49 protein-coding genes and 6 pseudogenes (2 of these 55 cut by a window edge) are annotated in these 57671 nt (G+C 61.1%); 25 read left to right on the forward strand and 30 right to left on the reverse strand.

What is annotated here, in order from left to right:
- From ACFQDL_RS15600 to ACFQDL_RS15610, 3 genes are all read right to left on the reverse strand, one after another.
- Positions 1-121 carry the 5' portion of an AEC family transporter gene (locus ACFQDL_RS15600; RefSeq protein ID WP_379909847.1) on the reverse strand. The gene continues 842 nt to the left of window position 1, outside the view, so only the first 121 of its 963 coding nucleotides appear in the window; it begins with the start codon at positions 119-121; its stop codon lies beyond the left edge, outside the window.
- Between the two features lie 72 nt (positions 122-193).
- Positions 194-691 (reverse strand): SixA phosphatase family protein, encoded by a 498-nt coding sequence (locus ACFQDL_RS15605; protein ID WP_379909848.1) that lies wholly within the window; start codon positions 689-691, stop codon positions 194-196.
- 451 nt (positions 692-1142) lie between these two features.
- Positions 1143-2525, reverse strand: a complete 1383-nt coding sequence (locus tag ACFQDL_RS15610; RefSeq protein ID WP_379909849.1) for a sigma-54 interaction domain-containing protein — start codon at positions 2523-2525, stop codon at positions 1143-1145.
- Positions 2526-2701: 176 nt separating this feature from the next.
- Between ACFQDL_RS15610 and ACFQDL_RS15615 the strand changes: the two genes are divergently transcribed.
- From ACFQDL_RS15615 to ACFQDL_RS15645, 7 genes are all read left to right on the forward strand, one after another.
- On the forward strand, positions 2702-4453 hold the full coding sequence (locus ACFQDL_RS15615) for an autotransporter assembly complex protein TamA (RefSeq protein WP_379909850.1): 1752 nt from the start codon (positions 2702-2704) through the stop codon (positions 4451-4453).
- Positions 4450-4899, forward strand: a complete 450-nt coding sequence (locus tag ACFQDL_RS15620; protein ID WP_379909851.1) for a hypothetical protein — start codon at positions 4450-4452, stop codon at positions 4897-4899. Before ACFQDL_RS15615 ends, ACFQDL_RS15620 begins: the two co-directional genes overlap by 4 nt.
- A complete protein-coding gene (locus tag ACFQDL_RS15625; protein WP_379909852.1) occupies positions 4824-5030 on the forward strand; it encodes a hypothetical protein in 207 nt (68 codons plus the stop codon). The genes ACFQDL_RS15620 and ACFQDL_RS15625 overlap by 76 nt, the downstream gene beginning before the upstream one ends.
- Positions 5027-6238 (forward strand): translocation/assembly module TamB domain-containing protein, encoded by a 1212-nt coding sequence (locus tag ACFQDL_RS15630; RefSeq protein ID WP_379909853.1) that lies wholly within the window; start codon positions 5027-5029, stop codon positions 6236-6238. Before ACFQDL_RS15625 ends, ACFQDL_RS15630 begins: the two co-directional genes overlap by 4 nt.
- A gap of 50 nt (positions 6239-6288) precedes the next feature.
- Positions 6289-7104 carry a translocation/assembly module TamB domain-containing protein gene (locus ACFQDL_RS15635; RefSeq protein WP_379909854.1) on the forward strand — a complete coding sequence of 272 codons (816 nt, stop codon included), beginning with the start codon at positions 6289-6291 and terminating at the stop codon, positions 7102-7104.
- Positions 7105-7115: 11 nt separating this feature from the next.
- Positions 7116-8213: a translocation/assembly module TamB domain-containing protein gene (locus ACFQDL_RS15640; RefSeq protein WP_379909855.1), complete on the forward strand. Its 1098-nt coding sequence runs from the start codon at positions 7116-7118 to the stop codon at positions 8211-8213.
- Between the two features lie 349 nt (positions 8214-8562).
- Positions 8563-8769: a cold-shock protein gene (locus tag ACFQDL_RS15645; protein ID WP_379909856.1), complete on the forward strand. Its 207-nt coding sequence runs from the start codon at positions 8563-8565 to the stop codon at positions 8767-8769.
- 406 nt (positions 8770-9175) lie between these two features.
- Here the strand turns inward: ACFQDL_RS15645 and ACFQDL_RS15650 are convergent, their stop codons facing one another.
- From ACFQDL_RS15650 to ACFQDL_RS15660, 3 genes are read right to left on the reverse strand one after another with little or no spacing between them, the layout of a single operon-like run.
- Positions 9176-9760, reverse strand: coding sequence for a GNAT family N-acetyltransferase (locus tag ACFQDL_RS15650; RefSeq protein ID WP_379909857.1), 585 nt, complete (start codon positions 9758-9760; stop codon positions 9176-9178).
- Positions 9761-9806: 46 nt separating this feature from the next.
- A complete protein-coding gene (locus ACFQDL_RS15655) occupies positions 9807-9992 on the reverse strand; it encodes a hypothetical protein (protein WP_379909858.1) in 186 nt (61 codons plus the stop codon).
- Positions 9992-10555, reverse strand: a complete 564-nt coding sequence (locus ACFQDL_RS15660) for a DUF4124 domain-containing protein (RefSeq protein WP_379909859.1) — start codon at positions 10553-10555, stop codon at positions 9992-9994. The genes ACFQDL_RS15655 and ACFQDL_RS15660 overlap by 1 nt, the downstream gene beginning before the upstream one ends.
- Before the next feature lie 318 nt (positions 10556-10873).
- On the opposite strand from ACFQDL_RS15660, the gene ACFQDL_RS15665 reads away from it, so the two are divergent.
- The gene (locus tag ACFQDL_RS15665; protein WP_379909860.1) at positions 10874-11425 is read left to right on the forward strand and encodes a DUF4124 domain-containing protein; all 552 of its coding nucleotides are present in this window, start codon (positions 10874-10876) and stop codon (positions 11423-11425) included.
- Positions 11426-11469: 44 nt separating this feature from the next.
- Here ACFQDL_RS15665 and ACFQDL_RS15670 read toward each other — a convergent pair whose 3' ends face one another.
- Positions 11470-12033 carry a hypothetical protein gene (locus tag ACFQDL_RS15670; RefSeq protein WP_379909861.1) on the reverse strand — a complete coding sequence of 188 codons (564 nt, stop codon included), beginning with the start codon at positions 12031-12033 and terminating at the stop codon, positions 11470-11472.
- 223 nt (positions 12034-12256) lie between these two features.
- Here ACFQDL_RS15670 and rimO point away from each other — a divergent pair.
- A pseudogene (gene rimO, locus ACFQDL_RS15675) lies at positions 12257-13593 on the forward strand (30S ribosomal protein S12 methylthiotransferase RimO).
- A gap of 167 nt (positions 13594-13760) precedes the next feature.
- Complete coding sequence (locus tag ACFQDL_RS15680) at positions 13761-14498, forward strand: Mut7-C RNAse domain-containing protein (RefSeq protein WP_379909862.1); 738 nt, start codon at positions 13761-13763, stop codon at positions 14496-14498.
- Positions 14499-14585: 87 nt separating this feature from the next.
- Here the strand turns inward: ACFQDL_RS15680 and ACFQDL_RS15685 are convergent, their stop codons facing one another.
- The gene (locus tag ACFQDL_RS15685) at positions 14586-15245 is read right to left on the reverse strand and encodes a peroxiredoxin (RefSeq protein WP_379909863.1); all 660 of its coding nucleotides are present in this window, start codon (positions 15243-15245) and stop codon (positions 14586-14588) included.
- 227 nt (positions 15246-15472) lie between these two features.
- Between ACFQDL_RS15685 and ACFQDL_RS15690 the strand changes: the two genes are divergently transcribed.
- Positions 15473-15853: a hypothetical protein gene (locus tag ACFQDL_RS15690; RefSeq protein ID WP_379909864.1), complete on the forward strand. Its 381-nt coding sequence runs from the start codon at positions 15473-15475 to the stop codon at positions 15851-15853.
- A complete protein-coding gene (locus tag ACFQDL_RS15695) occupies positions 15850-16605 on the forward strand; it encodes a putative nucleotidyltransferase substrate binding domain-containing protein (protein ID WP_379909865.1) in 756 nt (251 codons plus the stop codon). Before ACFQDL_RS15690 ends, ACFQDL_RS15695 begins: the two co-directional genes overlap by 4 nt.
- Positions 16606-16863: 258 nt before the next feature.
- Here the strand turns inward: ACFQDL_RS15695 and ACFQDL_RS15700 are convergent, their stop codons facing one another.
- From ACFQDL_RS15700 to ACFQDL_RS15755, 12 genes and pseudogenes are all read right to left on the reverse strand, one after another.
- Entirely contained in the window at positions 16864-19626 is a 2763-nt protein-coding gene (locus ACFQDL_RS15700) for an ATP-binding protein (protein ID WP_379909866.1), read from the reverse strand.
- A 107-nt stretch (positions 19627-19733) separates the two neighbouring features.
- Positions 19734-19934, reverse strand: coding sequence for a hypothetical protein (locus ACFQDL_RS15705; protein ID WP_379909867.1), 201 nt, complete (start codon positions 19932-19934; stop codon positions 19734-19736).
- The gene (locus tag ACFQDL_RS15710) at positions 19931-21145 is read right to left on the reverse strand and encodes a 3'-5' exonuclease (protein ID WP_379909868.1); all 1215 of its coding nucleotides are present in this window, start codon (positions 21143-21145) and stop codon (positions 19931-19933) included. The genes ACFQDL_RS15705 and ACFQDL_RS15710 overlap by 4 nt, the downstream gene beginning before the upstream one ends.
- A gap of 44 nt (positions 21146-21189) precedes the next feature.
- Complete coding sequence (locus tag ACFQDL_RS15715) at positions 21190-21543, reverse strand: PAS domain-containing protein (protein ID WP_379913110.1); 354 nt, start codon at positions 21541-21543, stop codon at positions 21190-21192.
- Positions 21544-21683: 140 nt separating this feature from the next.
- Positions 21684-21983 carry a hypothetical protein gene (locus ACFQDL_RS15720; RefSeq protein WP_379909869.1) on the reverse strand — a complete coding sequence of 100 codons (300 nt, stop codon included), beginning with the start codon at positions 21981-21983 and terminating at the stop codon, positions 21684-21686.
- Entirely contained in the window at positions 21970-22341 is a 372-nt protein-coding gene (locus tag ACFQDL_RS15725) for a response regulator transcription factor (RefSeq protein ID WP_379909870.1), read from the reverse strand. The genes ACFQDL_RS15720 and ACFQDL_RS15725 overlap by 14 nt, the downstream gene beginning before the upstream one ends.
- A 394-nt stretch (positions 22342-22735) precedes the next feature.
- Entirely contained in the window at positions 22736-23437 is a 702-nt protein-coding gene (locus ACFQDL_RS15730) for an ABC transporter ATP-binding protein (RefSeq protein ID WP_379909872.1), read from the reverse strand.
- Position 23438: 1 nt separating this feature from the next.
- Positions 23439-24205, reverse strand: a pseudogene (livG, locus tag ACFQDL_RS15735) (high-affinity branched-chain amino acid ABC transporter ATP-binding protein LivG).
- A pseudogene (gene livM / locus ACFQDL_RS15740) lies at positions 24202-25178 on the reverse strand (high-affinity branched-chain amino acid ABC transporter permease LivM). The pseudogenes livG and livM overlap by 4 nt, the downstream one beginning before the upstream one ends.
- Entirely contained in the window at positions 25175-25453 is a 279-nt protein-coding gene (locus ACFQDL_RS15745; protein ID WP_379909873.1) for a DUF3382 domain-containing protein, read from the reverse strand. Before ACFQDL_RS15745 ends, livM begins: the two are co-directional and overlap by 4 nt.
- Positions 25453-26379: a high-affinity branched-chain amino acid ABC transporter permease LivH gene (gene livH / locus ACFQDL_RS15750; RefSeq protein ID WP_379909874.1), complete on the reverse strand. Its 927-nt coding sequence runs from the start codon at positions 26377-26379 to the stop codon at positions 25453-25455. Before livH ends, ACFQDL_RS15745 begins: the two co-directional genes overlap by 1 nt.
- 122 nt (positions 26380-26501) lie before the next feature.
- The gene (locus ACFQDL_RS15755) at positions 26502-27620 is read right to left on the reverse strand and encodes a branched-chain amino acid ABC transporter substrate-binding protein (protein ID WP_379909875.1); all 1119 of its coding nucleotides are present in this window, start codon (positions 27618-27620) and stop codon (positions 26502-26504) included.
- Positions 27621-27997: 377 nt separating this feature from the next.
- Between ACFQDL_RS15755 and ACFQDL_RS15760 the strand changes: the two genes are divergently transcribed.
- The 10 genes and pseudogenes from ACFQDL_RS15760 (at position 27998) to ACFQDL_RS15800 (ending at position 42072) form a co-directional block, all read left to right on the forward strand.
- The gene (locus tag ACFQDL_RS15760) at positions 27998-29107 is read left to right on the forward strand and encodes a WD40/YVTN/BNR-like repeat-containing protein (RefSeq protein WP_379909876.1); all 1110 of its coding nucleotides are present in this window, start codon (positions 27998-28000) and stop codon (positions 29105-29107) included.
- Positions 29104-29463, forward strand: a complete 360-nt coding sequence (locus tag ACFQDL_RS32970) for a hypothetical protein (RefSeq protein WP_465263963.1) — start codon at positions 29104-29106, stop codon at positions 29461-29463. Before ACFQDL_RS15760 ends, ACFQDL_RS32970 begins: the two co-directional genes overlap by 4 nt.
- The gene (locus ACFQDL_RS15765) at positions 29427-31493 is read left to right on the forward strand and encodes an efflux RND transporter permease subunit (protein ID WP_465263964.1); all 2067 of its coding nucleotides are present in this window, start codon (positions 29427-29429) and stop codon (positions 31491-31493) included. The genes ACFQDL_RS32970 and ACFQDL_RS15765 overlap by 37 nt, the downstream gene beginning before the upstream one ends.
- A 256-nt stretch (positions 31494-31749) precedes the next feature.
- Positions 31750-33549 carry an acyl-CoA dehydrogenase C-terminal domain-containing protein gene (locus tag ACFQDL_RS15770; RefSeq protein ID WP_379909877.1) on the forward strand — a complete coding sequence of 600 codons (1800 nt, stop codon included), beginning with the start codon at positions 31750-31752 and terminating at the stop codon, positions 33547-33549.
- Positions 33550-33625: 76 nt separating this feature from the next.
- Entirely contained in the window at positions 33626-35296 is a 1671-nt protein-coding gene (locus ACFQDL_RS15775) for an AMP-binding protein (RefSeq protein WP_379909878.1), read from the forward strand.
- Between the two features lie 105 nt (positions 35297-35401).
- Positions 35402-36358 (forward strand): NAD(P)H-dependent flavin oxidoreductase, encoded by a 957-nt coding sequence (locus tag ACFQDL_RS15780; RefSeq protein WP_379909879.1) that lies wholly within the window; start codon positions 35402-35404, stop codon positions 36356-36358.
- Positions 36359-36370: 12 nt separating this feature from the next.
- The gene (locus ACFQDL_RS15785; RefSeq protein WP_379909880.1) at positions 36371-37120 is read left to right on the forward strand and encodes an enoyl-CoA hydratase-related protein; all 750 of its coding nucleotides are present in this window, start codon (positions 36371-36373) and stop codon (positions 37118-37120) included.
- 361 nt (positions 37121-37481) lie between these two features.
- Positions 37482-39626: pseudogene (gene fadB, locus ACFQDL_RS15790) on the forward strand (fatty acid oxidation complex subunit alpha FadB).
- A 17-nt stretch (positions 39627-39643) separates the two neighbouring features.
- Positions 39644-40822: an acetyl-CoA C-acyltransferase FadA gene (gene fadA / locus ACFQDL_RS15795; RefSeq protein ID WP_379909881.1), complete on the forward strand. Its 1179-nt coding sequence runs from the start codon at positions 39644-39646 to the stop codon at positions 40820-40822.
- 729 nt (positions 40823-41551) lie between these two features.
- Positions 41552-42072: pseudogene (locus ACFQDL_RS15800) on the forward strand (LemA family protein).
- Between the two features lie 4 nt (positions 42073-42076).
- Here the strand turns inward: ACFQDL_RS15800 and ACFQDL_RS15805 are convergent.
- The 9 genes and pseudogenes from ACFQDL_RS15805 to ACFQDL_RS15845 all read right to left on the reverse strand — a co-directional run bounded on the left by ACFQDL_RS15805 (position 42077) and on the right by ACFQDL_RS15845 (position 53874).
- Positions 42077-42796: a hypothetical protein gene (locus tag ACFQDL_RS15805; RefSeq protein WP_379909882.1), complete on the reverse strand. Its 720-nt coding sequence runs from the start codon at positions 42794-42796 to the stop codon at positions 42077-42079.
- A gap of 11 nt (positions 42797-42807) precedes the next feature.
- Entirely contained in the window at positions 42808-43812 is a 1005-nt protein-coding gene (locus tag ACFQDL_RS15810; RefSeq protein WP_379909883.1) for a chromate resistance protein ChrB domain-containing protein, read from the reverse strand.
- A gap of 41 nt (positions 43813-43853) precedes the next feature.
- Positions 43854-44951, reverse strand: coding sequence for a flagellar hook assembly protein FlgD (locus ACFQDL_RS15815; protein WP_379909884.1), 1098 nt, complete (start codon positions 44949-44951; stop codon positions 43854-43856).
- A gap of 5 nt (positions 44952-44956) precedes the next feature.
- Positions 44957-45850 (reverse strand): TolB family protein, encoded by an 894-nt coding sequence (locus ACFQDL_RS15820; RefSeq protein WP_379909885.1) that lies wholly within the window; start codon positions 45848-45850, stop codon positions 44957-44959.
- A 555-nt stretch (positions 45851-46405) separates the two neighbouring features.
- Positions 46406-50197, reverse strand: coding sequence for an RHS repeat-associated core domain-containing protein (locus ACFQDL_RS15825; RefSeq protein WP_379909886.1), 3792 nt, complete (start codon positions 50195-50197; stop codon positions 46406-46408).
- Between the two features lie 4 nt (positions 50198-50201).
- On the reverse strand, positions 50202-50546 hold the full coding sequence (locus ACFQDL_RS15830) for a hypothetical protein (RefSeq protein WP_379909887.1): 345 nt from the start codon (positions 50544-50546) through the stop codon (positions 50202-50204).
- A complete protein-coding gene (locus tag ACFQDL_RS15835; protein ID WP_379913112.1) occupies positions 50546-50866 on the reverse strand; it encodes a FlgD immunoglobulin-like domain containing protein in 321 nt (106 codons plus the stop codon). Before ACFQDL_RS15835 ends, ACFQDL_RS15830 begins: the two co-directional genes overlap by 1 nt.
- 396 nt (positions 50867-51262) lie before the next feature.
- Positions 51263-51685, reverse strand: a pseudogene (locus tag ACFQDL_RS15840) (PKD domain-containing protein); the annotation flags it as partial.
- Positions 51577-53874, reverse strand: a complete 2298-nt coding sequence (locus tag ACFQDL_RS15845) for a PKD domain-containing protein (RefSeq protein ID WP_379909888.1) — start codon at positions 53872-53874, stop codon at positions 51577-51579. The gene ACFQDL_RS15845 and the pseudogene ACFQDL_RS15840, both read right to left, overlap by 109 nt.
- A 1053-nt stretch (positions 53875-54927) precedes the next feature.
- Between ACFQDL_RS15845 and ACFQDL_RS15850 the strand changes: the two genes are divergently transcribed.
- Positions 54928-55452, forward strand: coding sequence for a DUF3750 domain-containing protein (locus ACFQDL_RS15850; protein ID WP_379909889.1), 525 nt, complete (start codon positions 54928-54930; stop codon positions 55450-55452).
- A 72-nt stretch (positions 55453-55524) separates the two neighbouring features.
- Here ACFQDL_RS15850 and ACFQDL_RS15855 read toward each other — a convergent pair whose 3' ends face one another.
- Positions 55525-56826, reverse strand: a complete 1302-nt coding sequence (locus ACFQDL_RS15855) for a DEAD/DEAH box helicase (RefSeq protein ID WP_379909890.1) — start codon at positions 56824-56826, stop codon at positions 55525-55527.
- 162 nt (positions 56827-56988) lie between these two features.
- Here ACFQDL_RS15855 and ACFQDL_RS15860 point away from each other — a divergent pair, with 162 nt between their 5' ends.
- Together ACFQDL_RS15860 and ACFQDL_RS15865 are read left to right on the forward strand one after the other, a co-directional pair.
- Entirely contained in the window at positions 56989-57345 is a 357-nt protein-coding gene (locus ACFQDL_RS15860) for a hypothetical protein (RefSeq protein ID WP_379909891.1), read from the forward strand.
- A gap of 64 nt (positions 57346-57409) precedes the next feature.
- Positions 57410-57671, forward strand: partial view of a CBS domain-containing protein gene (locus ACFQDL_RS15865; RefSeq protein ID WP_379909892.1) — the 5' end (the start) only. The gene runs 326 nt beyond the window's last position; only the first 262 of its 588 coding nucleotides appear in the window; its start codon is at positions 57410-57412; the stop codon falls past the right edge of the window.

Consider the following 57671-nt stretch of genomic DNA (forward strand, 5'->3'; position numbering starts at 1 on the left):
TATTGATGAAGCCGTCGTCGATCAGTTGCCAGCGCCGGAGCAGGAAGCCGAGCAGCACGATGATGAAAATGGGGGCGACGACGCCGGCCGTGAACTGAAGCGACTGAAGGTAGAGCTCCACCGAGGACTCCCGAAGGCAAATGGGCGCTCATTCTATCCCTTTATCACGCAGTTGCGTAATCAAGCCTGACGATCAGGCCTGGTGCAGTTTCGGGTAGTCGAACAGCTCCAGGGTGCCGCAGGACTCGGCCAGCTCGCACCAGCGGGTAATGCTCAGATGAATATGCAGCACGGCCGAGGTGGGAAACTTGAGCAGCCGTTCATGGGTCAGGTAGTACCCCAGGCTTTCGAGACCCGGGTTATGGCCCACGACCATCAGATGATGGCTGTGGTCGTTCTGCTGCTGCAACTGGTGCAGCAGCGTCTCGCAACAGGACTCGTACAGCTCGGGCAGTATCCGCAGCTGCTCCGATGACAGTTCGAGGGTATCGGCAAGGGCTTCGGCCGTTGTCAGCGCCCGTTCGGCGCCGCTGCTCAGCAGCAGGTCGGGTACCAGTCCGAAACTGCGGACCCGCTGGGCCATGGCGGGCAGATCAAGTTCGCCGCGTTTGTTGAGGGGGCGGTCGAAATCATCCTGCCGGGGATCGGCCCAGCTGGATTTGGCATGCCGGATCAGCGTGAGTTTTTTCATGATGATGGCCGGTTGCGGTGGGAGGGTCGGGATTTCGTAGCAGTATTGGTCGAAAGTCCGGGAAATACCAGTAGACAGCCGCGTGCGACAGGGAAAAAAGGGCGGGGTGGCCCCCGCCCAAAAGGTGCGGGCCGAAGCCCGCCGGAGATGCAGGCGGCGAATGCCGCCCGGCAAGTGCCCGGTCCCCAAACCGGTATTTCGTAAGTCGTAAGGCGTAAGTTGTGCCCCCTGGATACTCTGAGCGCGCAGTGCGGGCCCGACAATCGAAGCCGCAAACCGCAAATCTATGCTGCATTGCAGCAAAGTGTGGGCCAGTTTTGACAAATGCAATAAAAACAGGGGGTTGGCGTCAGAGGCGAGCGGTTGTCGCTGTCCCGACTGTATGGAGTTCGAGACATTATTGTCGAGCTGTCTGTCTTGCTCCAGACAGCGATGGTCGGACCGACGGAGATCAGGGTCGGTATTTTCTCAGGTGCTCGTAGAGCGTGGCGCGGGAGATGCCCAGGCGGCGGGCGGCCTGGCTCTTGTTGCCGCCGCACTGTGCGATGGCGTCCTGCAGTGCCTGCCATTCTGTCTGCTGGCGTAACTGCTCGAGGCTCTGCGGTCGGGGACTGCTCTGTTGCGGCAGGTCGTCGTCGGCGCCGAGGTCGCCCGGTTCGATGCAGTGCCCCTCGGCCATGACGCAGGCGCGCTCGAGGCGGTTGTGCAGTTCACGCACGTTGCCGGGCCAGGGATACTGTTCTAGCCATGCCCGCGCAGCCGGCGACAGCGCCAGCGCCGGCAGATTGGCCTGTTGCTGTATCTGCTGCAGCAGGCGGTCGCTGATCAGAGGGATATCGCCATGGCGCTCGCGCAGCGGTGGCAACCGGATCGGCAGCACGTTGAGGCGATAATAGAGGTCGGCCCGAAACTCGCCCTGCTCGACCAGCCCTTTCAGATCCTTGGCGGTGGCGGCAATGACCCGGACATCGACCTGCTCCAGCCGGTTCGATCCCAGGGCTTCGACTTCCCGCTCCTGCAGCACCCGCAGCAGCTTGGCCTGCATCGGCAGCGGCATCTCGGCGATTTCGTCGAGGAAGAGGGTGCCGCCGTTGGCCAGCTGCACCTTGCCCTTGCGTCCCTGGCGGTCGGCGCCGGTATAGGCGCCCGGCGCGGCACCGAACAGCTCGGCCTCGACCAGGGATTCCGGCAGTGCGGCCATGTTGATGCCGACGAAGGGGCCGCCGGCCCGGGGCGAGGCATTGTGGATGCCCTGGGCCAGCAGTTCCTTGCCGGTACCGGTTTCGCCCAGCAGCAGTAGGGTGGTGTCGAGCTGGGCGGCGCGCAGGGCCTGGCGCCGCAGCTGTTGCATCGCAGTCGATTCGCCGATGATATCGTCGAGGGCATAGCGCGAGGGCCGCAGCAGGTTCTCCGACTCCAGCCGGCGTCGCAGCCGGGCGAACTTGTCGAACAGAGGCTGGATGCTGTCGAGATCATCGTAGAAGACGAAGCCGATGGCGCCGAACACCTGGCCGCTGTCGTCTTTCAGTGGCAGCCGGGTCACCAGGCACCAGCGACCGCTGATCTGCATCAGGTCGACGAAGTTGGGTTTGCCGCTACGCACCACCCGCGGCAGGCCGGTGGTGGGCAGAATCTCCTCGACCGGGCGGCCGACCACCGGTTCATCGGGCGGCAGGTCGATCAGCTCGCGATACTGGTCGCTCATCCAGAGCACCCGGCAGTCGGGGTCGACCGCCACGGCGCCCTGGCACAGGCTCGAGAGCAGCTCGAACAGCTGGCCGCTACGGTCGCCCGTATCGAGCATGCGTCGTAGCATTTTGTGGGTGTCTTGCATTGCCGGGGTCCGTCGATATCCTGTGCTCCGCACGTTAGCAGATTGCGCACGCCGGGGCATCCGGCGGATTACGGCCGGGCCGAAAAGCGATAGACTACAGCGATTGTGGATTCCCTGAAATCTGTCCAGGGTTCTGTCGCGTAAAGAGAGCTGCAAGCGCTTCGAAGGATATCCCATTGAGTATTGTAACCCGGCCAGGATGGCTGCTGACTGGTCTGCTGCTATTGCCCCTGACGGCCATTGCCGAGGAAGCTCCGGTGGTCGCCGTGGAGGTGACGGCCATGGACGGCGATCTGCCTGACGAGCTTGCCGACAATATACGTGCCTTCCTGGCGATCGAGCGCATCAAGGGACAGCCGGCGCCGATGGTGAGCCGCCTGCAATACCTGCACCGACAGGCACAGGAGCAGATCCGCAGCGCCCTCCAGCCCTACGGCTATTACCGGCCCCGTATCGAAGCCGAGCTGATTCAGCAGTCCGGGCAGTGGCTGGCCCGCTATCGTGTCGATCCGGGGGAGGCCGTGCGACTCGACGAGGTGCGGCTGGCCGTCAGCGGCGAAGCCCAGTCGGATCCTGCGATGCAGGAACTGGAGTTTTCCCCCAGCCTGGCGCCTGGCGCCGTCTTGCGACACGCCGATTACGAGGCGCACAAGAGCCGCATGCGTTCGCAGGCGGCGGACCGGGGCTACTACGAGGCCGATTTCAGCCGCCAGCAACTGTTGATCGACCCGGAGCTCGGGCAGGCCGATATTGACCTGGAGCTGGATTCCGGGCCGCGTTACCGCATCGGCGAGGTGCGCTTCGACGAGGCACCGGTGGATGAGTCGCTGCTGCAGCGTTATCTGCCGTTCAAGCCCGGAGATCCCGTTTCCAGCGCCCGGCTGCTGGAGCTGCAGCGGGGACTGGCCGACAGCGAATACTTCAGCCGTGTCGAGGTGCAGCCGCTGTGGGACGAGGCGCTGGAGCAGTCGGTGCCGATCGATGTCGTGCTGGAGCCGAACAAGCGCACCGCCTACCGTTTCGGTGTCGGTTACGGCACCGACACCGGTGCCCGCGTCAGCGCGAGTCAGCACCGGCGCTGGGTCAACCGGAGGGGGCACAGCTGGAACGGGCTGGTGCAGCTGTCTGAAGTGGAGTCGGCGGTGGCGCTGCAGTACAACATACCCGGGGAGCGCCCGCAGAGCGATCGCTATGGCGCCCGTTTAAAGTGGCAGTCCGAACAGACCGACTCCACCGACAGCGAGCTGACCAGTGCCGGTCTGTTCTGGCAGAAAAAGCTGGGCGCCTGGCAGCGCATCCTGTCGCTGGACTGGGAGCAGGAGCGGTTTACCCTCGACGAGGAGTCGAACGCGACCAACTTCCTGATCCCCGGCATGAGCTGGTCCACGACCCGCACCGACAATCCGCTCAACCCGAGTCGCGGCTATCGCTTTTCACTGGAACTCAAAACCGCGGCGGAATACCTGCTGTCGGATGCCGATTTCGTCCAGGGGCTGGCCGGCGCCAAGCATGTACTGACCCTGACGGAGCGCAGCCGGCTGCTGACCCGCGCCGATTTGGGCATCACGGCGATGGAGAACTTCGAGATCATGCCGTCGTCGCACCGGTTCTTCGCCGGCGGCGACAACAGCGTGCGAGGCTACGACTACAAGGAGCTCGGCCCCATCGGCGACAACGGTGATGTCGTTGGCGGGCGCAATCTGCTGGTGGCCAGCGCCGAGGTCGATTACCTGGTCGCCGAGAACTGGCGGCTGGCGGCGTTCTTCGATACCGGCAACGCCATCGATTCGGTCTCGGATCCGCTGAAAAGCGGTGCCGGCCTGGGCGTGCGCTACCTGTCGCCGATCGGACCCATCCGTGTCGACCTGGCGGTGCCGCTGGAAGACTCCGGTTTTCGCATTCATTTCAGTCTGGGGCCCGACCTGTGAAGCGCTGGCTGCTGAGAATCCTGCTGGCGCTGCTGGTGCTGGTGTTATTGCTCCTTTCCGGTGTGGCGGCCATCGGGCTGACCGAGAGCGGAACCCGCTGGCTGGTGCGCCAGCTGCAACCACTGCTGCCCGGCGAACTCGCCTATGCGGATCTGCGGGGCCGTCTGTTCGACCGGATCGAGATAGATGGGCTGTCCTATCGGCAGCAGGCGCTGCAGCTCGAGGCCGGCCGGATCGAGTTTGCACTGGTACCCTGGCCCTGCTGCAGGGACGCCTGCAGCTCGACCGTGTCGGCGTCGAATCCCTCGACCTGCAGTTGCCGCCGGCGTCGCAGGAGCCGCCACCTGCCGCCGAATCCTCGCAGGAGCCGTTGCAGCTGCCCGGAGCGATCGGACTGCCGCTGGCGCTGCAGATCGGCGAGGTCTATGGTCGGGACCTGCGCATAAGGCCCGCCGCAGGCGAGCCCCTGATCATCGACAGCGTCCAGCTTGGCCTGCACAGCGAGGAGGCTCGGCTGGTGCTGGACCGCTTCGAGGTCAGCGCTCCCCAGGGGCTATCGAGCTGCACGGCGACATGACCCCGGCGGGAGACTATCCCCTGGCGTTGAGCCTGGACTGGCTGGCCCGCCTGCCCGACTACGGCGAACTGCGCGGCCAGGGCACCCTGCGGGGGCAGCTGCGCGGTGAGCTGGTACTGACTCAGGAGCTGCAGGGGCTGGCGCAGGCGCGCCTGGAGGCGCGTGTCACCGAACCGCTGACGACTCCGGCCTGGCAGCTGGCGCTGGAGCTGATCCGTTTCGATCCGGCGCCCTTTGCCGCCGACCTGGCCGGTCACGAGTTCAGCGGCCGGCTCGACTTCAGCGGCGACCTGGCATCGGCCAGGGGCGGGCTGTCGCTCAACGGCAGTGTTCCCGAAGCGGGCCGGGTCGAACTGATCAGTACGCTGGAGGCCAGCGTCGAGCAGCTGCAACTGAGCGATACCCGGATCCTCTTGCCCGATACCGGAGCCCGGGTCAGTGCGGCGGGACGGATCACGGCGCTGCAGACAGCCCCCGAGCTCGACCTGCAGCTGGACTGGGAGGGGCTGCGCTATCCGCTGCCCAGGGAGTTGCCGGCGCAGTTTTCCAGCGACAGCGGGCAAGTGCAGATTCAGGGACCGCTGCAGGATTACCGGCTGCGGCTCAGCGCAGCGCTTGCCGGTGAGCAGATACCGGAAAGTGATCTCGAGCTGGAGGGGCAGGGTAACCTGGATGGGTTCAGCGCCCTGACGCTGGATATTGCCAGTCTCGGTGGCGAACTCCGCCTGGACGGTAATGCCGGCTGGCGGCCGCAACCGGCCTGGAAACTGCGGGCGCGCGCCAGCAATATCGATCCCGGCCGGCACTGGCCGGACTGGACCGGGTCGGTCGGTTTCGAGCTGAACTCCGAAGGGTGGCTGGAGGACGGCAAGCCGCGGTTGCAAGCCGATATCGCTGCGCTCTCGGGTCAGCTTCGGGGCCAGCCGCTGAGTGGCACTGGCCAACTGAGGCTGTCCGGGACCGATCTCGAGATTCCGCAGCTGGCCCTGGGCTGGGGCAATGCCCGGCTCGAAGCCAGTGGCCGCGCCGGCGAGACGCTGGCATTGAACTGGCGGCTGCAGGCCCCGGACCTGGCATCGCTGTTGCCCGATACCGGTGGTTCGATCAGCGCCAGCGGTACCCTGACGGGCCCGAGGAGACCCCCGCGCTGCAGGCCGATATCAGTGCCGGGGAGCTGGCATTCCAGGCCAACCGGCTGCAGCGCCTGAACGGAACCCTGGCGCTGGATCTGGGCTGGAAAAGCCCGGCGCGTATCGATATGACGGCGAGTGAGCTGCAGCTGGGCGCACGGTCGATCGACCTTGTCCGGCTGCAGGGCGGCGGCGCGCAGCAGGACCATGCCCTGGATCTCGCCGTCGACGCCGAGGACGGAAGCCTGGCGCTGCGGCTCGAAGGCGGCCTCTTCGACGAACAATGGCGGGGCCGGCTGACCCGGCTCGACCTGCAGCAGCACCTGGCCGGACGCTGGCAACTGGCGGCACCGGTGGCGCTGGAACTGGCCGCGGACCGGGCCCGCAGCGAGCCGCTCTGCCTGCAGGCACAGGATGCAGAAGGCCGGCTCTGTGCCGAGGGACAATGGCTGGCCGCCGGCGACAGCAATGGCGATCTCGAGCTGCAGCGACTGCCGCTGAGCCTGCTGGCGCCCTGGCTGCCCGCCGGCGCCGAGGTCACCGGCTATCTCAATGGCGACGCCCGGGCACGGCTGGGTGCGAGCGGCAGTCTGGACTACGATGCCGTCCTGAGCCTGGATCAGACGCGTCTGGCCCTGCCGGATGAAGGGCTCGACTTCGATCTGAACCGGGCACTGGCCAGTCTTGAGGGCAGCGAGGAGCGGGTTTCGCTGACACTGGATATGACGATGGACGAGATCGATGGCCGCCTGAACGCCGCAGTTGCCGTCGCGGATCCCGCCGGCGCAGGCAAACTGGATGGCCGGGTGGAGATGGCGATGGAGGATCTGAGGTTCCTGTCGGTGCTGGTGCCGGCGATGAAGGTCGACAGCGGGCGCCTCAACGGTGATTTCAACATTGCCGGCGATCTGCAGCAGCCCGCGTACGCGGGGCCCTGGAACTGAACAATGGCCGGGTGGAACTGCCGGGTGCCGGCATTGCACTCGAGCAGCTCGAACTGGCGCTGCGCGATGATCCGGCCCGCCCCGAGTTCATGCTGCTCGAGGGCAGCGCGGCCTCCGGTGGCGGCAGTCTCGAACTCTCGGGTGAGCTGCAGCCGCTGGCGCAGCAGGGGCGTCTGCAGATCCGCGGCGAGCGCTTCCAGGCGATGGGCACGCCGGAGATCCAGGTCTATATTTCGCCGGACATGCTGATCGGACTGAGCGAGGGACGTATCGCGGTCGGCGGCGAGCTGGTGGTACCGGAGGCGCTGATCAAACCGCCGAAGCTGGCCGCCAGCGCGGTTCAGGTATCGCCCGATGCGGTGATCGTCGGCCAGGAGGACGCCGCCAGCCGGCGCGGTCCGGCGCTCGATCTCGATCTGCGCCTGACCCTGGGCGAGCAGGTACGGGTCGATGCCTTCGGTTTCGACGGGCGTCTGACCGGCAGCATGGTGCTGCGGGAAGATGAGCGCCGGGTGACCCGGGCGACCGGCAATATCGGCGTCGCGGCGGGGCAATACGAGCTCTACGGTCAGGATCTGGAGATCGAACGCGGCACTTTCGTCTACACCGGCGGACCTGTGGATAATCCGGGGCTCGATCTGCGGGTGAAACGCGAGGTCGAAGCGGTGACCGTCGGCGCCCGGGTCGGCGGCTCGTTGCGGGTGCCGACCTTCGAGCTGTTCTCGGAGCCGGCCATGCCCGACAGCAGCCGGCTGTCCTACCTGATCTTCGGTCGGGCGCCGGGCACGGCGTCGGAAGGCGAACAGGCGATGCTGATGAAGCTGGCGCTCGCCCTCGGTCGCGGTGGCGGCAACAGGATCGGCGAGCAGATCGCCGGGACCCTGAACGTCGACGAGATCGGTTTCGGCGGCGGCGAGACCCTCGAAGACACCTCTTTCTATGTGGGCAAGTACCTGTCGCCGCGGCTCTATATCAAGTACGGCGTCGGCCTGCTGGAACCGACCAACGAGTTCATCATGCGCTACAAGCTCACCGAGCGGCTCTCGTTCGAGTCCAACACCGGCACCACCGGCAGCGGCGCCGATATCTTCTACAGCTTCGAGCGGTAGCGGGGAGTTCGCCCGGAGGGCCGGGCTCCCACGATTTCTGCCACCCTGTGGGAGCCCGTCGATGTCCGGCTTCCTGGCTCGACACCCATTTGAAATTAAATATCCAACGTTATTATGGGCTTATCCGGTATTTGTCGGTATAGCTGCCATTCTGCACAAATATTGTTTGACGGCCGGTAGCAAGGCTCTATATACTTCTCGCCAGGTTGAAAGCACGCCTTATATTTATGCACACCATTTCGATGTCCTTTGTAGTACCTCGTCCTGTTATTCATAAGTAAACGCAGACCTCCAGCCATACCGCCTTTCACAAGGCATTAATTACTCTTGAATAAATAGGAATTAGACTATGTCTACTACTACCGGCACTGTAAAATGGTTCGACGAAACTAAAGGTTTTGGCTTCATCGAGCAGGAATCGGGTCCCGATGTCTTCGCTCACTTCAAAGCCATCACCGGCACTGGATTCAAGACCCTGGTCGAAGGCCAGCGCGTCGAGTTCACCGTGACCAAGGGCCAGAAAGGCCTGCAGGCCGAGAACATCATCGTTCTCTAAGGCCCTGCGCTCCCGCGGGAGCTAAAGGTTGAAAAAAGGGCAAGGCTGAAAAGTCTTGCCCTTTTTTATGTTCAGGATGAACGGTCACCATTTTTTGCTCCTGCAAAAATGGTATTTCCGCCATTCATGGCGGTTATGCCGCGGGCGCAGGGATGCGCAGGAGCGGCGATTTTCGCAGTCCAGGTTGAAGCCGGCGTAGGGTGGTGTTAGCGGCGCTAAGATAGTGATGTTAAGGCCCATGGTGGATTTTGGGTGCTGCGTAACCCGCCAAGTTGGGCGCAGCCCAACCAGGCTTCCTGCGGGGATGCCTTGAATTCACAATGCCTTTCCTGTTTGAAATCCGCAGAGTGTCTACGGCCATCAGATATTATCTGGGCTGCGGATAAACGTCGCTGAGCTTTTATTTTCAGTTCCCGATCGTTTTTACCATCAATATCCAGTCGCCGTCCTGAGGGCTGCCGGGATAGGGCACCACCGGCCGGGAATCTTTTATATTGAACCCCATTGCCTCATAAAGACGTTTTGCGGTGCTGTTTTCCGACGCGACGATCAGGCTGATAAGGTCGCAACCCGCCGCCTGTGCCCTTCTTTCCGTGTCCTGTATCAATAGCCGACCGATGCCCTTGCCCCGGCAATGCTCGAAGGTGGCAATACCATTGATATACCAGCTGCCGGGAACGCGGGACTCCTGCTCCAGCAAAGGGCGCACCAGCGCCGGATAGTCATCCAGATCCCCGAGTGGATAAGGGTCTGGCAGCCGGTAGGCAAGCAGCATCCCCAGCACCCGGCCAGCGTCGTCGACACAGACCCGCGCATGGCGGTAACTGAAGCCGCCATCGTCACGCGCTGCGCGCCGGGCACCGACCTCCAGCGCAGTATCGCCGTCCCCGGCCTGCTGTGACCAGAGGTATTCAGGTATGCCCTCGCCGGCCAGGTTGATCAGCCGTGCCAGATCCCGGGCGTCTTCCCGTTTAGCATCGCGGATTTCCAATGGTGCCTCCGTTCGATTCGCCTGCGAACTGCACTGGGCCTACCTCCTAGTACTCCGGCAGCGGCCGGCCGTCGAAGTCCACCACCCTGAGCATCTGGCCGGTGTCGTCCAGGATAAAGATCTGGTCGAGCGGGACGTAGGCGCCGAGCCGGTTCTTGCTGCGGAACTTCAGCCTGACCCGGTACTCCTTCCAGGAGCTGAAATCCTCGGGGTTGAACTGGACGACCTTCATTACCGGGCCCCATTCGATGATGTCGAGTGACTGGGGGCGTGCAGGTTGCCGTCCAGATAGCGCCTGACCTGCTGTACCGAGCGGTCTTCGGGGCTGTTCTGCACCGGGTCCAGAGTGTTGCCGGACTCGACCTCGAACACCAGTTCCTGCTCCAGATTATGGATGAGGTCGCCGACCAGGTCGTCGACCGTTGAATCCGGTTGGTCTTCCGCTGCCTTTGCCGTGGCCAGTTCCGGCTCTTGCTGACGATAGACCTGGCCTGCAAGCTTCTCCATCAGTCTTGTGTACTCGTCCTGCTGGGTGGCACCTTCTTCCAGACCGGGTTGTTGCCTTCGCTGTTTGCGCTTGAGTGCGGCCTGTTCGGCCTGGCGGTGCTGTTCCTCCAGGCGCTGCTGTGCCTTTTCTTCAGGTGAAAGACGGTGTTCGAGCTGCTGCTGCTCTTCGGGGCAGGGCCGGCTGGAGAAGCTCAGCCGGCCATCCGCGCCCTGGCATTTGTAGACACCGGCCTGAGCCTGAAAAGCGAGGGTCAGGGCAAGAATCGTGACCAGTGGGAATCGGTGCATGGGGAGCCTCCCGTCATGCGCTTATCAGACAGTGTAGTCCGTGCAGTCAAGCGTTCCTGAACCCTTCGGTCTGTCTCGGCCGCACCGGAACGCCAAAAGCCGAGCCGATCGGGCTAAGTGGCGGCGCTGGTGCCGCGCAATCCCTATCGGCCACCCCGTCACCCAGGCTTCAGGATTGAGTGTCAACAGCGTGCGTAACTGTGCGGCTGTTTGTTTGTCCAATTAACGAGCGTACCTGGTGGCATGACTATAATCAGCAAAGGTGTCGTCGATCGGAATGCATCCCGATCGAGGCACCAGACGGCGGGGAGGGCAAGAATGAAAACCGCACAGATCTTGGCGGGGCTGGTACTGGCGGGTTTTTGCACCGGAGCCCTGGCCGAACCTGTCTATCGCTGGACGGATGAGAAGGGCAAACAGCACTTCGGCGATGTGCCGCCTGAAGGCGTCGATGCGAAGGCGGTGACGTTTTCCAATATGTCCGTGGTGTCGATGCCAAAAGTGGAATCGGTTTCCGCCGCCGAGTCGAATTTGCCGCCGGAATGCGAGCCGAGCTACCGCGGTGACGAGCCTTGTCCGCTGGTTTCCCGCTCCGGCGAAAGATCCGTCGAGAGCGCCGGCGAGCCCGCCGGGGGCGAGACGAAGGCCGATGACGCCGGGGCCGAGGCGGAGCCGTCGCCCGGGGATGAGCCCTCGAACCGTTTGCGTCGCGAGTCGCTCGAAACCCGCTCGGAGCAGATCGAGGACTATGACAAGTCCGAGCGTATCAAGGAGATCGAGGAAGATACCGAAGCGGCAAAGAAGTACGAGCGTGACGAACCCAAAACCCTGACCGAGAAGCTCAGGGAGAAAGCCGGACTCGACGAATAATGCCGGTGTTGGTCGCTTGGCGGCTCAGGATTTCACCGGGGCCGTTACTGCAGGCTCTTGCGGATCGTCCGTGCAATGCGCCTTGCGTACCTGTTAACCGCATGCTCGATGACGGGTGCACTGGTCAGCAGGTAGGGCACCTCATAGTTCAGCTCCTGGAGCACGAAGGCCAGGGTGTTGAGGCCGTCGCTGCCTTCGCCGAAATCGCCCCGGTCGTAAGCCTGCATCACCCGTTTCAGACCCGGATCCTTGGGTACCAGCTGAAAGCCGACCGGCTCGTCAGCGCCGTTGAAGTGCCGCACGACGGCGGACTGAACCAGCGGCACCAGTATGGCCGCGGCCACGCCGAGTTCGGAAATGACCAGTTCCAGACTGCCATCCTCACGCAGGTTCAGCTGTGAAGGCCGTCGCCTGGGCGTACCGGCAAAGCGCTTGTAGCGGTTGAACGGGCGGGCGCTGTCACCGAAGAAGTGCCTGGCGGTTTCGTGCTGGCCGGACTCCAGCAGGTCGGAAAGTTCGATCAGCTGATTGAGGTCGGTCGCTATCCAGCCAAGGCCATGAAGGTTGGCGAGCTCGCCACCCAGGCAGAGACTTATTTGTTGGTCCATCATCACTCTCGAACGGCTGCGCCTGTCAGGTGTCGGACGGCTCAGGGACTGCAGAGATGAATCCGCATCACCGTAGCGACAATACTGAAGCATACAATCATATCGGCCCGCACTCGGCAACCGTTTAACCGAGATAGGGTGGATCTGTTGTCATGGCTGGCTGTTTTCTGACCAGAAGCCGTTGTAAAATGGCGCCCCTTTTCATCCTGAGGCAAGTGCAAGCATGGCGAAAACGAGCGGCAAGGTCGGATTTGTATCCCTGGGCTGTCCCAAGGCGCTGGTGGATTCGGAGCGGATCCTGACCCAGCTCAAGCTGGACGGCTATGAAGTGGTACCGACCTACGATGATGCCGACGTGGTGGTGGTCAATACCTGCGGCTTTATCGACGATGCCAAGCAGGAATCCCTCGATGCGATCGGCGAGGCGATGCGGGACAACGGCAAGGTGATCGTGACCGGCTGCATGGGCAAGGGTGCGGATGCCGAACGCATCAGGAAGGCACACCCCGATATTCTCGCGGTGACCGGCCCCCAGGCCTATGAAGAGGTGGTGGGTGCCGTGCACGACTGGGTACCGCCGAACCGCGAACACAACGCCTTCGTCGACCTGGTGCCGCCCCAGGGGTCAAGCTGACGCCGCGCCATTATGCCTACCTGAAGATTTCCGAGGGCTGCAACCACAGCTGTACCTTCTGCATCATCCCGGACATGCGCGGCAAGCTGGTGAGCCGGCCGGTCGGTGATGTACTCGAGGAAGCCGAGCGCCTGGTCGCGGCCGGCACGAAGGAGCTGCTGGTGATCTCCCAGGATACCAGCGCCTATGGCGTCGACCTGAAGTACCGCACCGGCTTCTGGAACGGCCGGCCGGTGAAGACCCGGATGCTCGATCTGTGCGGGGCCCTGGGCGAGATGGGCGTCTGGAGCCGGCTGCACTACGTCTATCCCTATCCGCACGTCGACGAGGTGATGCCGCTGATGGCCGATGGCAGGATCCTGCCGTACCTCGACATTCCGTTCCAGCATGCCAGTCCCGAGGTGCTCAAGCGCATGAAGCGCCCGGCCCATGCGGAGAACGCCCTGAAACGCATCCTCGAGTGGCGCCGGCAGGTACCGGAGCTGGCGATCCGCAGCACCTTTATCGTCGGCTTCCCGGGCGAGACCGAGCGCGATTTCGAGCTGCTGCTGGAGTGGCTGGAGGAGGCCGAGCTGGATCGCGTCGGCTGCTTCAAGTACAGCCCGGTCGAAGGCGCCCGCGCCAATGCGCTGGCCGATCATATCGCGCCACAGCTGCAGCAGGAGCGCTGGGAGCGCTTCATGGAAACCCAGCAGGCGATCAGTACGCGCAAGCTGCAGCGGCGCATCGGTCAGCAACTGCGGGTGCTGATCGACGAGGTCGATGAGGAGGGCGCCATCGGCCGTTCCTATGCCGACGCCCCGGGGATCGACGGCCAGGTCTATCTGAACGGCTTCCGGAACTGCAAACCGGGCGACTTCGTCGAGGTCACCATCGAACACGCCGACGAATACGACCTCTGGGGCACGCCGGTCGAGAATCGGTAACGCGTAACGCGCCAATGATGACCTGTTAACCCGGCCCGCGGCCGCACTTGTTGGGTTTCGCTGCGCTCCATCCAACCTACGATTCGAATCGCCGGTTGCCGATCGAAGGCCATCGAGTATCGCTGCGCTCCACTCCACCTACACTTGTAGGGATAGGGAGGTTGCCGATGATTCAGGTGGAATGCCGCTGCCATGGCCGGCTCAACGAATTGCTGCCCCCGTCCCAGCGTGGACGGGCGCGGCTGATGCGACTCAAACAGGCGGTCAGCCTGCAGCAGTTGCTGATACCGTTGCGCATCCCCCATCCGGAAGTCGATCTCGCGCTGATCAATGGTGTGCCGGTGGCGCTAAGCTGCCAGGTGCAGGACGGCGATCATCTTCATCTCTATCCCGATATCGGCGATATCGATGACCCGGCAATCATCCCGCTGCGCCGGCGTCCGCTCCAGCGTGCCCGCTTTATTCTCGATGTGCACCTCGGCCGGCTGGCGCGGCGCATGCGGCTGCTCGGACTCGACACCTGGTATCGCAATCATATGGACGATCGTCCGATCATCCGCCTGGCCCGACTGCAGAGCCGCATGATCCTGACCCGCGACCGCGGGCTGCTGCAGCAGCCAGACGTGAGCCATGGCTATTATGTGCGGGCCACCCACCCGGAAAAACAGCTGCGCGAGGTGCTGGCCCGGTTCGAGGCCTGGCCCTGGCTGGCGCCCTTCAGCCGTTGCACCCGCTGCAACTCACTGATCGAACGCCTCTCACCCGAGGAGGTGCAGCGGCGGGTCAGACCGCGGCTGTCCCGGGAGTTCGATACCTTCTTCCGCTGTACCGGCTGCGATCAGCTCTACTGGCAGGGGAGCCACTACGACCGGCTGCGGGCTTATGTCGACCAGTTGAGGGGGTGACTCGCTGCTGTTGTTGTAGGAGCTGCGCCCCGCGGCGAACCGTTCTGGCACGGAGGTCGTTCGCACCGGGGCGGCGCTCCTACAGGCTCAATCCTTCGGCTGCGGCACGATGCGCAGATAGGGCTTGGGCGCCCTCCAGCCGTCCGGGAATTTCTGCTTCGCGGCTTCGTCGGAAACGGACGGTACGATGATCACGTCCTGGCCATGCTTCCAGTTCACCGGCGTCGCGACCTGGTGCCTGGCGGTGAGCTGACAGGAGTCGAGCAGCCGCAGCACTTCGTCGAAGTTGCGGCCGGTGCTCATCGGATAGGTCAACATCGCCTTGACCTTCTTGTCCGGGCCGATCAGGAAGACCGATCTGATGGTGGCGTTGTCGGCGGCGGTGCGGGCCTTGTCGCCGCTGGCATTGGGGTGAATCATGTCATACAGCTTGGCGACCTTGAGGTCGGGGTCGCCGATCATCGGATAATTGACCGCGTGTCCCTGGGTCTCCTCGATATCGCCGACCCAGGCCTGGTGGTCGCTGACCGGGTCGATGCTCAGGCCGATGATCTTGCAGTTGCGTTTGTCGAACTCCGGCTTGAGCCTGGCCATGTAGCCGAGCTCGGTGGTGCAGACCGGGGTGAAGTCCTTGGGGTGGGAAAACAGGATCGCCCAGCCGTCGCCGATCCATTCATGGAAATGGATGGTGCCTTCGGTGGTGTCGGCGGTGAAGTCCGGCGCTTCGTCGCCTATGCGGACTGCCATGGTAGACCTCCTGACGGGTTGGTTTGGTTTCGTCTCGCGGGGAACTCTGCTCTATTTATAGTCGAGCCCCGGCCCGCCGATAGGTTATATCCTGATACCTATTGACACTGCTGGTTATATCGGACGGCCCGACAGGGCACCGAGGCTGGATGTCGGGCTTCGCGCTGCGCGCTCAGGCCAACCTACAATGGATGTAAAAAAACGACAGGTTTATGGAGATCTGCACTATGCCCTATCCGGTAAAACCCTCGTCCTGGCGTCTGCTGTTTGCGCAGGACGGCTGGCCGCAGTGGACCTCATGGCCGGCGCTGCTGGGGCCGCTGCGCGAGTCGTTCGAGGCGCTGGGGCCGGATCCTGCACCCGCGGATACCAAGGCTTGGCAGCCGCAGCTGGCCGCCGCGCTGCTGCAGCTCGATCTGCCGGCCTGGCGCATCAGCCAGCTGCTCAGCGACCATAACGACTGGCTCTACCGGCGGGCGATCAGGGATTCGCTGGACGAGATGCTGGAGCAGGGCTGGGGTGAGCCGCCGCGGGCCTTCTGCGTCCTCTGCCGGGATCCGGCGGCCGGCACGAGAGCCTGCTGGGACCGGATCAGGACAATGCCATGATTATCGACGACTATCCCGATGCCCGGCACTCGGCGGTCGATACCTGGTTCCAGTCCCTCGGCGAGCGTTTCACCGAGCGCCTGGACAGCTACGGAATCCCGCTGTGCAACGGCAATGTGATGGCGCGCTGGCCGTCTTGGCGCAAGCGTCGTTCCGAGTGGCTGGAGCAGATGCGGCTCTGGACGGGGCGCCGTGCCGTCAAGCTGGTGCAGCTATCCAACATCCTGCTCGACTTCGCCCCGGTCTATGGCGATGCCGGACTGGCCAGTACGCTGCGCGAGCAGATTCTGGAACTGATGCCCCGCGCCGGCCTGTTTCTGCACGAGATGGGGGAACTGCAGGATGAGGCGCCGGTGGCGCTCGACCGTTTCGACCGGTTGCGCGGCAACGACAAGGAGGCGCCCCATGCCGATGCCGTCAACCTCAAGCGCCAGGGGTTGCTGCCGCTGCAGGGGGCGGTAAGACTGCTGGCGATGCTGCACCGGCTGCCGGCGATCGATACCCGCTCGAGACTGCAGGCGCTGGCGCAGCAGGGGGTACTGGAGGCGCGCCGGGCCCGTGCCCTGACCGATGCCCTGGACCGATTGCAGGCGTTGCAGCTGAATGCCCAGCTCGAGAGCGTGGCCGTCGGCCGCGGCCCCGACCACTGGGTCGACCTCGGCGCCCTCGATGACGGGACCCGGGCGATGCTGAAGCACGACCTGCTGGCGATCCGGGATCTGCAGCGTCGGGCCCGGGGCCGGGTAGAATGACCGCCACGGATGGCGGAAGGCCGCCCCGCGGAAATACCGGCATTGCAGGAGCAAATGCCGGTGGAGCCTGCGAATACCACCGCTGACGGAACCGGTCAGGCTGACTGGCGGAATTCGCTCCGCTCATTGCCACCCTACAGGTTCAGATACGAAGTGCCAGTTAAACGTAGGGTGCCGCTGAACGTAGTGATGCGCACCGAAACAGGCGGTGCGGTTCGCTCCGCTTCACCGGCACCCTACCACCCTGCCGCTCAGATTTCAGGAGGCCGGCAGCCACTGGGCGTCGCCATCGGGCTCGGCCTGCGCCGGTGCCAAGGGCAGTTCGATGACGAAGCGGGCGCCACCGAGTTCCGCGCCACTTTCGATCCAGAGCCTGCCGCCGAGGTGGGCAACGATGCCGCGGCTGATCGGCAGACCCAGACCGGTGCCCCGCGGTCGGCCGCTGTCGCTGGCCTGCTCGATCTGGTGAAACTTCTCGAAAACCCGCTCCCGCTCCTCTGCGTCGATACCATCGCCGTTATCCTCCACCGACAGGCGCCAGTTGTTTTTGGCGAGTTCCAGCTGCAGCTGCGCACGCCCGTCGGGCCGGGCCGCGAACTTGCTGGCATTGTCGAGCAGGTTGATGATCACCTGCTGCAACCGGTCCGGATCGGCGATGACCGGCGCCGCGGCATCGGGCAGCTGCAGCTCCAGTGTCACGCCCCTGTCCTGGCACAGGTGGCTGACGGCCTCGGCCGACTGCCGCGCCAGTTGCACCAGGTCGATGCGTTCCGGGTTCAGGGTCATGCGCCCGGACTCGAGCCGGGCCAGGTCGAGAATCTCCTCGATGAGCCGCGACAGGCGCTCGCTTTCGCGTACCACGATCTCGAGAAAATGGCTGCGCTGCTCGGCTTCCAGCTGCGGGCTGTCGCGCAGGATCTCGGCGAAGGCGCGGATCGAGGTCAGCGGGGTGCGCAACTCGTGGCTGACCATGGCGACGAACTCGTCCTTGAGCCGGTCGAGCTCGCGCAGCCGCTCGTTGGCTCGCCGCAGCTCGGCGCCGATGCGTGCCAGCTCGGCGGATTTCTGCTCCAGCCGGCGATTGTATTCCAGGGCCTGGGAGGTGGTGTCGAGGATGCTCAGCACCGCTTCCAGGTCCAGCGCTTCGCCGCGGACCACCGAGTTGATCAGGATTCGCGCCGAGGCGCTGCCCAGGGCGCCGGCCAGTGCCTGCTCGGCCTCGCTGACCAGTGCCGGCGGTGCCGGTTGCAGCTCCTCGTCGTCACTGCCGCTTACCGGCATGATTTTCAGGGTGGCAGTGGTGCCGAGGTAGCGCTGCAGCAGCTGCCTGAGCTCGCCGCGGCGGGTTTCGCCCTGCCACAGTGGCGTCGGCAGCAGGTCGGGACTGAGGTTGCCGGTGAAAAGTGCGGCCTGCGTCTGTTCGAGCCGGCTCTGGCGGCTGAACAGCGAAACCCCGACCAGCAGGCCGATATTGACCAGCAGGCTCCAGAACAGCGCGTGGCTGTAGATATCCCAGCCTTCCAGGCCGAACAGCGCATAGGGACGCAGCCAGGTGATGCCCCAGGGGCCTTCGTCGAGCAGGGTGGCATCGAGCCAGCCGGACTGGGCAAAGCCTGGCAGCAGCAGGGTATGGAGCCAGACGATGAAGCCGCCGATCATGCCGGCGGCGGCGCCCTGCAGCGCGGCGCCGCGCCAGTAGAGCCCGAGCAGCAGCGCCGGCGCGAACTGGGCCGCCGCGGTGAAGGACACCAGGCCGATGGTCACGAGACTGTAGGACTCGCCGATCAGCGCATGGTAGAGGTAGCCCAGCAGCAGGATCAGCACGATGGCGATGCGGCGGATACCGAGGATCCAGCCGCTGAGGTCGCTGTAGGTCTCCAGGCGCAGCCGTCGCAGGCGCAGCAACAGGGGCATGACCAGGTGGTTGCTGATCATCGTCGACAGCGCGATGGTCTCGACGATCATCATGCCGGTGGCGGCCGAGAGTCCGCCGATAAAGGCCAGCAGCGGCAGCCAGTCCGGTGCGGCGGCCAGGCCGATGGTCAGCACAAAGGCGTCGGGGTCCTGGCCGGCGCTGTCACCCAGCAGCAGGCCGGCGATGGCGATGGGAATCACGAACAGGTTGATCGCCAGCAGATAAAGCGGGAACAGCCAGCTGGCACGCCGGATATGACGCTCGTCGACGTTTTCCACCACCAGAATCTGGAACTGCCGCGGCAGGGTGATGAAGGCCAGTCCCGCCAGTACCAGGCTGCCGATCCAGCCGCCAGCCCCACCGGGCACCGCGTCGAGCCCGAAACGCTGGCGCAGCTCCGGCGCCGTCGCGGCCCTGGCCAGCAGTTCGCCGGGGCTGCCGAACAGCCAGAAGGTCGCGAACAGCCCGACGGCGAGAAACGCCAGCAGCTTGACGATCGACTCGAAGGCGATGGCGGTGACCATGCCCTCGTGACGCTCGCTGGCATCGAGATGGCGGGTACCGAAGAGAATGATGAACACGGCCAGCACCAGCGCCACCCAGAACGACTTGTCGGACCAGAGGGTCGCCTCCGCCAAGTGCGGCAGCGCCGGCTGCGGATACTCTGTCAGTACCGCATGGCTGTAAGTGATCGCTTTCAGCTGTAGTGCGATATAGGGCATGATGCCGATCACGGCGATCAGTGTCACCAGGGCGCCGAGCCAGCCGCTCTTGCCGTAGCGGGCGCTGATAAAGTCGGCGATCGAGGTAATGCGCTGGGCCCGCGCGATCCGCACCATCCGTCTGATCAGCAGCCAGCCCAGCAGCATTGCCAGGGTCGGACCCAGGTAGATGGTCAGGAACGCCGGTCCGAACTGCGCCGCACGACCCACGCTGCCGTAGAAGGTCCAGGCGGTGCAGTAGACGGCGATCGACAGTGTATAGACCAGTGGCGAGCCGATGACGGAGCGGCCGGTTTCTGCCCGCCGGTCGGCCCAGGCAGCGATCACGAAGAGCAGCGCCAGATAGCCGAAGGCGACGACGAACAGCAGTGCCTCGGATGTCATCGCTGGATTTCCTCTCGGCGGGAGTCACCAGGGCTACCCTAGGGCGCCATGAGCGCAGCGAATCGCGCCGCAGGCGCCGGTAAGCGAAGCACACCGCACCGCTCCCATCAATCCTCATCCCTGCGCTCCAGCAGCAGCGCCGCGGCCAGGATCACCAGCGCCCAGGCTCCGAACAGGTAGAGCGGCAGGCGCGACAGGCCCTCTTCACCGGGACGGTCGAACAGGCCGATCAGCGGCGGTGCAAACAGCAGTGCGGCCAGCAGCGTCAGTGCCACCAGACGGCCGGGCAGGGGCGACGGGCGCATCATCGAGCTTCACTCCGTTCCAGCGCGCCGGTCTGGAAGGCGATGGCGTCTTCCAGGGTGCCGATGCCGCGTGCTTCGAGGCGTGGGATCAGATGCAGCAGCAGCTCGGCGGTCACACGCGCATCGCCCAGTGCCGTGTGGCGGGTGCCGGGTTCGAAGGTCAGCTGAAAGCGTTCGGCCAGCGCATCGAGACCGTGGCCTTCGAAGGTGGGGTCCAGTGCCCGGGACAGCAGCAGGGTATCGAGTACCGGCATGTCGAAATCGAGGCCCGCGCGTTCGGCAGGCGGCTGAATCGCCGCCAGGTCGAAAGCGGCATTGTGGGCCACCAGAACCCCGTGGCCGACATAGTCGCGAAAGCGGGGCAGTACCACTTCGGCCGGGGGCGCTTCGGCGACATCGTCATCGGTCAGGCCGTGGATCAGGCTGCTCTGCGGCGGGATGGGGCGCTGCGGATTGACCAGCTGATCGAAGGCATCCCGCGCCAGCAACCGGCCATTGAGGATGCGGCAGGCACCGAGGCTGATCAGGCAATCACCCCGGCGCAGGTCCAGCCCCGTGGTTTCGGTATCGAAGACCACCATCTCGAGCTGGCGCAGCGGGCGCCGACCCAGTACCGCATCCGGTGCCGGCAGGTCGGCGATGCTGAAATCGTGAAACTCGGGACGGGGTGGCCGCGGCTGTGGTGGCGGGCCCACACGCTCTACCGCGGCCAGGGGCAGCCGCAGGCGTGCATAACGGCCGTCGGCATCGGCCAGCGACCAGCAGTCGCTGTCGTGGCGCCGCAGAATATCGTTGAGCTGCGGGTGGGATGCGGCGTCGGTCAGCGGCAGGCGGCGCCATTGCTCAAGTTGCCCCTGATCGACAGGGAGACCGTGCCAGATCAGGTCGATATAGACGCGCTGGTTGCCCAGCTGCACCTCGGCTTCGAACTGCTGCTCGCCGGTCAGGTCCCGCAACAGTTGCAGCAGCCGATGGAGCAGCTCGAGCAGGGCGGGACCATCGGCCCGCAACCAGGCGGGAATGCCGATGGCCACCAGTTCCAGATCGCCGCTGCCCAGGCGCTCTGTCAGGGCGCTCCAGAGATCGTTCGACCAGGTGTCTTCCAGGCGTCCCGGGTCCCGTTGCAGGCCCTCGATTTGGCTGGCCAGTGACTCGATCTGCCGACCCAGTGCCAGGCTCTCTTCGCACAGCGCTGTTTCGAGCCGATGTCGCAATTGCGGATCCGTATTGCCGCCGGACAGTGCCTCGCTGCTGACGATCAGGCTGGAGCTGTGCCCGCGCAGTCCGGGCAGGATATCGGCCAGGGCCCGTACCAGCGCCGGTCGGCGTCTTCGGCGGCGGTCCTGTCTTCAAGGGCGATCAGCGCCTCGCCGAGACTGGCTCCGACCCGTCGCAGATCACAGTGCAGCCAGCGACCGTGCCAGGGCAGCAATAGCTGACGGGCACTGCCATCGCGCGGCAGTTGCGTCAGGGCCTCCCGCAGGCTGCTCATCGGCAGCAGTTCCGACAGCCGCCGGCCGAGTCCCAGGGCCGGGGCGTCGGCAAAGAGCTGCTCGGCGGCATCGTTGAACAGCAGCAGTCGCTGGTGACGATCGCAGAGCAGCAGCGGCATCTTCAGCACACGCAGTACCGCTTCGAGTTCGGCGCGTACCCGGTCGGCTTCGCGGGCGCCCGACTCGCGGGCGTCCTTGATGCGCTGGCGGTCGTCACGCCAGCCGTCGCGAATCCGGTCGAGGTCGGTCTCGAGGGGCGTCAGCCAGCCTTCGGGGAAAAGTCGCTACGCGCATCCGGACTGGCCGCCAGGCGCGCCAGTTGAATCTGCAGATGGCGCAGCGGGGCGAGCAGCTTGCGTTCCAGCAACAGGCCCAGTACCACGACCAGCAGACCCGGTGCCAGCGCCAGCAGCCAGAGCCCCCAGTGGGAAGTTTCCGGCGGCAGCAGCTCGGCGCTGAGCCAGAGGCCGGCAAAGAGGCCGCCGAACAGCGCCGCGCCTGATATCAGCAGCCAGGTCCCCAGCAACGACTGACGCGACAGGACCTCAGTTGGCTTCATTCAGCAGTCCCCGGACTTTCTCGACCAGCTGCCGGGTGGAGAAGGGCTTGGTGACGTAGTCGTCTGCACCCAGTGCCAGCCCCTTTTCACGCTCCACCTCGCGGCCATGGGCGGTCAGCATGATGATCGGCAGGCGGGCGAACTGCGCCTGCGCACGCAGCTGTTCCAGCACCTGGAAGCCGCTGAGTCCCGGCAGGCTGATGTCCAGCAGAATCAAGTCGGGCGGCCGGGCCGCTACCCGCTGCAGCGCGGTTTCCCCATCGCCGGCCGTCTCCACCTCGAAGCCGGCCTGCTGCATCAGGAACTCGAGGGACAGCACGATATTGGGTTCGTCGTCGACCACCAGAATACGGGTCATAGATCTCTCCATGGGAAATGACACCTTCTATCGAGTCTAGTTACTGGCGCGGCGGGCGGAAAGTGGGCTTTAGGTTAAGGTGATGCGCCAGGTATTATGCGGGGAGGACGGGTGGACGGAAAAACATCTAGGGTGGCAATGAGCGAAGCGAATTCCACCGGTGTTTTCAGGTCACGCCATGGGCCGGCTCGAACGAGCGCCGCCGCTGCGTTATATCATCGGTGGAGCGCCACCCGGTGGAGCGCCACCCGGAATGCGATTCACCGGTGGAATTCGCAGGCTCATTCCACCCTACCGGCTGTGGAAAGCCTGTAGGGTGTCGGTGAACGGAGTGAACCGCACCGCATACCGGGGTGTGCGGTGCGGTTCACTCACCAGCACCCTACGACACGCCTCACCCGCCCAGATAGGCCTTGCGCACGTTCTCGTCGCTGAGCAGGGATTCGCCGCTGCCGGTCATGACGACGCGGCCGTTTTCCAGCACGTAGCCGCGGTCGGCGATCTTCAGCGCCTGGTGGGCGTTCTGTTCCACCAGGAAGATGGTCACGCCCTCGTCACGCAGCTTTTCGATGATCCGGAAGATCTGCTGGATGATGATCGGGGCCAGGCCCAGCGAGGGCTCGTCCAGCAGGATCATCCGCGGCCTGCTCATCATCGCGCGACCGATGGCCAGCATTTGCTGCTCGCCGCCGGACATGGTGCCGGCACGCTGGCCGAACCGTTCCCGCAGGCGCGGGAAGAGTTCCAGGACGTGTTCCAGGCTCTCTTCGTACTCGGCCCTGGTGCGGAAGTAGGCCCCCATGTGGAGGTTCTCCTGCACCGTCAACCGGGAAAAGACGCGGCGGCCTTCCGGCACGATCGCCAGCCCCCTGCGCATGATGGTGGATGTCGGCTGACCGGTGATCTCCTCGCCGTCGAACAGTATCTTGCCCGAGGTGGCCTGGGGATCGCCGCAGATAGTCATCATCAGCGTGGTCTTGCCGGCGCCGTTGGCGCCGATCAGGGTGACGATCTCGCCCTTTTTGACCTCGACGGAGACGTCGTGCAGCGCCTGAATGGGCCCGTAGTGGGTGTTCACATTGTCGATACGCAGCATCCTATTCCTCCCCGAGGTACGCCTTGATGACGTCCGGATTGTTCTTCACCTCGTCGGGCGTGCCGTCGGCCAGGGGGTGCCCTGGGCGATGACGTAGATATGGTCGGAGATACCCATCACCAGGCTCATGTCGTGCTCGATCAGCAGCACCGAGATCTCGTGCTCGTCGCGCAGTTGCACGATCAGCTCGTCGAGCTGCTTGGTTTCCCTCGGGTTGAGGCCGGCTGCCGGTTCGTCGAGCAGCAGCAGTTCCGGCTGGGTCACCATGCAGCGGGCGATCTCCAGCCGGCGCTGCTGACCGTAGGCCAGGTTGCCCGCCTCGCGGTTGGCGAAGTCGAGCATGTCGACCTGCTCCAGCCAGAAGGCGGCACGGTCCATCGCTTCCTGCTCCAGGCGGCGGTAGGACTTGGTCTTGAACAGCCCGGCCGCGATATTGGTGTTGAGGTGACGGTGCTGGGCGACCAGCATGTTCTCGATCACCGTCATGTTGGAAAACAGCCGCACATGCTGGAAGGTACGCACCAGCCCCTTGCGGGAGATGCGGAAATCCTTCAGTCCGGCGATCTGTTCGCCCTTGAACATGACGCTGCCGTCGGTCGGGATATAGAAGCCCGACAGGCAGTTGAATACCGTGGTCTTCCCGGCGCCATTGGGGCCGATAATGGATACGATCTGGCGGTTCCTGACCGCCAGGTTGACGCTGTTGACCGCCAGCAGACCGCCGAAGCGCATGGTCAGGCCGTTAACGTCCAGCAGTAACTGACTCATCGCTTCAACTCCATGTGCGGACGCTTGGCGGGCAGCAGGCCCTGCGGACGCCAGCGCATCATCAGCACCATCAGCAGTCCGAACAGCAGCATGCGGTATTCCGAGAACTCGCGGGCGAATTCCGGCAGGATGGTCATCACGATTGCCGCCAGGATGACGCCGAACTGCGAGCCCATGCCGCCGAGCACCACGATCGCGAGGATGATCGCCGACTCGATGAAGATGAAGGATTCCGGGCTGATGAAGCCCTGGCGCGCGGCGAAGAAGCAGCCGGCGAAACCGGCGGTCGAGGCGCCGAAGGTGAAGGCGGTCAGCTTGATCACGGTGCGGTTGAGGCCCAGCGAGCGGCAGGCGATCTCGTCCTCGCGCAGCGCTTCCAGGCGCGGCCGAGTGGCATGCGCATCAGCCGGTTGATCACGAACAGCACCCAGATCACCAGCACCACGGCGATCAGGTACAGGAAGATCACTTTGTGTCCGCTGGAGTAGTCGATACCCATGAATTCGTGAAAGGGGATATGGCCCTCACTGGCGCGGCGATTGAACTCCAGCCCGAACAGGGTGGGTTTGTCGATGCCGGAGATGCCATTGGGGCCGCCGGTCAGGTCGGTCCAGTTGTTCAGCAGGATGCGGATGATCTCGCCGAAGCCCAGGGTCACGATCGCCAGGTAGTCGCCGCGCAGACGCAGCACCGGAAAGCCGAGCACGAAGCCGAAGGTGGCCGCCAGGACCGCGGCGATCGGCAGGCAGACCCAGAACGACAGGCCGAAATAGCTCGACAGCAGCGCATAGGTGTAGGCGCCGATGGCGTAGAAGGCGACATAGCCGAGGTCGAGGAGGCCGGCGAGGCCGACGACGATATTGAGCCCCAGACCCAGCATGACGTAGATCAGCGTCAGGGTCGCCAGGTCCACGGCGCCGCGCGAAGCCATGAAGGGCCAGATGAAGAGCCCGACAACGACGGCCGCGATCAGCCAGGGCTTGAGCCGGCGGCCTTCTCCCGCTGCGGCATCAGCGCGGCGAGATCGGGTCGCGGGATGCTGGCAGTGGCGGCACCGATCTGGTCGCGGAACAGCTGCGACAGGAACACCAGGGCGATCCCGGCGAAGATCCAGCCCCACTGGGCTTCGGTCGCACTGACGACCTTGAGCTGGGTGCCTTCCGAGGTCAGCTTGACGCCGATCATCAGGCAGGTCAGAACGAGGGTGATACCGGCGGCGAAGACGGCAGAGTACAGATTCTGTCGCATCAGACTTTCTCCACTTCCGGTTTGCCCAGCAGGCCGCTGGGACGGAACAGCAGGATCAGCACCAGCAGGCCGAAGGAGACCACATCCTTGTACTCGGACGGGAAGTAGGCCGAGGTCAGGGCTTCGGTGACGCCGAGGATCAGGCCGCCGAGCATGGCGCCGGGAATCGAGCCGATGCCGCCGAGCACCGCCGCAGTAAACGCCTTGAGACCGGCGATAAAGCCGACGAAGGGGTTGACCACACCGTAGTAGAGGCCCAGCAGCAGGCCGGCGACGGCCGCCAGCGCCGCGCCGATGATGAAGGTCATGGCGATGGTGCGGTTGGTGTCGATGCCCAGCAGGTTGGTCATGCCCCGGTCTTCTGCACAGGCGCGGCAGGCACGGCCGATACGGGAACGGGAAATAAACAGGGTCAGGGCGGTCATACAGACGAAAGTGGCGGCCCAGATTATCAGCTGCATATAGGACAGCGAAACCTCGAACAGCTGCGGGTCGCCGAAGGTCCAGCCCCCGGAAATCTGCGGCGGCAGGGCGATATCGCGGGCGCCCTGTGCCAGCACCACGTAGTTCTGCAGAAAAATGGACATGCCGATCGCCGAAATCAGCGGGATCAGCCGGTTGGAACCGCGCAGCGGCCGGTAGGCCACGCGTTCGACGGTCCAGCCATAAGTACTGGCAATCAGCACGGCAACGATCAACGCGATCAGCAGTATTACCGGCAGTGCCACCATCCCCATGCCGAGCAGGCCGGCGATGACGATGAACGATATATAGGAACCGATCATGTAGATTTCGCCGTGGGCGAAATTGATCATGCCGATGATGCCATAGACCATTGTGTAGCCGATGGCGATCAGGGCATAGGTGGACCCGATCGTCAGCCCGTTGATGAGCTGCTGGAAGAGGTATAGAGACGCTTCAGTCATAGGAAGAACCAGGTCGGATGGCGCCCGGAGTGCCTGTCAACGATGCAACAGGCACCACGATCCCGGATCGCGGGATCGGGTGCCAGGGTATCCGGCGGTAGCCGTGGATAGCCTTGTTTTAATTATTGAACCGGGGTTTTGCTGCCGTCTTGATGCAACTGGTAAACGACGAAGGTCGACTCGGTGAGATCGCCTTTTTCGTCGTACTTCACGTGACCGATCGCGGTATCGAACTCGTGGCTGCGGATGTATTCGGCCATCTTGAAGGGGTCGGTCTCGCCGGTTGCCTGAATGGTGTCGACCATTACCTGAACGGCGGAGTAGGCCGGGAATACGAACGGGCCGGTGGGGTCTTCGCCCTTGGCCTTGATGGCATCGACGCGCGCCTGGTTTTCGGGGTTCTGGTCGAACGCCTTGGGCGCGGTGGCGAGGACGCCCTCGACCGCTTCGCCGGCAATCTTGGCCAGGTCGGCATTCACGATGCCTTCAGGCCCCATGAACTGGGCGTCCAGGCCCTTCTCGCGCGACTGACGCAGGATCAGGCCCAGCTCCGGGTGGTAGCCGCCGTAGTAGACGAAGTCGACATTTTCCTTTTTCAGCTTGGAGATCAGGGCGGAGAAGTCCTTGTCGCCCGGGGTGACGCCTTCGAACATCACCGGTGTCACGCCGTTGCCTTCGAGTGCGTTCTTGACGGTGGTCGCCAGGCCTTCGCCGTACTGCTGTTTGTCGTGGAGCACGGCCATGCGCTGCGGCTTGACGTTGTTGAGGATGTGCTCGGCGGCCAGAGAGCCCTGCAGGCTGTCCAGGCCGATGGTGCGGAAAATCAGCTGGTGGCCCTTCTCGGTGATGGTCGGGGACGTGGAAGCGGCGGTGATCATCAGCACGCCTTCTTCCTCGTAGATGTCGGAGGCAGGCTCGGTGGAGCTGGAGCAGAGGTGGCCGACCACATGCTGAATGCCGTCGTTGATGATCTTGTTGGCCACGGCCACGGCCTGTTTCGGGTCGCAGGCATCGTCGTAGATGACGCCTTCGAGCTCCATGCCGTTGACGCCACCGGCCTTGTTGATATCTTCGATGGCGGCCATGACGCCGATTTTCTGCATGTCGCCGTACTGGGCAACCGGTCCGGTAGCCGGGCCGGCGAGGGCGATTTTCAGTGTTTCAGCCTGGGTGGCGGCTGCGGATCCCATGATCGCCAGCGCGGTGCCGACGCTCAGCAACGTCCTTGAAAACTGTTTCATTGCAGTGTTTCCCGTTCGATTGTTGGTTCTTGAAGACAGTTTCTGTCTTTTTATTATCGACGCATACCTTTACTGGTTCTGCGCAATAAAATCAATTGTAGACAGCGATATGGCTGGCAATGGGTCTATCGGTCGATTTTTGACAGCAAGTCTCGGGCCATAACGCGTAACGCTTTTGTGGGAGCCCGCTCCGCGGGCGAATGGTCTCGGAGCCATGCCGAATCGCCCGGAGACCGGTCTCCCCTGACCGATATTGTCAGTCCGGATGCCGGGCAATGTTATTGTGAATCCGCGGCCGATTCCGGATCCTTCAGTCCTGAACAATAATGACAACGACTGACTGGAGCTCGCGCCGAAACGTGGGCCTGGGTGACGAGATGCTACAGGTTTCTTCCCTTCGCGGCGGCTGCTTCGGCCTGCTGCTCGGCCTGACGGCCGGGCTCGCCAGCGGCAGCCCGGCCGCGGCAACGTTCGACCGGTTGCAGGAGCCGGCCCTGATCAGCGGGCGCGCGACCGAAGCGCTGCTGCTCGACATCGTCCGCGCCGGCGAGCGGCTGGTGACGGTGGGTGAGCAGGGCACGGTGTTGTTGTCGGATGACCGCGGACGCAACTGGCGCCAGGCCCGGGTGCCCGTCAGCACGCTGCTGACGGCGGTCGCCTTCGTCGATGCCGATCTGGGCTGGGCGGTCGGCCACGACGGCACCGTATTGCACACCCGGGATGGGGGCGAGAACTGGACGCTGCAGCTCGAAGGCGATGCGATCAACCGGTCGCGGGTGGAGCAGCTCGAACGCGAGCTGGAGGCACTGCAGCAGAGGGCGACGGCGGACTCGACATTGCTCGAGGATGTCGAGTTTGCCCTCGAGGATGCCCGCTACGCCCTCGAAGAGGGACCCAGCACGCCGCTGCTGGATGTCTGGTTCCGCAATGCGCGCGAAGGTTTCGTGCTCGGCGCCTACGGGCAGCTGTTGCACACCCGCGATGGCGGGCAAAGCTGGCGCAGTCTCGGACATCGCCTGCCGAATCCCGACCGTTTCCATCTCAATGCGCTGCTGGCGACCTCCGGCGGCGATCTCTACATCGCCGGCGAAGCGGGGCTTCTGCTGCGCTCCCGCGATGGCGGCGAGCGCTGGGAGGCGCTGGCATCTCCCTACGAGGGCTCCTGGTTCGCGCTGGTCGAGCATCAGGGGCTCTACCTGATGGGGCTGCGTGGCCACCTCTACCACTCGGCGGCCGGCGACGACTGGGCGCCGGTCGACAGCGGTACCCGGGCCACCCTCAGCCAGGGGCTGGTCGCCGGTGAGCGCCTGATCCTGCTGGGGCAGGGCGGCGCGCTGCTGATCGGCGACAGCGTCCGCGGTTTCGAGCCGCTGGGTGGCCGGGGACGTCAGAGTCTCAGCGCCGGTCTCGTCACCGATCAGCGGCTGCTGCTCGTCGGCGAGAGCGGTATCCGCCGCCAGCCGCTGCCGGAGGGCCTTGCACCATGAAAAATCCGCTTCTGCCGCTGCTGGGTCTGGTCAAGCGCAGCGAAGGGCTGGTCGAGCGAGGCCTCTTCCAGCACCCTGGCGCCGTCTTCACGCTGTTTCTGCTGATGACGCTCTGGCTCGGCTGGCAGGCCAGCCAGATCCGCCCCGATGCCAGCTTCGTCAAGATGATTCCGACGGGGCACCCCTATGTCGAGAACTTCCTCGAGTATCGCGACGACCTCGCCGGGCTCGGCAACAGCCTGCGGGTCGCGGTGGCAGCCAGGAGGGCGACATCTTCAGCGCAGGCTACCAGGAGACGCTGCGCCGGGTCACCGACGAGTTGTTCTACCTGCCGGGTGTCGATCGTGCGGCGCTGACCTCGATCTGGACGCCGAACGTGCGCTGGACCGAGGTCACCGAAGAGGGTTTCGTCGGCGGTCCGGTGATTCCGGACGATTATGACGGTTCGGCGCAGGCGCTGGAGCAGCTGCGCATCAATATCCTGCGCTCCGGCCAGGTCGGCCGCCTGGTCGCCAATGATTTCGGCTCCGCCATCGTGCAGGTACCGCTGCTGGACGTCGATCCCGAAACCGGCGACAAGCTCGATTATCAGGCGTTGTCGCACAAGCTCGAGACCCGGGTGCGGGACCGGTACGAAAGCGACTCTATCCGCATCCATATCACCGGTTTCGCCAAGGTGGTCGGCGATCTGATCGACGGCGCCAGCGACGTGGCGCTGTTCTTCGCCGTTGCCTTCGCCGTGACGCTGGTACTGCTGTTCCTCGATTTCGGCAGCCTCGGCGGTACCCTGGTGCCGCTCGCCTGTTCGCTGGTCGCTGTGGTCTGGCAGCTTGGGCTGCTGCGCTGGCTCGGCTTCGGCCTCGATCCCTACTCGATGCTGGTGCCCTTTCTGGTGTTCGCCATCGCGGTCAGTCACGGCGTGCAGGTCGTCAACACCGTCGCCCAGGAAGCGGCTGCCGGTGCCGACAGCCCGCTGGCGGCACGCCGCGCCTTCCGTACGCTCTACATCCCGGGGCTGACCGCGCTGCTGTCCGACGGCATCGGTTTCGTCACCCTGATGGTGATACAGATCCAGGTGATCCAGGACCTGGCGCTGGCCGCCGCCATCGGCGTCGCCGTCATCATCCTCACCAACCTGCTGCTGTTGCCGCTGCTGATGTCACGGGTCGGGGTGGGGCCGGCGGCGATCGAACGGGCGCGACGTGCCCGGAGCGTTAGCGCGTCGCGCTGGCGTCTGCTCACCTTCTTCGCCCGTCCCCGCGGCGCCCTGCTGGCCCTGGCCGTTGCCCTGGCACTGGCGGTGCTGGGCGTGCAGCAGACCCAGGCGCTGAAGATCGGCGACCTGGATGCCGGTGCGCCGGAACTGCGCAAGGATTCGCGCTACAACCGCGACAACGCCTTCATCACTTCGAACTATTCGACCTCGAGTGACGCCTTCGTGGTCATGGTGACGACGGAGGCGGAGCAGTGTTCGCGTTTTGCCACCCTGGGGCTCGTCGACCGCTTCCAGCACTACCTGACCGGCGTGCCCGGCATCCAGTCGAGCCTGTCGCTGGCCGATGTCGCCGAGCGGGTCACGGCCGGGCTCAACGAGGGCAGCCTGAAATGGCGCTCGGTCAGCCGCAACCAGTACGTCATCAACGCCTCCCTGGCCTATGTGCCCGGCGGGCTGATGAACGGCGACTGCTCGCTGTTGCCGGTGATACTGTTTCTCGACGACCACCGGGCCGAGACGCTGCAGCGGGTGAGCGCGGCGGTGGCGGCTTTCGCGGACGCGCACGACAGCGACAGCGTGCAGTTCCGCATGGCGGCGGGCAATGCCGGCGTCGAGGCGGCGACCAATGAGGTGATTGGGGTTGCCCAGTACGAGATGCTGTTCTGGGTCTATGGCGTGGTCAGCCTGCTCTGCCTGCTGACCTTCCGCTCGCTGCGCACCGTGCTCTGCATCATTCTGCCGCTGGCCCTGACCTCGCTGCTGTGCCAGGCACTGATGGCGCGCCTCGGAATCGGCGTCAAGGTGGCGACGCTGCCGGTGATCGCCCTCGGCGTCGGTATCGGCGTCGACTACGGTATCTACATCTACAGCCGTCTCAACGGCTATCTGCAGCAGGGCCTGGCACTGCCGGACGCCTACCTGGCGACGCTGCGCACCACCGGCAAGTCGGTGGCCTTCACCGGCCTGACCCTGGCGATCGGGGTGGTGCTCTGGGTGCTGTCGCCGATCCGCTTCCAGGCCGACATGGGCATTCTGCTGACCTTCATGTTCCTCTGGAACATGCTCGGCGCGCTTATCCTGCTGCCGGCACTGTCCTGTCTGCTGTACCGGCATGGGCCCGGTACGGTGGTGCAACCGGCCTCGGAGCAAGCGGTGTCCAGGGTTTCGTGAGGCGTAAAGGGTGGCGGGTTACGTGTAACGCGTAACGCTGTTTGTGGGGCTTATGACCGTAATTGTCATCTATCCTTCATGGCATGGCTGCTATTAATACGGACCCTCTGTGACGGGTGAAAATTTTTGTCACTCATATTGGTAACTTTTGTTATTGGTCTGCTCCGGGGCATGAGCGATGCTGTAGTCATCGGCGGACGGAACGCCAAGATCCATCCCCGGACCTGGTTTCGCAAACTTTTGAGGACAACGAAAGATGGCAGAGTACAAGGCTCCATTACGCGACATCCACTTTGTGCTGAACGAACTGCTGGACGCCGAACGCCACTACCAGGGTCTGGTCGGGGCCGAGGATGCGACGCCGGACATGCTCGCGGCCATCATCGACGAGGGCGCCAAGTTTGCCGAGCGCGTGCTGTCGCCGCTGAACCAGAGTGGCGACCGCGAAGGCTGCCGTTTCGAGGACGGCGAGGTGAGCACGCCGGAAGGCTTCAGCGAGGCCTATCGGCAGTTCGTCGCCGGCGGCTGGCCGTCCTTGGCTCATGAGCCGGCGTGGGGCGGTCAGGGTCTGCCGGAGTCGGTCGGCATGGTGATCAGCGAACTGACCGGCAGTGCGAACTGGGCCTGGAGCATGTATCCGGGACTGAGCCACGGCGCCATGAACACTCTCGAGGCACACGGCACCGACGAACAGAAGCAGGTTTACCTGACCAAACTGGTCAGCGGCGAATGGACCGGCACCATGTGTCTGACCGAGCCCCATTGCGGCACGGACCTCGGGCTGCTGCGGACCCGGGCGGAGCCCGCCGGCGATGGCAGCTATCTGATCAGCGGCACCAAGATCTTCATCTCCGCCGGCGAGCACGACATGGCCGACAACATCGTCCATATCGTGCTGGCGCGGCTGCCCGATGCGCCGGCCGGTACCAAGGGGATCTCGCTGTTCGTGGTGCCCAAGTTCCTGCCCGACGCCGCAGGCGGCTGTGGCGAACGCAACAGCCTCGGTTGCGGTTCGATCGAACACAAGATGGGCATTCACGGCAACGCCACCTGCGTGATGAATTTCGACGGCGCCCGGGGATTCCTGATCGGCCCTGCGAACAAGGGCCTGAACTGCATGTTCACCTTCATGAACACTGCACGCCTGGGCACGGCGTTGCAGGGCCTGGCCCATGCCGAGTGGGGCTTCCAGAACTCCCTGGCCTATGCCCGCGAGCGGCTGCAGATGCGGGCGCTAACCGGCGCGAAGAATCCTCAGGACGCGGCCGACCCGATCATCGTCCACCCGGCTGTACGCAACATGCTGCTGACGCAGAAGGCCTTCGCCGAAGGCGGGCGGGCGCTGATCCATTACTGTGCCCAGCTGGCGGACCAGGTCAAGCAGGGGGCCGACCCTGAGCAACGTCAGGAAGCCGATGCGTTGCTGGCGTTCCTGACCCCGATCGCCAAGGCATTCCTGACCGAGGTCGGTTTCGAATCGGCCAACCAGGGCCTGCAGGTGTTCGGCGGCCACGGCTATATCTCGGAATGGGGCATGGAACAGAACCTGCGCGACTGCCGCATCTCGATGCTGTACGAAGGCACCACCCAGATACAGGCCCTGGACCTGCTCGGGCGCAAGGTGCTGATGACCCGGGGCGAGTCGCTCAAGCGCTTCACCCGGATCGTCCACGCATTCTGTGAATCGGCAGAAGAGGAGGGGGCCATCCGCGCCTTCGTCCGGCCGTTGCAGCGGCTCAACCGCGAATGGGGCGACCTGACCACGAACCTGGGCATGAAGGCGATGCAGGATCGGGAGGAGGTCGGCGCGGCCGCCCAGGACTACCTGATGTATTCCGGCTACGTGGTGCTGGCCTATTTCTGGGCCCGCATGGCCCGGGTCGCCGAGGAGAAGCTCGCCCAGGGCTCGGACGACGCCGACTTCTACCGCGCCAAGCTGCAGTGCGCCCGTTTCTATTTCGAGCGCCTGCTGCCGCGCACCCTGACCCTGAGCGAGACCATGCTGTCCGGTGCCGACAACCTGATGGACCTGGATGCCGATCATTTCGCCTTCTGACCGGGGACACTGTTCGGCTTCAGGCGCCTTCGCGGGCTAGAATAAATCCAACAAAAACGACACTGGGGCACATTCGATGGACAAGGATCAGCCAAGGGGCAGTATGATACCGGAAGCCCTGAACCGGCGCGGCTACAACACTATTCTGGATCTGGTCGCGCGTGTATGCACGGATCATGCGGACAGGCCGGCGTTCACCAGCTTCGGGCGCACCCTGAGTTTCGGCGAGCTGGACCGGCTGGCGGACGCCTTTGCGGTCTACCTGCAGCGCAATACCGATCTCGAACCGGGCGACCGCATAGCGGTGCAGTTGCCGAATATCGTCCAGTATCCGGTGGTGCTGTTCGGCGCCCTGCGCGCCGGGCTGGTGGTGGTCAACACCAATCCGCTCTACACGCCGCGGGAGATGGAGCACCAGTTCCGCGATTCCGGCGCCAAGGCGCTGGTGATTCACAAGAGCATGGCGCACAACGCCGAAAAGATCATCGGCAACACCGAGGTGCGCCACGTCATCCTGACCCAGATCGGCGACCTGCACGGCTGCGTCAAGCGCACGCTGCTCAACGCAGCGATCAAGTACCTGAAGAAGATGGAACCGCCTTTCCATCTGCCCGAGGCCGTTTCGCTGCGCGATGCACTGGAGTCGGGGCTCGGCCAGAAGCCGCAGCCGGCACCGCGCACCACCAGCGATATCGCCGTACTGCAGTACACCGGCGGTACCACCGGCATCGCCAAGGGGGCGGTGCTGACCCATGGCAACCTGGTCTCCAACATGCTCCAGGGCTGCAAGCTGATCAGCCAGGCGGCTCCGGGCTGGAGCGACACCACCGTCGCGCCGCTGCCGCTCTACCATATCTACGCCTTCACGCTGTCGCTGATCGTGATGGAAAACGGCGGCCACACGGTGCTAATCCCGAATCCGCGGGATATCCCCGCTTTTATCCGCGACCTCAAGGGGCTCAGGGTTTCGTGCTTCATCGGCCTCAATACCCTCTTCGTCGCGCTCTGCAACCGGGAGGCGTTCCGCGAGCTTGATTTCAGCAACCTCAAGGTCACCATCTCCGGCGGCATGGCGCTGACCCACGATGCCGCCGACCGCTGGCAGGAGGTGACCGGGTGCGAAATCATGGAGGGCTACGGTCTCACCGAGACCTCGCCGGCGGTGGCCATCAACCCGCCCGGCGGCGTGCGCATTGGCACCATCGGCCTGCCGTTGGCGGAAACCGAGATCCGCATCATCGATTCCGATGGCGCAGACGTCGAACCCGGTACGCCCGGGGAGCTCTGCGTCCGCGGTCCCCAGGTGATGGTGGGCTACTGGCATCTCGAGCGGGATACGGCCCTGGCCTTCACCGACGACGGCTACTTCATGACCGGCGACGTGGCGATGCAGGACGAGGATGGCTATCTGCGCATCGTCGACCGCGCCAAGGACCTGATCATCGTCTCGGGCTTCAATGTCTATCCCAACGAAGTCGAGGATGCCGTCTGTTCCCATCCGGATGTCGTCGAATGCGCGGCCGTCGGTGTACCGGATACGAAAAGCGGCGAAGCCATCAAGCTGTTTGTCGTCAGCCGCAATGACCAGCTCGGCGTCGAAGACATCCGGCAGTGGTGCCAGGAGCAATTGACCCGCTACAAGGTTCCCAAGGTGATCGAGTTCACCGACGAGCTGCCCAAGTCGAATGTCGGCAAGGTGCTGCGGCGCAAGCTGCGGGACGCCGAACGCGACGCCGAGGTCGCCTGAACCGCAGGTGGGTCTGAGCCCGCAGGGCGAAGCCCAGCAACAGGCGCTACAGGCTATAAGCCGCGAGCCGCAAGTGGTACCTGCTGTTAAATAGAGGAGTGTTCGATGAGTTTGCCCCAAGCATTCGAAGGGCGGTTGAGCCTGCCGCTGATTTCGGCACCGATGTTTCTGGTGTCGGGGCCGCAGCTGGTGATCGAGGCCTGCAAGGCCGGAGTGGTCGGTACCTTTCCCGCGCTCAATCAGCGCAGCAGTGAAGGCTTCGAACAGTGGCTGCAAGAGATCGCGGCGGCGCTGGCAACCGGCGAACGGGTCAGCGGCGTCCCTGCCGCGCCCTTCGGTGTCAACCTGATTGTTCATAAGAGCAATCCGCGACTGCACGCCGATCTCGCGCTGTGCGTAAAACATCGGGTGCCGCTGGTGATAACGTCGCTCGGCGCGGTCAAAGAGGTTGTGGATGCCGTGCACGACTATGGTGGCCTGGTGTTTCATGACGTCACCAACGTGCGGCATGCGAAGAAGGCGGTGGAGGCCGGCGTTGATGGCCTGATCGCCGTCTGTGCCGGCGCCGGGGGGCATGCCGGCACCCTGAGCCCCTTCGCCTTGGTCAACGAGATCCGTCGGTTTTTCAATGGCACCCTGATCCTGTCGGGATGCCTGTCCAGCGGCCGTGATCTGGCGGCGGCGCGGATGATGGGCGCCGACCTGGGCTACATGGGCACACGTTTTATCAACACCCGTGAGAGCCTGGCCGTAGACGGCTACAAGGACATGATCCTGTCGAGCAGTGCCGCCGATATCGTCTACACCCCGAAAGTTTCGGGCATCCCGGCCAGCTTCATGCGCCAGAGCCTGGAGGCGGCGGGACTCGACGACCGGCATGGCGAAGGCGGACTAAACTTGAATGACGAGGCCAGGGCCTGGAAGACGGTCTGGTCGGCCGGCCAGGGCGTCGGTTCCATCAGCGATGTGCCCGCCGTGGCCGAACTGGTGTCGCGTCTCAAGGCTGAATTCCATCAGGCCGCGGAGCAGTTCGCTGCCTCCGCGGTCCGGTATCAGGATTGACGGAGGTTTATGATGTCTGAACTCCTTACTCAACGATATGACAACGGTGTACTGGGACTGACACTGAACCGACCCGAGAAGAAAAACGCCCTCAACCGGGCAATGTACCTGTCGCTGACGGAGCTGCTGCAGCAGGCGGACAGGGATTCCGGGATTCGGGTTGTGGTGCTGAGCGGTGCCGGCGACAGCTTCTGTGCTGGCAACGATCTCGCCGATTTCATCGCCAGCGGCGGCGATGCCGAAAACGCCCGGGTACCCTTGCGGCTGCTGCAGACCCTGGCGGCCTTCAGCAAGCCGCTGATCGCCTCGGCCCAGGGACACGCGGTCGGCATTGGCACCACCCTGCTGCTGCACTGTGACCTGGTGTACGGCGCCGAGGACCTGCGTCTGCAGCTGCCGTTCGCCCGTCTGGGGCTGGTGCCGGAGGGCGGCAGCAGCCTGTTGCTGCCGCAGCTGGCCGGCCATCGCCAGGCCTTCGAGCTGCTGGTACTGGGTGAGCCCTTCGACGCCGTACGCGGGCGCGAGATCGGCCTGGTCAATGAAGTGCTGCCGGGCGAGAAACTGCAGTCGCGGTCGCTCGAGCAGGCGCAGACGCTGGCATCGCTGTCGTCCGAGGCCGTGCGCCAGAGCAAGCAGATGCTGCGCGCCCATCAGCAGGACCTGTTGCAGCAGGTGCTGGTCGAGGAGGTCGACGCTTTCCGCGAGCGCCTCGCCTCGGAGGAAGCCCGATCTGCACTCGAGTCGGCACTGCGACGCAGCTGAGTCGGGTGGAAATCGAGTCAATGGCGGGCCGGCATATGCCGGCCCGGCTTTATCGCATGGCCGCACAAGCTGCGGCCGTGCAACTGACTTTCGATCATCCATACTTCAGGATGGATGCTGCCCCGGTTCTGTTTGGATGTGGACGGAATCGTTATCTTCTTTTGTTAATTTTATTTATTTAACTGCATGAAAAATAAGACATAAAAAATAATAGATATTTTATGTCACTAATATGGGATGTTTTTGTTATTGCTGCCAACAGTGGCTTGGCTAGTATGGGTGCAGCAGCCAGCAATTGAATTAGCCACCGGGCCACAGGCCTGAATAGAGTAGCCGGAGGCTATCCGGCCGGGGAAACAAGATGGTGTATGCAGGACAGGCGGTCAGCGTACGGGACGCCGGCGACGGTATCTGCGAGGTGGTATTCGACCTCGCCGGCGAGTCGGTCAACAAGTTCAATCAGGCCACCCTGAAGGAATTGCGCGAAGCCATTACGGCGATCGAGGCACAGGAGGGCGTCAGGGGGTGCTGTTTTCGAGCGCCAAGGAGGTGTTCGTCGTCGGTGCCGATATTACCGAATTCGGTTCCCTGTTCGAGCACAGCGAGGAGGAGATCCGCGCGGCGATTCTCGAAATGACACAGATCTTCAATGCGGTCGAGGACCTGCCGGTGCCGACGGTTACGGCGATCAATGGTGTGGCGCTCGGCGGCGGATTCGAGCTCTGCCTGGCGACCGATTACCGGGTCATGGGCGCGGGCGCGAAGGTCGGCCTGCCCGAGGTCAAGCTTGGTCTCTATCCCGGTTGGGGCGGTACCCTGCGACTGTCGCGCCTGATCGGCATCGACAATGCCAACGAGTGGATCTGCGGTGGCGACGAGAAAAAGGCCGCAGCGGCGCTGAAGGATGGCGCCGTCGATGCGGTGGTGGCGCCGGAGATGCTGCGGGACGCGGGACTGCACCTGCTGCGTCAGTGCATCGACGGCAAGTTCGACTACCGGGCGCGCCGTAGCGAGAAGCAGGCACCGGTCAGGCTCGGGCAGATCGAGCAACTGATGGCGTTCGAGTCCGCCAGGGGGTGGTCGGCGCCAAGGCCGGCCCTCACTATCCGGCACCCCGGCCGCAATCAAGACCCTGCAGAAGCATGCGGCGCTCGGCCGTGACGAGGCGCTGCAGGTCGAGGCGGCGGGTTTTGCCAAACTGGCGAAGACCGATGTTTCCCGGGCCCTGGTCGGCATCTTCATGAAGGATCAGGCGGTCAAGAAGGCCGCCAGGGCCCATGCGAAGGGCGCGGAGCCGGTGCGGCAGGCAGCGGTGCTGGGCGCCGGCATCATGGGCGGCGGCATCGCCTATCAGTCCGCGTCGCGCGGCACCCCGATCCTGATGAAGGACATCAGGGAGGAGGCGCTGCAACTGGGTCTCGATGAAGCCACCAAGCTGCTTGGCGGTCAGATCAAGCGTGGTCGGCTCGATGCCGCCGGCATGGCCAAAACCCTGACCCGGATACGCCCGACGCTGAACTACGGCGATTTCGGCGAGGTCGACCTGGTGGTCGAGGCCGTGGTCGAGAATCCGAAGGTCAAGCAACAGGTGCTGGCCGAGGTCGAGCAGCATCTGCAAACGGGGGCCGTGCTGGCGTCGAACACCTCGACCATCTCGATCACCGAACTGGCGAAGGCGCTGAAAAAGCCGGAAAACTTCTGCGGCATGCACTTCTTCAATCCGGTGCACCGGATGCCGCTGGTGGAGGTCATCCGCGGCGAGAAAACCGCCGATGCCGCCATCGCCCGTACTGTCGCCTACGCCCAGGCAATGGGCAAGACCCCGATCGTGGTCAACGACTGCCCGGGTTTCCTGATAAACCGCATCCTCTTTCCCTACTTTTCAGGTTTCAATCTGCTGCTGCGTGACGGCGCGGATTTTCGCCAGGTCGACAAAGTCATGGAAGGCTTCGGCTGGCCGATGGGGCCGGCTTACCTGCTTGACGTGGTCGGTATCGACACCGGCTACCATGCCAACGAGGTGATGGCGGCCGGCTTCCCGGACCGGATGAAACACGACGGCGAGAATGCACTGGACCGGATGTTCAGTCTCGGACGCTACGGTCAGAAGAGCGGCAAGGGCTTCTACGCCTACGAGCCGGACCGCAAGGGCAAGCCGAAGAAGCGGGTCGACGAAGAGGTCTTCGAACTGCTCGGCGATGTGCTGGGCCAGACGCGGGACTTCGGCGACCAGGAGATCGTCGAGCGGATGATGATACCGCTCCTGATCGAGACGGTGCGCTGCCTCGAGGATGGTATCGTCGCCTCGCCGGCCGAAGCCGACATGGGGCTGGTATACGGCATCGGCTTCCCGCCGTTCCGCGGCGGCGCCCTCTACTACCTCGACCAGCTGGGGCTCGACCGCTTCTGCGGGATGGCTGAAGGTTATGCCGGTCTTGGGCCACTGTACCGGCCGACCGAACGGATGAAGCAGATGGCCGCCAACGGCGAAACCTATTACGGCTGAGCGGGGAGGAAAACGCAATGAGCCTTAAACCGAATGATGTGGTGATCGTCGATGGCGTGCGCTCCCCGATGGGACGTTCCAGGAACGGTGTCTTTCGCAATGTGCGGGCCGAGAACCTCTCGGCTGCGGTCATGCAGGGGCTGCTGGCGCGCCATCCCCAGGTGGATCCGACCGAGTTCGAGGATGTGATCTGGGGCTGCGTCAACCAGACCCTGGAACAGGGTTTCAATATCGCCCGCAATGCGGCATTGCTGGCCGGCATTCCCCATACCGTGGCGGCGCAGACCGTCAACCGTCTCTGCGGTTCGTCGATGGCCGCGCTGCACAGCGCCGCCCAGGCGATCCAGACCGGCAACGGCGACAGCTTCCTGGTCGGCGGCGTGGAGCATATGGGGCACGTGCCGATGACCCACGGCGTCGACGTCAACCCGGCGATGTCCAAGCATGCCGCCAAAGCCGCGATGATGATGGGCGTGACCGCCGAGATGCTGGCCAAGATGAACGGCATCGGCCGCGAACACCAGGACGCCTTCGGCGCCCGTTCCCAGCAACGTGCCCATGCGGCGACAGTCGAGGGGCGTTTCGCCAACGAGATCGTGCCGGTCGAGGGGCATGACGAAAACGGCTTCAAGGTGCTGCAGGAAATCGACGAGGTGATCCGTCCGGACACCACCCTGGAGTCCCTGAGCCAGTTGCCGCCGGTCTTCGTACCCAAGGTCGGCACCGTCACGGCCGGCACCTCTTCGGCGCTGTCCGACGGCGCCAGCGCAATGCTGGTGATGTCCGCCAGCCGTGCCCAGGGTCTGGGTCTGAAGCCCCGCGCCCGTATCGTCAGCATGGGCGTGGCGGGTTGCGAGCCCTCGATCATGGGCTATGGCCCGGTTCCGGCGACACAGAAGGCGCTGAAGCGGGCGGGCCTGCGCATTGACGATCTCGATTGCATCGAACTCAACGAAGCCTTCGCGGCCCAGGCTCTGGCGGTGCTCGGCGGTCTGCGTCTGAGCGACAAGATCGATCAGAAGGTCAACCTCAACGGCGGTGCCATCGCCCTGGGCCATCCGTTGGGCTGCTCCGGTACCCGTATCACCACCACGCTGCTGAACGTGCTGGAACAGCGCAACGGCACCCTGGGGCTGGCCACCATGTGTATCGGCATGGGACAGGGTATCGCCACGGTGATCGAACGCCTGAACTGATTCAACCGGGTCCAGCGAGCAAAGGCCCCGATGGCCTGGATCATCGGGGCCTTTTGTACAGGGAGGTACTTATCCTGCGAATACAGGGACGTATAGGAACAGGGTTTTGTTTAAGGGTGACAGGTGACGCGTAATGCTTAACCTCTCAGCCTCACGCCTCACGCCTCACGCTTGACCCGGCCGGAGTGATTTCGATGACACGTTGCCGGGCTGCACTAAGTTTTTATTCTTTGAGGCTTCCTGTTAAGTTTCCTTGATCAAATCCGGTTTCGATTTGGAATCGGTTGCAAATGGCTGAAGCAGTACGGCTGAGACCGGAGCAGGACATGCGCCTGCCTGATGCGCTGGAAGATGACACCGATGATTGATCAGGACGAACGTATCGAGCGCCTGTTGCGCGAGGGCAAGCTGACGCCGGCGGAAGCCGAGCGGCTGCGCACGGCCTGCGCCCGGAATCCGGACGAGGATGGCCTTGAAAGGCGCATCGCGCTCAACCGCATCCGCTACGGGCCCCTGATCGCCTCCGGATTGCTGATGCTGCTGGTGGTCGCGGTGCTCTGGTGGCTGCCGGGCGGCGACCCGGATCAGACCCTGTCCGGTGTCAGTCAGGCACCCGCCGGCAAGGGCACGATCGACCTCGGCCAACTCGATGATGAGAGGAATCTGACCATGCAACGATCGGTGACGCTGTCCTATCTGACCTTCGGCCTGGTGGTGCTGGCACTGGTCATGGGCCTGCTGGCCTGGCTCTACAACGGACTGGTGAGCGCGCGGGAGCAGGTCAATGCCGGCTGGGCGCAGGTCGAGAACCAGTACCAGCGCCGGCTCGATCTGGTGCCGTTGCTGATCGACAGCGTCGAGGCCTACATGGAGCACGAGCGCGAGACACTGACGGCGCTGACCGAGGCCCGCGCCCGGGCGCTGTTGTCGCTGCAGTCAACCGCCGGCACCCTTCCGGACCCGGCACAACTGCTGGCCGTTCAGCAGGCCCAGGAGAGGTGCAGAGCGCGTTGTCGCGTCTGCTGGCGGTGGTGGAGAACTATCCCGATCTGAAGGCATCGCAGAACTTCCTGACTTTGCAGGACCAGATCGAGGGCACCGAAAACCGCATCGCCGTCGAGCGCCGCCAGTACAACGAGTTCGCGCGTCACTACAATACCCGGCTGCAGACCTTTCCGAGCAATCTGGTGGGGCACCTCGGCGGCTTCCGCTTCAAGCCCTATTTCGAGGCGCAGGACGACGTAGGGTGAAAGATTAATCGCTTTTTCCATCCCTGTGCCCATTAAGCCTCTCGCGGTCGGAGATACTTTTAGTTTCTACGTCGAAAAAGTTACTGCGGTGTATACCCACCGCTAACAGGCTAAGGGCCATCAGTGGATAGAGGTAACGTAACATGCCGGTGCGTGTTTCGCTTCCGATACCCAATCCATGCAACGAGATTAGTACCAGTGCCGGTAGCCAGGCAAGATGTAGCCAGCGGCGCCAGCCAGAGTTATAGCGCCATCTTGCAAGGCCGGCAACGCCGCCGAGCATAAGCAGCCACAATGCCATGGAACCAAAGGACAGATGGAGGTTGTAGTATCCCTCGCCGGGCAGGGGTAGCAGCAATGCCCATGCGGGTTTGCCGGTTCTTAGCGAAGCGGCCAGTACAAACAGCAGTGCATGGAGGCAAGCTGTTGTCAGAATCAGCAGCCCCAGTCGGCGGTGATTCAGGAGCCCGGGTCGCAACATCATCAGCGTTGGTGTTCGTTGCGCCAATGCGGTCAAGCATTGCAGCCAAAGCAACGACAACGTCACCAAAGCCATAAGCTTGGAGAGAATGTACAAGGCTTGCCCCGGCGGCAACTGGTATCGAAAGTAACTGAAGGGATTTCCTACCGAGTCAACCCACACCAATAGTGTTGGGAGGAGCACGCCACTCGCCAGCAACAAGACTGGATGACGCGAGAGACTCTGTTCCAGTTGTTTCAACATGGCCGGATCTCCTAGGGGGTAAGGCATCGATCGGGATCTTGCGCGCAGTCAGCAAGACGTTCAGAGGCCTCGGTTTCAGTCATCGACTTGGCGCCAGCAACGGGTAATCCGTTCGCCACCCAACCGCTGATACCATAGGGATTAAGTATGACGGAGTTGCGTACTCCCAGTTCTGCCAGGGTTCTGGCCATCTCAAATCCCCGGAAGTCCTTCACACAGTAACTCACGACATAGTCGGCCCCTGCCAACTGCTTCTCGATACCAGGCGCGGCGTCCCTTAGCGTGAGATTCACTGCGCCGGGGATATGACCCTCTGAAAACTCCTCCGGCTCGCGGACATCGATGAAAATAACTGTTTTCCCGCGATCCAGTTCTGCTAAAAGAGCGGCAATTGGCATCTCTCGGACAAGGTTCGGTTGGGCTGCAGTGACATCGAGCTGCGACGTACATTCGACTTCCAACCGGGCGGGTTGCGGCAAGGCATCGCTATGGTGATAGTCCGCAAGGTACTGATAAACCCGATCGAAATAAGCCATATAGCACTCCGGCGTGACCTGGTCGCGTCCATAAGTCTGCTGCAAACGCCGGAAACCCTGCTCGACAACGGAGGCTGTTGGATTGGAGGGGCTGGACCAGAAGTTCACTTCGATGGCGTGAACAAGGTCGGCTAGGTCCCTAATGATCGGGTCGTCGAGCTTGTGTTGCTCACGTATGACCTCGAATGTGGTCTTATCGGTCTGACGCTGGTACACAGCGCCCTTGGTATCGAAACTGACACCCGGCGGCAACGGTGCCTCCGGGGCGACAGCTCTTATTTCGGCATTGGTATCGACATGTCGCTTGAGTAGCCAGGCGGAAGCCCATTTATCGGGGCCCAGGCCATAGCGGGTGACGAAAACGGTCTTTGGCGCGGAATCGGCGGGTTTGCAACCCACTGCCAGAATTGTGCTTATCAGCAGTACGACACAAGTGGCCGCAGACAGGGAAAGTAGCGTCGTTCGGTTTAACGTGCTCATTCAGCACCGTCCCTTATCGTTTTGGTTTCGCACACAATGAGTTACTGCGGTCTTACGATCTTTATCTTGCGGCTGGCAACCCCGACCTGGCCAGTGAAGCTGGAAACGTTGGCGGTCAGGACATGCTCGCCCGGTGGAATCTGCTGCAGTTCCCATCGCCAGTTAAGCGGGAGATAGCCCCGTTCCGCTTCGGCGAAGAAGACATTGTCCAGAAAGAAAATGATCTCGAACTGATCCTGCAGCAGGTGATCAAGATCATCAGGATTCACGCTAATGTGGATATCGATGGCGTCTTGCACCTCCGGGACATCATCTTTCTCCACCCCGGATAGTTGAGGGAATGTCATATCGACCCGAGGTGAGCGGGCCCAGGCCGGCGGTACCAGGCCTTCGGGACGCAGTTCTAGCTCGGCGCCCGACCGGCGGGGGCGATCCGGTTTCTGGGCTCGACCCTGGGCACGGCCCAGCTTGTAGTCGCGATAAGTCTCCTCTTTGTTGCCATAGGTGATAACCGTCGCGTCGGGAAGCGTTACGTAGGTAATAAGCGCCGAGAAATCCTTGGCGCCGCGTAGCTTGTATCGGTTGTCTTCATCATAGCCATCCCAGTACTCGGTAATCTCACCGGCCACCCGTGGCTTCCAGTCCACCAGGGTTTTCAGCATGGGACCATTGTGGACGCCCAGGCGAATCAGGGTCCTTGCGGCAGCCGGCAGGTTGTACAGAACGGTACCGTCTTCATTGAACCGGGCTTCGGTGATATCCCCGACCACGCCGCCCGAATGAGTAGTGGGGTCATATAAAGCGCCGGTCGTTGTTTCAACGACAAAGGTATAGGCCTCATCAGGAACGACCTTGCTATCGATATCGAGACCATCCCACGAGATTTCCTGAGCGCCTGCGGCTTGTTCCACGCCCTCTAATACGGTGCTGACCAGACCACCGTCAGGATCATAAACCCGTACACTCACGGTGTCCGGCTGAGCCAGCGTATAGGTAAGGACAACCTGCTCGCCTAGACTGGGATTGAAAGCATTACTATTTATCGTTGTATCACTGATTGCTTGACTGGCCGATTCGGCTAACGCACCGCCGCTTAGCAACAGTCCCGTCAATAAACCTGTTATCCGTACTGCTGCCATCGTTTTCATTTCCAGTCCGCATCCCTTAATTGAATATCCGAATCTGCACCAAAGGGCTGAAAAGGCCGTAGGTTGGTACCGTCCGCATTGACCAGCCAGAGGCTGTATCGTCCATCCTTCTGCAGCGTGAACATGATGGACTCTCCATCGGGCGACCAGGCAGGCCAGGTTTTGCTTCCCGGTCCGGAGGTCACCTGCTGAAGGTTTTCACCATCACCGCCCACCCGCCAGATTTCGAATTGGCCGCTGCGGTTCGAGGCGAAAGCGAGTTCGTCACCCGAGGGGGACCAGTCCGGATGAATATCCTGATCCTGGCTTAAAAGCACCTGCCGTGCCTTTCCGGTTTCCAGGTTCATTACCCATAGGCTTTGAACAACTTGCACGCCGCCCTGATAGCGGTTTATTGTGCCTGATACAGTGTAGGCCAAATCGCGGCCATCACTAGTGATATCGGGGTAATCCAGGAGACCTGTTTGAGTGACTAAGGGTGTAATCTTTTCAGTTTTGATATCTGCAACAAAGATTTCCGAATCTTCCCCTTCAGACTCAGTGATATAGCGCGCAAAGACCAGATTTCCGGTGTCTGCCCACCATGTAGGTCTGGATCCATAGCCTTTAGGTATCTTAAGTTGGTCACATTCCTCACCAGATTGTGTGTTGCATAAATAAATCCCCCTGCCCGGGACTTCGAAGGCGATATCCCGCCCATTAGGAAACCGGGTAGCTGTGCTGCCGTCAGTAGTGCTAGGCATTTTAAAAAGCTTTGGGGTTGACTCAAGCTCGGATTGATAGTAGACAACCCATTTGTCTTGACTAAAACCGGAAAATGCTAGATCTCCATAGGTTGGTTCAGTTAACGCGAGCGTTATCATGAGAAAGAATATCGAGATAGCTTTCATAATCTACTCCGGTTAACCGTCGCTATTTATATTTTATATAACTCAAAGTCTAGCATGAATCCGACTCTACCTATTAAGAATGTTAAATAATTAATGTGTTGCTTAATTATAATAACTTTAAGTGTTTTGATTATTTTGAAAGCACGCGTTGAAAGTGTATTAGTTCTTAGATAAAAAGAATAAATCATCCAGTAAAATCGTTCATTTGCTTACATTCTATTTAATGTTGTTCAATTTGTGTGTCTGTCTTAAGTAATAGTCATAACCTCAATTAATTTATTTGTAGTAACATAAAGAACCAATAGTGAAAATAAGATGGACATTGTTAAGAATAGTAATGAGTTATTAGACATAACCCTCAATAAACTATTAGCAATTGCAATAATGGAAAACCCGACTGTAGCTGAGAATAAACCTAAGGCAAGAAACGATAAGATATCAAGCCATCGCGCTTCTCTTAACATAAATGTCAAAGCCTCTAGCCAATATATACCCATGAACAAGAAAACAAAAAAAACTGTGCCAATCCAGTTCTTAATCATATTGTATTTCATCTTATTTGATAGGCCTGACATCATAATAATCATGTATTCTTTCTAATTTATCAGCAAGGTTAAATGGCTGGACGTCATGAAAGAAGTGGCTTGGACAAAATGGCGGTCTAGGACAGGCCTTGAAATCTGCTGTGCCTCCTGCCGGAATACTCGTCATTAATTCTCTATTAGTATCATAAACGCATTGAGATGAATGACCTCCAGGTGTTGTTTTAGATCTTATCTCTAATGCTCCTCCTGGGTGAAGATGGTTTGCAGTTGTAGGTTTATTCCACTTTTCTGGGTCAAGACACATGTTTAAACTGGAAGGGCAGGAAGGTAGTTCCTTTCGCCAGTCCGTATTAGCACGCTCAAGCTTTAACCACTCATCAAACACCTGAGTATCAGTGTAGGTCTTACTCCAAGTATTACCAAAGTATTCAATTTTTTCTGGAGTGATTCCTTGTTTTCTGAGACTGGTGCTTGCATCAGATAATGTATATAACCCAAACGGATCAACATAGTTGAGCGGGTTGTTAAAAACATACGTGTAGGTATTTAGGCCTCCCCGTATCCCGATAGGATCACTCTGTATAAACCGCCCGATTGAAGGGTCATAGTATCTAGCTCGGTAATAATACAGATTGCTTTCCGGGTCTTGAATTCGACCGGTATAAGTAAATGGATTATCTATGATCTCACTAGTGTTGGTGTAGCTTCCGAAAGCTTTATAGTTATAGGTGTTGGTAGCAGTGGTCGAGTTATTTGTAAGAGCCGCAATAGAGCCTTGATGATCAGTGTGATAATAATACTGATTACCGTCGCGATTCATTACAAGTGGCTGATCAAGACTAGTGCCATAACTGTAACCTGCTCGTAACGCTTGATCACTGCTGAATTCAAATACAATATTTAGTCCATCATAGACAAACACACTACTACTATTGTTGAAAACTTTTGCAATCCGACGATTGAGTGCATCGTATCTGTAATTGACGTTGGAGCCATCTGGAAAACTGATAGCGATAAGCTGATTCTGAGCATCATAACTATAGTTGATTAGTTTCCCTGTAGTTTGATCAGTCTTCGTGAGCAAATTACCATTAGCATCGTAGATATAGGTGAAATTATTATCGCTTATAAGCTGGTTGGCAGCGTTATGACTATACGAATTTGAAAGGTGTGAACTAGTCCGGTTTCCTACGCCGTCATAATTGTAGAAGGCTGGTGCGGCGTTAGTGCCTGCCGAGGTTAGCTGTTGGATCGGATCGTAATCGAATGATCGCGTATCAGTATAGCCAATGATCTGTGTAATATTGCCTAATGCATTATAAAGGTAGTCGAAGCTAACGAGGTCGCTACTGCTGGTAGCATGGATAATGCTCTTTACCCGGCCAGCTAAATCATAAGTATTAGTCATCGTGACGCCATTGGGATAGCTGATTCCGGTTGGTCGACCAGCTGCATCGTAGTTCATGCTGAGTATTTCGTTTGCTGGCGTGAGGAGCTCCGTCAGCCGATCGGCGTCGTCGTAGCTATAGCTATGTGAACCGCCTTCGCTGTCAGTGAGGCTGTTACGACGTCCGATAGCGTCATAGCTGTAGCTCAGTGTTACCACTGGTTGCGTAGTTCCGCCCGTCTCCGCTGAGACGAGTCGGTTGGCCCGGTCATAAGTAAAGTTCAGTGTGCTATCACTATCGTTGGCCGTTGTCATATTACCAGCAGCGTCATAACCATAAATTAATGCATTGTCCGGAGTCGTCGCCGAGACCAATCGCCCCAATTCGTCATAGGCATAGTCTATCGTTTGCCCATTGGCATCGTGGGTCTGGATCAAATTGTCGCGGGTGTTATATGCATAGGTGATGGTCTCCCCTAACGGATTTAGGCGGCTGCTTCGTCGGCCGATGGAATCGTAGGTGTAGGTCGTGGTAGCGTTGTTGGCATTGGTCACGGTTAGCAGATTTCCGCCTGCATCGTAATTAAAACGAGTCGTAAATCCACGCGCATCCGTCGTAGCTATCAACTGGTCGGCAGCATCGTAGGAGTAAGTTGTAGTATTGTCGAGTGCATCAGTAACCGTAACAAGATTGCCGGTGGCGTCATAGGCAAGGGTCGTGGTGCCAGTTGCAGGATCAACAATAAGGCTCAGCTGGTTACGGGCATCATAGCTGCGGGTGACGGTTACACCGGTGGGGTCGACTGTCTGGAGGAGATTGCCGTTTGGATCATAGGCGAAGGTGGTGACTCCTCCCTCGCCATCAGTAACACTTGTTACCCTGTTGAGACCGTCGTACGAGAAAGTCGTGGTACGCTCGACCGGGCTAGTGGTACCTTCCGTCACCGTCAGGAGGTTACCGGCACCATCATAGGTGAAGGTGGTGACATCGCCTTCGGCATTGGTCAGTTGGGTAAGATCGCCGGAAGTATTGTAGTTAAAAGCCGCTGTGTTGCCGTTCGCATCGGTGAAACTCGTTATCAGGCCACGATCGTCATAGGTCATCGTTGCCTGATCGTTGAGCGGATTAATGGTGGTTACCGGATTGCCGCGACTGTCTAGAACAATGTTCGTGGCTTTGCCGTCACCGTCGATAATCTTTGTAAGGTGGCTGAACTTTGCATCATACTCAAAGGATATAGTGCGTTCGACCGGTGTGCCGGTCGCTTCCGTGAGTAAAATAAGATTGCCATCGGAGTCATAGTTCATCTGCCGCTCAACTCCACGGGCATTGACCATCCGTTTTAGCAGATCATCGTCGTTCCACTCCATTACAGTGGAACGATCAAGTGGGTCGGTGATATTGCTAGGGTTGCCACTCTCATTGAAGCCGTAATTAGAAACTAAAGACCGCTCATTGGTTACCTGGGTATTATTGCCTGATAAATAGTTAATTTTTAGGACGCTGCCGTCTGCATAGGTTTGTTGGATAACTCTATTCTGATTGTCATATTTATTGGTAACATGAGCATTACCGCGAGGGTCAGTGATCGTGACGAGCTTATTCTCGGTATTGTAAGAGTATTGCGTTATGCCATTTTCCGGATCATTCACAGAAGTAAGACTGCCGTTGGTGTCATAGTCGAACTTGTAGACTCGCCCCGCCGGATCAGTCACTGAAGCAATACGGCCATTGGCTCCTCGGGTGAAACTAATTATACGGCCGCCGGCACCAGTTGCCTTTGATATCACCCCTTCATTATCATAGCTAATGCTTAAAGTATTACCATTACTGTCAGTAATTGAGACTAATCGACCAGTGGTGTCAAACGTCTTATTATTGCCAAATTTGTCAACCAATTTAATCGAATTGTCAGTTTCTACAGAGACGCTGGCAAAAAGTCCTGCTGGTCGTTCAAAACCACCATCTGCATTGCGGCTAAAGCGTTTTCGTTGGCCTGTGCCCTTACGGCAAACTACATAGATATCGACGCCATCATTGGTTAGGACCGCCACCTCTGTTAAAGTCGTATGCCAACCATTACCAAAAGGACCACTGTAGCGGTCGCGACTCTGGTAGGTAAAATTCAAAGATAGATTTGGTCCTAAGTTCGAAACAGCAACATCGTGGTAAGTATTGAGATAGAAAAATTCGCCAGTTTGAAGGTTAACAGGATCTCCTCCACAAGCAGGATTATCTTTCTTTGTCGGTTGGTCTTTATCTGGTGGCGGCGGATTGTCCGGGTTAAAGACATCATGCCCCTGGTCCCAAGGATAGTGAAATGCATAGGCAGTCTTTGGCATTCCAAACCATCCAAAAAACAAAACACTGCAAACTGCCAATAAGAAGAATAGTCGTAACCGTGCCTGCTTCATGACGTCACTCCGCTTGCTCGATCAGCGCTTCAATACTTGCCCTGAGTTGTTCAATTGTCGTTTGGCTTTCCGGGTTTGCTGCAAGATAGTCATTGACCGCCGCTCGTTGCTTCCCGGGAAACATCAGATAGTCTTCTTCAGTCGTTGAGTACTGTTGCCAGAGCACGTCCATCTCTTCAGCAGTTGGACTGCGTCCATTAGCTTGCCAACTATCCCGTGCCAACTGCATGCGTGCGATGGTTAATTCCACATAGGTCTGTACAGTAAGTGTTTCCGCCCGTGCGGATTGATAAGCCAACGGCAACAAAACGCATATGACTGTAAGTATTATTGAAATTCGGAATTTCATCAGTAGAACACCCTTACCAGCGCATAGCGCGTTATAGATTCACTGCTCGTCGAATCAGTGGCGCGCAACGATATTCGATAATCGCCCGCGTCGGCAAATAGGCCATTTTCGGCATGACCATTCCAGGCGATTGTATGTCCCGTTCCTGCCGCAACGGCCTGCTGCGTGATCCGTTTCAGTACCTGCCCTGTTTTCAGGTTGGTAACCGTCAGTTCCACGGTCGCGGTTTTGTCTAGATCGTATGTGACGGTAGCGACAGGCGCATTCGGCGTCAGGAAGTCTGGTGTGGCTGGGTCGAAGAAATTGGGATCTACCTGCATATTCGAGATCACCGGCGCGGCTTGAAGGAATATCGCGTTATCGGGCAGCGTAAAGCCGAATATCCCGAACAGGAAAAAATCTCCCGGTGGCGCTACCGCGAAGTTGCCACTGGCGTCGAGGCCGTCCCAATGTATCGTGTGCGTTCCAGCGCCAAGGGGAATTCGGTTGAGCAGCGTAATAAAACGGGTATCGGTGAAGAAGAGACCGATAAATGCTAGAATTTCAGACGCGCCACGGTTCGCGGGGATGGTAAAGTTGATATCCAGCAGATCATCCTCAAACGGGCTGAAAGTCCGCGGTAGAGAATTTCTGGAGGGATTGTAACGGACGCCGCCGGATGTATTGGTCCAGTCGACACGGCGTACTTCGGGGCCGAAATCGTATTCCAGAACCGCATAATAGGGCGCTTCAGGTAACAGGTTGCCGTCGTCGCTCCGTCCATCCCAGGGATCCTGGTAATTGCCCGCAGCGCGGAACTCATTGACGAGTGTTCTTACGAGCTGTCCCTCCTGATCCTTCAGCAGGATTCGCACAGGGACTCCTGCCGTTAGTGAGGTATTGATCACTCCGGACTCTCCAAGTGACGGATCGAAAGTGTTGTCGGGGATCGAAAGGTTTGCAGTGAGGTTGACGATCACCTCGGTAGTATCGATGCCAGTTTTACCTTCATCGTCAGTGGCTCGCAGTGCGGCGGCGAAGATGCCCGCATTCACGTAGGTAAAGCTGGTGGCCGGGGAGCTCGGGGATGAATAGTCGAACAGCCCGTCGCCGTCGAAGTCCCACTCCCATAGCACGATGCTTCCATCATCAACGGCACTGCCATTGAAAGAGACTGCCAGTGGGGCGCTGCCACTGCTCGGCGATGCCGTTGCGGTAACGCTAGGAGAGCCTGGGGAGCGGGGCGAATCAGGGTCGTGGTTGTGCGTGCTTCGCCGGTCAAGCCATCATTGTCGGTGACTCGGCATAGCGCGACGAAGGTACCCTCCTGGCTATATGTATGCATGACCGAGCCCGAACTCGGGTTGCTGTAGTCGAAAGACCCGTCGCCATCGAAATCCCACTCGTAAAGCACAATGGTGCCGTCGGCATCACTGCCGGTGCAGGTTAAATTGACATCGAGGGGGACAGGGCCGTTGGAGGGGCTCGCGTTGGCTATCGCTATCGGCGCATTGCCGCCGACCTGGATGGTGCAGGTATCCGTCGCGGTATCACCGAAGTTGTTGGTGACCTCCAACACGGCATTGAAAGTACCCTGAGTATTGAAGGTAAAGCTGTAGTCTTTGGCGACCGAGTCGACAGTATCGAAGACTCCATCACCCTGGAAATCCCAGCGATACAAAACGATGCTGCCGCCGTCGAACTCGCCACGGCTGCGGAAGCGTACTGCAAGTGGCACTTCACCACTGGTCGGGGCGCAGTCAGCAATCGCCGCGAAGCCGCCGACGGTGAAGGTAATCATCGTTGTCTGTACATTACCCGCGAGGTCCGCGATTTGCGCGGTCGCTTCGTTTTCGCCAACGGGAAGTGGAGCCGCGGGTGTGTAGCTGGCGCCGTACGGGGATACAAAAGTGCCAGAAGTGACATCGATGCCGTTGATCGTGGTCTGATAGGAGCTCAAATCGAGCCCTGAACCGTCATCGCTAAAGAAAACGCGAATTTCAGGCATCGAGGTGACTGTCGATCCCTCTACTGGCGATAAGAATCCGATATCAGGTGCTGTGTTATCGCCAAAAATAAGGACGTTATCCTCGTCACTGGCTTCGCCGTCATCGACCTTCAAACGCGCGAGGTAGTCGCCCTCGACGTCGGGAATGAGCGTCGTTATTGCCTGATCAGAAGGGATAAGGTCCGCGCTGGTCAATGTGCTCCCGTCGGGTCGACCGATCAGACTCCAAGAATCCGCGAGAGGTAGAGGCCCTTGATCGGGATCGGTACTTCCGGAGCCGTCCAGCTTTGCCGCTTGGCTCGTTCTGACGGCTATGTCGGGCCCGGCATCTGCATTGGGAGGGACATTCGACTCGCTGGCGATGATCTGGACCCGATCCGTGTCGTTGCTTGCCCCATTGCCGACATCCAATCTGAGAACATAGTTACCGACTGTATCCGGGGTAAATTGGGGAGCAGGCGTGTTTGCGAAAACAATGTCCGCGTCGGTCAATGCACTTTCAGGCGGCAGCGACTCAAAGATCCATGTAAAGCTCAGTAGAAATCCGTTGGGATCCTGGCTGTTGGAACCGTCGAGAAGCACCGGTATGCCGATCAAGGCGTTTTGATCTTCACCTGCGTCGGCATTTGGTGGAGCGATATCTGCCACGGCAGTCACAGTAACCTGGTCGGGTGTGCTGTCTACCTCACCGTCATTGACAACAAGTTCGAAGACATAGTCGCCGGGCTGATCTGGTATGAAACTAGGCTTGATGCTCGCTGTATCCTGAAGTGTCGCTGTGCTGCCTGGAGGAGCTCCGACTGCCGACCAGCCAAATGTAATCGCATCGCCATCGGGATCGAAACTCTTACTGCCATCCAATGAAAAAGAAACCCCCGTGAGAGCGGAGTTGTCCTTGCCCGCATTTGCGATGGGAGCTGTGTTTGTCCCGAATATCGAAACGATAAGGAAAGAACCAGGCTCCCCTCTGATCTCGATATTCTCCACGACGATCTCATTGCCGTCTGCAAGCGATACGGGGATCTCGATAAGATCGACCTGCTTGCTGAAATCCTCCGGACCTAAAATCTGAATACCATTTATCGTGATAATTGCGCTGCTGACACGGGTTGATTCGTCCTCGCCGTCACCGTTCTGAACAATGAGTGTGAAGTCGTCGTCCGGATTCCAGATCGAAAAGTGCCTCACCTCGGGTCGAGGCTTGGCTCGGCCTCTGTCGAATTGTTCGGGGCCAAAGACAATCGTTTCACCATAAACGGGCAACAAAGAGTCGAACAGCATGAGTAACGCTGACATAGCGAAGTACAAAGCATACTGCGTGCATCTTTTCGGTATCTGCATCGTACTCCTCCTTCAGGAGGTTGTTTTCAGATACGTTTAGGTCGTAATACGTCACGAATCGACCCACGATCACCTGAGACGTCTTGACTTCTGAGCATCTGACCAGCTACTACCAGTTACTATTAACTAGGCAGTATTTTACCGAGATTACCAAGCTAGGCCGGAGCCGGGCATGGTCACGCAGGCCGGTGCTAGGTCCCTGTCACAATGGCCTGTTGCGCACTTCCATGTGCGGCTTAGCCCATGCCCGGCCCCTCTGAATGCACGGTATTTTATTGCCGGTTTAATAGAAGACGCTGCTTCGTGCTAGTGTCAATAAACTTTATCAGTATACTTCGGACATTAACTAATTTATTTGTGTGAGCATTGTAATAAGACGCTTAGTTTTATACAAATATTATTCCAATTATATAACTGTAAGATATTTAAGTCTTTTTTTAAGGGTTTTGGCTTTTGTGGTGATTGTGGTGTCTCTGTTCATATACAGTATAAAAGTTTAAGTTAAGAAAGCTTTTATATTTCAATGCATTATGTGGACTGTGATTTTGTTTGCCTGTAATGGAGATGAAAGTGGGTAGTGACATTCACTGATAACTTAAGTCGATAATGCTTTGATTTATTTGAATATTATGTCAGGTTTACACGTGTAAATTATTGTCTAGTCTAGATGTTGCAGTATCCTCGCAGAATTTGTAGAAACAGTTTCTTTAATTTCTGATTTTACTGGATTTTGGCCGTTAGGATTTTCTAAAGTTCATCTTGGTGTTGGAAACTTTAATTCTTGGCCGGCCGAACCTGCCTGTATGAAACGAGCAGTTCTACCTAAACTCGGCTCGTCCACCATTCTGGCGATAGCGCTTCGGCGATATTTCTATCAAGGGCGCGCGGGCCCGCACAAGACTTGAACGCTGGCTACGGGTACGAGGTGAGGATGGATGAGACGATTTACATTGGCCGCAGCCCGGTCGAAGATAGACGTACCGGCCTGAGGACCGGCGTAAAAAGGATGATCCGCCAGGCTGCTCTGGACCCGACGGAATTCGGAGGTTTGTAATGCGATTCGGACTGCTGTTCGTTGCCGCCCTGTTGCTCGGCGGCTGTGCCAACGGCGACTGGCGTGACGCCAGCCGGGCGCCGGCGGGTATCGCGCCGGATCCGGCAACGACCCCCGAAGCGGTGATACAGGTCTATGGCGCGCCGGCCTGGGGCTGGCGCGGCTGGTTCGCCATCCATACCTGGATTGCCGTGAAGCCGAGCAATGCCCGTCAGTATACCGTCTACGAGGTGGTGGGCTGGCGCGAACGGCGCGGGCTGCCGGTACTCAGGGTCGAGCAGGATCATCCGGACCGCTACTGGTTCGGCGAACGCCCCGAGCTGCTGCTGGATCGTCGCGGGCCCGGTGTCGATCGCCTGATCCAGGCCGTCGACGGTGCCGCCCAGGCCTATCCCTGGAAGCATGAATACCGCGTTTTCCCGGGCCCCAACAGCAACACCTTTCCGGCCTGGGTGGCGGAGCAGGTGCCGGAGCTCGGCCTCGAGCTGCCGTTCAGTGCCATCGGCAGCGGCTGGGCGGACTGAAACATTTGTAGGAGCCTCGCCCGCGAGGCGAACCCATCCGGCACGGTGGTTATTCGCACCGGGGCGGCGCTCCTACTTGCGTTTGCCACCTGACAGCAGCGAAGGCCGCACGGCGCGGCCGCCGGTATCGTCGGCCGCGGGCTGCGGTTTGGGGCGGGCCTTTGGTTTGGCGACCTTGGTGGCGCGCTGGCGGGTCTGTGACGGCGTACGTCTGGCCGGGGAGTCCTCCTCCGCCATGTCCTGGCCGTGGAAGGGAACCGGCTTGAGCGGCAGCGGGCGGCCGATGGCGGCCTCTATCGCCAGCAGGTAGCGTTTTTCGTCCGGTGCCACCAGCGAAATTGCCTGGCCCTTGCCGCCCGCGCGGCCGGTACGGCCGATGCGGTGGATGTAGGCTTCGGGTTCGTTGGGCAGGTCGTAGTTGACCACCCGGGGCAGGGCATCGATATCGAGCCCGCGGGCGGCCACGTCGGTGGCGACCAGTACCCGGATTTTCCCCTGGCTGAAGCCGGACAGCACTCTCAGACGCTCGCGCTGGGGCTTGTCGCCATGCAGTGCGGCGGCACTGATCGCCTCATTCTGGAGGTACTCCGCCACCAGGTCGGCACGCTTCTTGGTTCGGGTGAATACCAGTACCTGTTGCCACTGACCGCCCTGGATCAGGTAGGCGAGAATATCGGCCTTGTCGCGCTGATCGACGGCATAGGCGAACTGCAGCACGGTCCTGGCGGCCGAGTTGCGCCGGTCGACCCGGACCCAGTGGGGGCGGTGCAGGAAATCCGGCACCAGCTTTTCCACCGCGGCGGACAGCGTCGCGGAAAACAGCAGGGTCTGGCATTTTTCGGGCAGCTGTTCCCGGATTCGGCGCATGTCGGCGATAAAGCCCAGGTCCAGCATCCGGTCGGCCTCATCGAGCACCAGCAACTCCAGTTGCGTCAACTCGGTGACCCGTTGTTGCAGCAGGTCGAGCAGGCGGCCCGGCGTCGCCACCAGAATATCGGCGCCGCGCTCGAGGCGCCGGATCTGGTTGTCGATGCGGCTACCGCCAAAGAGCGCAACCGGCACCAGCGTCAGGTAGCGGCCATAGGCTTCGAGACTCTGGCACACTTGCAGGGCCAGTTCGCGGGTCGGGACCAGAATCAGTGCCCGCGGAAGGCGGAGTTCGACATCGGTTTCGGTTGTCGCCAGTTTCTGCAGTAGCGGCAGGGCAAAGGCGGCCGTCTTGCCGGTGCCGGTCTGGGCCTCGGCCACCAGATCCTGGTCGTCCAGGATCGCGGGGATTCCCTGGGTCTGAATGGCGGTCGGGCGGCGGTAGTCGAGTTCGGCGAGCGCCTGGCGCAGCGGCTCGATAAGGCCAAGGGAATCGAATGTACTCATCGGAACCTGTCAGCGGCGGGAGCGGTCTGAAGAAGAGCCCATGATAGCGGAAACGGAGTGTCGCGGCGAACCCCCAAGCCTTGTCGGCGGGATTGACCGGGGCTCCGTTCGGGCGCAGGATAAATACCGAGGATTTGTCATTTTAAAGGACATCAGGATCCGATGATCAGTCTCCTGCCGGAGCGGCAACGTTCGACCGGCTCTCTCGTCAAATCCCCCGCCTTCTGGGCGCTGGCGCTTTTTCTGGCACTGATTGCCTTGCGATCGACAGCGGCGACAGCATTGGCCGATACGGTGGCCCAGAAGGTGCCGGTGTTCGTGCTGGCACCAGAGGGCGGCGACCAGGGAAACACGGGGCAGCCGGTCGATGTCGACAACGATGACGGCCTGCCGGGTCGGTGGGCGCAGACGGCTCCGCAGTGGTTCGATGCACCGGTAGCCGGCTCCTCTGCTGGCTGGGGCTTTCGTCTTCATATCCATGCCCGGGCCCGGGCTCCGCCCAACTCCCTCTCAGCCTGAACTGTCTGCTTCTTTTTTCATTCGTTCAAGTCGCTCTGGCGCTGGCCAGAGGGAGGCCAATGGCATGCAAACCTACCACGAACTCAAACCCGTATCGCTCGGCAGCTATCACCGGCTGTCCCATCCGGAAACCGAATCGCTGAGTCTCGAAAGCCCGGCGAGCGACATCGTGACACGCTTCGATCACACCCGTCCCTTTGCATTGGAGCTCGATGTGGGCATCGATGATGCGCTGTTGCTGATGAAAAAGGCCCATGTCCGTTCGGTGATCGTCATGGATGGCGCCGAACAGTTCAAGGGCATCATCAGCGTTGCCGACCTCGAGA

Source organism: Marinobacterium aestuariivivens (assembly GCF_042661465.1).
Lineage (GTDB): Bacteria > Pseudomonadota > Gammaproteobacteria > Pseudomonadales > Balneatricaceae > Marinobacterium_A > Marinobacterium_A aestuariivivens.

Excerpts from the sequence above, each read along its gene's own strand:
- ACFQDL_RS15605 (WP_379909848.1), bottom strand. The coding sequence starts at position 691 with ATGAAAAAACTCACGCTGATCCGGCATGCCAAATCCAGCTGGGCCGAT.
- ACFQDL_RS15610 (WP_379909849.1), bottom strand. The coding sequence starts at position 2,525 with ATGCAAGACACCCACAAAATGCTACGACGCATGCTCGATACGGGCGAC.
- ACFQDL_RS15630 (WP_379909853.1), top strand. The coding sequence starts at position 5,027 with ATGACCCCGGCGGGAGACTATCCCCTGGCGTTGAGCCTGGACTGGCTG.
- ACFQDL_RS15635 (WP_379909854.1), top strand. The coding sequence starts at position 6,289 with ATGACGGCGAGTGAGCTGCAGCTGGGCGCACGGTCGATCGACCTTGTC.
- ACFQDL_RS15645 (WP_379909856.1), top strand. The coding sequence starts at position 8,563 with ATGTCTACTACTACCGGCACTGTAAAATGGTTCGACGAAACTAAAGGT.
- ACFQDL_RS15655 (WP_379909858.1), bottom strand. The coding sequence starts at position 9,992 with ATGAAGGTCGTCCAGTTCAACCCCGAGGATTTCAGCTCCTGGAAGGAG.
- ACFQDL_RS15660 (WP_379909859.1), bottom strand. The coding sequence starts at position 10,555 with ATGCACCGATTCCCACTGGTCACGATTCTTGCCCTGACCCTCGCTTTT.
- ACFQDL_RS15665 (WP_379909860.1), top strand. The coding sequence starts at position 10,874 with ATGAAAACCGCACAGATCTTGGCGGGGCTGGTACTGGCGGGTTTTTGC.
- ACFQDL_RS15670 (WP_379909861.1), bottom strand. The coding sequence starts at position 12,033 with ATGGACCAACAAATAAGTCTCTGCCTGGGTGGCGAGCTCGCCAACCTT.
- ACFQDL_RS15680 (WP_379909862.1), top strand. The coding sequence starts at position 13,761 with ATGATTCAGGTGGAATGCCGCTGCCATGGCCGGCTCAACGAATTGCTG.
- ACFQDL_RS15685 (WP_379909863.1), bottom strand. The coding sequence starts at position 15,245 with ATGGCAGTCCGCATAGGCGACGAAGCGCCGGACTTCACCGCCGACACC.
- ACFQDL_RS15690 (WP_379909864.1), top strand. The coding sequence starts at position 15,473 with ATGCCCTATCCGGTAAAACCCTCGTCCTGGCGTCTGCTGTTTGCGCAG.
- ACFQDL_RS15695 (WP_379909865.1), top strand. The coding sequence starts at position 15,850 with ATGATTATCGACGACTATCCCGATGCCCGGCACTCGGCGGTCGATACC.
- ACFQDL_RS15700 (WP_379909866.1), bottom strand. The coding sequence starts at position 19,626 with ATGACATCCGAGGCACTGCTGTTCGTCGTCGCCTTCGGCTATCTGGCG.
- ACFQDL_RS15705 (WP_379909867.1), bottom strand. The coding sequence starts at position 19,934 with ATGATGCGCCCGTCGCCCCTGCCCGGCCGTCTGGTGGCACTGACGCTG.
- ACFQDL_RS15715 (WP_379913110.1), bottom strand. The coding sequence starts at position 21,543 with ATGCCGCTGCTGCTCTGCGATCGTCACCAGCGACTGCTGCTGTTCAAC.
- ACFQDL_RS15720 (WP_379909869.1), bottom strand. The coding sequence starts at position 21,983 with ATGAAGCCAACTGAGGTCCTGTCGCGTCAGTCGTTGCTGGGGACCTGG.
- ACFQDL_RS15725 (WP_379909870.1), bottom strand. The coding sequence starts at position 22,341 with ATGACCCGTATTCTGGTGGTCGACGACGAACCCAATATCGTGCTGTCC.
- ACFQDL_RS15730 (WP_379909872.1), bottom strand. The coding sequence starts at position 23,437 with ATGCTGCGTATCGACAATGTGAACACCCACTACGGGCCCATTCAGGCG.
- ACFQDL_RS15745 (WP_379909873.1), bottom strand. The coding sequence starts at position 25,453 with ATGCGACAGAATCTGTACTCTGCCGTCTTCGCCGCCGGTATCACCCTC.
- livH (WP_379909874.1), bottom strand. The coding sequence starts at position 26,379 with ATGACTGAAGCGTCTCTATACCTCTTCCAGCAGCTCATCAACGGGCTG.
- ACFQDL_RS15755 (WP_379909875.1), bottom strand. The coding sequence starts at position 27,620 with ATGAAACAGTTTTCAAGGACGTTGCTGAGCGTCGGCACCGCGCTGGCG.
- ACFQDL_RS15760 (WP_379909876.1), top strand. The coding sequence starts at position 27,998 with ATGCTACAGGTTTCTTCCCTTCGCGGCGGCTGCTTCGGCCTGCTGCTC.
- ACFQDL_RS32970 (WP_465263963.1), top strand. The coding sequence starts at position 29,104 with ATGAAAAATCCGCTTCTGCCGCTGCTGGGTCTGGTCAAGCGCAGCGAA.
- ACFQDL_RS15770 (WP_379909877.1), top strand. The coding sequence starts at position 31,750 with ATGGCAGAGTACAAGGCTCCATTACGCGACATCCACTTTGTGCTGAAC.
- ACFQDL_RS15775 (WP_379909878.1), top strand. The coding sequence starts at position 33,626 with ATGGACAAGGATCAGCCAAGGGGCAGTATGATACCGGAAGCCCTGAAC.
- ACFQDL_RS15780 (WP_379909879.1), top strand. The coding sequence starts at position 35,402 with ATGAGTTTGCCCCAAGCATTCGAAGGGCGGTTGAGCCTGCCGCTGATT.
- ACFQDL_RS15785 (WP_379909880.1), top strand. The coding sequence starts at position 36,371 with ATGTCTGAACTCCTTACTCAACGATATGACAACGGTGTACTGGGACTG.
- fadA (WP_379909881.1), top strand. The coding sequence starts at position 39,644 with ATGAGCCTTAAACCGAATGATGTGGTGATCGTCGATGGCGTGCGCTCC.
- ACFQDL_RS15805 (WP_379909882.1), bottom strand. The coding sequence starts at position 42,796 with ATGTTGAAACAACTGGAACAGAGTCTCTCGCGTCATCCAGTCTTGTTG.
- ACFQDL_RS15810 (WP_379909883.1), bottom strand. The coding sequence starts at position 43,812 with ATGAGCACGTTAAACCGAACGACGCTACTTTCCCTGTCTGCGGCCACT.
- ACFQDL_RS15815 (WP_379909884.1), bottom strand. The coding sequence starts at position 44,951 with ATGGCAGCAGTACGGATAACAGGTTTATTGACGGGACTGTTGCTAAGC.
- ACFQDL_RS15820 (WP_379909885.1), bottom strand. The coding sequence starts at position 45,850 with ATGAAAGCTATCTCGATATTCTTTCTCATGATAACGCTCGCGTTAACT.
- ACFQDL_RS15825 (WP_379909886.1), bottom strand. The coding sequence starts at position 50,197 with ATGAAGCAGGCACGGTTACGACTATTCTTCTTATTGGCAGTTTGCAGT.
- ACFQDL_RS15830 (WP_379909887.1), bottom strand. The coding sequence starts at position 50,546 with ATGAAATTCCGAATTTCAATAATACTTACAGTCATATGCGTTTTGTTG.
- ACFQDL_RS15835 (WP_379913112.1), bottom strand. The coding sequence starts at position 50,866 with ATGCAGGTAGATCCCAATTTCTTCGACCCAGCCACACCAGACTTCCTG.
- ACFQDL_RS15845 (WP_379909888.1), bottom strand. The coding sequence starts at position 53,874 with ATGCAGATACCGAAAAGATGCACGCAGTATGCTTTGTACTTCGCTATG.
- ACFQDL_RS15850 (WP_379909889.1), top strand. The coding sequence starts at position 54,928 with ATGCGATTCGGACTGCTGTTCGTTGCCGCCCTGTTGCTCGGCGGCTGT.
- ACFQDL_RS15855 (WP_379909890.1), bottom strand. The coding sequence starts at position 56,826 with ATGAGTACATTCGATTCCCTTGGCCTTATCGAGCCGCTGCGCCAGGCG.
- ACFQDL_RS15860 (WP_379909891.1), top strand. The coding sequence starts at position 56,989 with ATGATCAGTCTCCTGCCGGAGCGGCAACGTTCGACCGGCTCTCTCGTC.